Here is a 57,671-nt window from a genome sequence, read left to right as displayed (position 1 = left end):
GTCTACGCGTACTCCGGGGTCAGGATCACGACGCCGGAACCGCCCGGGAACGCTTGCGCTCCGAACGCGAGTGGCTAAGGTTAGGCGAACCTAAGTTGTGGAGGAGTTCGTGTGATCTCGCCTGCCGCCCCACCGGGCCCCGACCCTGCCGAGCGTGCCCGCACCGTGCTGTCGAACGCCCCCACCTCGGTGATGGAGGTGGGCGCCGACCTCACCGTTGTACTGGATGTCGTCGCGGTCGACACCGATGGTTCCCTCGTGCTGCTGGTGCCGGAGGACGGGCCGCTCGCGGCCCGCGTGGCCGGGCAGGCCGTGCCCGTCACCGTCCGCAGCGCGCTGGTGAGCCCGGTGCCCGGCCCGGACCGGCGGCTCGACTCGGTCACCGTGCACGGCGTCGTCGAGGCCGCCGACGACGTCGGGGTCGCGCTGGAGGTGCTGCTGGCGGCCTACCGGGACCAGCCGGTCGAGACCGTGCTGCGCCCCGACGCGTCCACGCTGCTCCGGGTCTCGGTCGTCCAGCTCCGGCTGGACGGCGAGCCGGTCGATCCCGACGCCTACGCCCATGCCACTGCCGACCCGTTGGCCGCCAGCAGCGACGAGGTGGTCGCGCACCTGTTGTGTGCCCACCCGGAGCAGGTGGTGCAGCTCGCCCACCTGCTCGACCGCGATCTGCTGCAGGGCGTGCACGCGGTGGCGCCGGTCCGCGTCGACCGGTTCGGGATCACGTTTCTCATCGAGGGCCTGGCTGGATCCCGGCTCACCCGGCTGAACTTTCCGGCGGCCCTGCGCGGCCCGGCGGAGCTGCCCGCAGTCATGAGGGAGCTCCATCGCCGGGCCGCGCAGGTGACGGACTGCCCGTTCACCGGCGACACCCGCGGCTCGTGACCGTCGCCGGCGGGAGGTTCTGAACGTGCTGGAAGCCGAACCGCACGGTGGAGCGAATCAGCTCTGTCCGAGTACCGCACCGCGGATCTGCTGGATCGGTGCTTTCGGCTCCCGGTCGGCCGTCAGCAGGCCGTTCGTCTCCTGCATGGTGTCGGTGAGCTGGGTGTAGCAGGAGCCGGCGAGGAAGGTGCTCGCCCTGATCCCGTCGTAGAGGGCGGTGATGCGCGCGATCCAGTCCTCCACATCGGCGGCGGCGGTGTATCCCCAGCCGTTCTCGCGCCGACCGGTGGGCTGGTAGTCGATGCCACCGAACTCGGTGAGCATGACGGGCTGGCCGAGATCCTCGGATCCGTCGAGAAGAATGCGGCGGCCGGCCGGGCCCATGCCCGCGAGCAGGCGCTCTCGAGCGGACTCGTCGGCGTAGGTGCGCGCGAGTACCGCACCGTCTCCCTCGTAGTCGTGCACGGTGATGATGTCGGAGTTCTGCTGCTCCCAACCGTCGTTCGAGACCACGGGTCTGGTGGGGTCGAGGGCCCGGGTGAGGTCGGTCAGCGCCCGGGAGTACGCCTGCTGTGCCCGGTCCTCGCTGATGCGCTGGATTCCCCAGGACTCGTTGAACGGCACCCAGGTGACGATCGACGGGTGCGATGCGTCCCGGTCGACGGCGTCCATCCACTCCCGGGTGAGCCGCTGCACCGCGGTCGCGGAGAACTCGTAGGCGCCGGGGGTCTCGCCCCACACGAGCAGTCCGAGCCGGTCGGCCCAGTACAGGAAGCGAGGGTCCTCGATCTTCTGGTGGATCCGGCACCCTGTGAACCCGAGATCCTTGATGAGCTCGACCTCGCGGCGCAGCGCGGCACGCGACGGTGCGGCGAGGTGGCTGTCCGGCCAGTAGCCCTGGTTCAACACCGACCGGACGTCGTACGGACGTCCGTTGAGCAGGAACGCACCGCGCCCCACCCCGACCGTCCGGATCCCCAGGTACGAGCCCACGGCGTCGACGACGCACCCGCCGGCGTCGTGCATCGAGACGGTGGCGTCGACCAGCCGCGGGTGCTCCGGTGACCAGGTGAGCTCGTCCTCGGCCTGCCCGTTGCGCTGGCGCCGTACCGGCACCGGCACCTGGACGGAGGTGGCACCCTCGGCCACGTCGACGTCGATCGTGGCGAGGTCCTCGTCCCGCTCGTCGAACCGCAGCGCCACCCGCAGGCGCGTGCCGGCAGCGACCCGCCCGCGAAGCCGGACGGTCAGATCGACGCCTGTCAGGCCGGCCGGGAGCCACTGCACGTGCTCGATGCTCGTGGCCGGCACCGCTTCCAGCCACACGGTCTGCCAGATTCCGGTGGTGCGCCGGTACCAGATCGCATGTGCGTCCTCGCGCCAGTCCTGCTTGCCACGCGGCTGCGTGAGGTCGTGCGGGTCGTCCTCGGCCCGGACGACGAGGACGTGGCTGTCACCGTCGGCCACGAGCGCGGTCACGTCGAACGTGAAGGGGGTGTGGCCACCCTCGTGCTCGCCGACGAACCTGCCGTCGATCCACACGCGCGCCCGGTAGTCCACCGCGCCGAAGTGCAGCAACACCACTGGTGCTGGCTCGGATCTGCCCGCAGCGGCCAGATCGTCCCCGGTGATCGTGCGGGCGTACCAGACCACGGGGTGGAACCCGGGCTCCGCTATGCCCGACGCCACCGACTCCGGTGGGAAGGGCACCGTGATCTCCCGTGCCTCCGGCAGACCCGTGTGCCACTGCGCGCCGAGGCCGCTGTCCGCGTCGTCGTGCCGGAACGACCAGGTGCCGTCCAGATCCGCCCAGGCACTGCGCATCATCTGGGGCCGGGGGTAGGTGCCGTCCTGCCGGGAGGCCACGGGGACCTCGGGGCTCGTGACGGTGGACGCGGACGAGTCGGAGGCAACACGCACGGGGCGCACCCTAGGCGTCGTGGACGCAGACGTGGACGGCTGCTACTTCCCGTCGGGCACGTGGTTCTTGACCTCGTCGTAGCCGGCGGGGGCGGGCTCCTTGGCGGGGGAGTAGATCACCCGGATGACCCCCGTCGGGAACGTCTCCGTCGCGGTCACCGCCAGGTGGTAGGGCGCGTCACCGTCGTCGAAGAGCCTGCGGCCCTTGCGTGCTGCTACCGGATGCACCAGCAGGCGGAGCTCGTCGACCAGCCCGGCGGCGAGCAGTTGCTGCACGACCGAGATCGAGCCGGGAATGAGGATGCCCCGGACGTCGGGGGCGCCCTTGAGCGCGGTGACGGCCTCGACGAGGGGGCCGTCGATCAGTTCGGAGTTGCGCCAGGAGAACTCGAGGGGCTGGCGCGAGACGACGACCTTGCGCGTGTCCCCGAGCTGCTTGGCGAAGGGTGCGTCGTCCCCGCCGGCGTTCTCGCGGTCGGGCCATGCTCCGGCGAAGCTGTCGTAGGTCTCGCGGCCGATGAGCAGCACGTCGGCGGTGTCGTAGTCCTCGCTGACAGCGCGGCCCATGTTCTCGTCGAAGTACGGGAAGTGCCAGTCGGGGTCGATCTCGGCGACGCCGTCGGCCGCGATGAACAGGGTGGAGATGACCTTCGCCATCGGAGTTCCCTTCCGGTCGGTTGATGTTCGACGGGTAGACCGACGGCGGCGCCGGAACTCATCTGTCCGGCGCGACGTCCTCCCGTCGCCGAACGCGCAGCGGCTCATGATCGCGACTGAACCAGTGCGCGCTCACACCCCCGGGCCTTCTTTGGGGGTCCTTGACCTCCTCGGGGGAGCGGCAATATATTGCATATCGCACCTGCGCCGGCCCCGCTTGTGAACGGCCGGCGCGAGGCACGTCTCCTGTCCCGACCTCTGGCGGTCGAGGGCGCCCTCTCACACCAGGAGGAACTGGCATGGGCTACATCACGGTCGGAACCGAGAACACCACCGACATCGAGATCTACTACGAGGACCACGGCTCCGGGCAGCCGGTCGTGCTGGTCCACGGCTACCCGCTCGACGGGCAAAGCTGGGAGCTGCAGGCGCGGGCGCTCCTGGAGGCCGGCTACCGGGTCATCACCTACGACCGCCGCGGCTTCGGCCGTTCCAGCAAGGTCGGCAGCGGCTATGACTACGACACCTTCGCGGCCGACCTGGACACCGTGCTGGTCGCGCTGGACCTGCACGACGTCGTCCTCGTGGGCTTCTCGATGGGCACCGGTGAGCTCGCGCGCTACGTCCGGAACCACGGGCACGAGCGGATCGGAAAGCTCGCGTTCCTGGCGTCGATCGAACCGTTCCTGCTGCAGACCGACAACAATCCCGGTGGCCTGCCCAGGGGGAACTACGAAGCCGCCATCGCGGCCGCGCGCGCCGACCGGTTCGCGTTCTTCACCCAGTTCTACAAGGACTTCTACAACCTGGACGAGACCCTGGGCGCGCTCGTGAGCGAGGACGTGGTGCGCGCGAACTGGAACACCGCCACCACCTCGGCTCCGGTTGCGGCGTGGGCGGTGATCCCCGCCTGGATCGAGGACTTCCGCCCCGACGTCGAGGCGGTGCGGGCCTCGGGGAAGCCTGCACTGATCGTCCACGGCACGAAGGACAACCTCCTCCCGATCGACGTGACCGGGCGCCCCTTCCACGCGGCGTTCCCCGAAGCCGACTACCAGGAGATCGAGGGCGCGCCGCATGGCCTGCTCTGGACCCATGCCTCCGAGGTCAACGACGCGCTCATCGAGTTCGTCGCGAAGTAGGCGGACGCGGCACGTGGCCGGCCCCGGCGGAATAACGGGCTTCTCGGCGGAACTTCCCAGGGGGAGTTCGACAGGGCGCATGAGAGAGTTGGTCATGGCTGCAGTGGGCAGGCCTCGGCAGTTCGATCTCGAGCGCGCGCTGGATGCCGCGCTGGAGGTCTTCTGGCGGTACGGCTACGAGGGCGCGAGCCTCACCGACCTGACCACGGCCATGGGCATCAACCGGCCGGCTCTCTACGCCGCGTTCGCGAGCAAGAAGGACCTGTTCTTCCGCGCGCTGGACCGCTACTACGCCGTCGACGCGGTCCACACCTTCCAGGCGCTGGACGCGCCGACCGCGCTGGACGTCACCCGGCAGTACCTGCTGCGCAGCGTGGAGCAGCTGACCAACCCGGAGCGTCCGATGGGCTGCTTCGTCCTTCAGGGCGCCTTCGTGTGCGGGCCGGAGAACCACGACATCTCCGAGCACATGGTGGGGCTGCGGCTCGCGGCCGAGAGCGCGCTCCGTCAGCGGTACGAACGGGCGCAGGACGAGGGGGACCTCGCTCCGGACGAGGATCCGGCGTCGCTGGCCCGCTTCATCAGCGTCGTGCGGCACGGTCTCGCCGTGCTCGCGTGCGGCGGCGCGTCGCGCGCGGAGCTCGAGGACTCCGCCCACCGGGCGCTGGGTGGCCTCTCGCTGCGGCTCGCGCGAAGTGCCTGACGGCGGCGTGGCGGAGCCGAGGCAGTTTCCGACCGAACGGTAGGAAATCTACGTCACACTTCCTGGTGTGGCGGGCCGCCGCCGGTCGATACTCCTCACGCCCGACTTCGCATCGATGCGGATGTCGTCAGGGCTGAACGATTCCGCTGCGGCGGGTTCCACTGCCGACAGGTTCACCATCTCCCGGGAACGCGTGGGGGCGCATTCCCGGGTGTCCCAGCTGATGCCATTGCCGGATTTCGATGTCGTGCGCGTCTGCCCGGACGATCGAGGGGTTCGTCCGTCATTCGTGCAGCGTCCGGGCATCAGTCGAGCGTCGACGGTGTCGACGCCATTTCCTGCTCATCACAATCCACGGTTGGAGACTGCCGATATGACAGAAACCGAGACCACGTCGAGCGCGGACGGTGCGGATACGGTCCACGGTTACGACGTCATCGTGTGTGGTGCCGGATCCTCCGGATCTGTCGTCGCGGGCCGCCTGGCACACGACCCGCGGGTGCGCGTGCTCCTGATCGAGGCGGGCGGGAGCGATGACGTCCCCGACGTCATGGAGCCGGCCCGGTGGCCCGCGAACCTGGGCTCGGAGCGGGACTGGGCCTTCGCCGCCCAGCCCAACCCCCATCTGAACGGCCGCGCCATCCCGCTCAACATGGGCAAGGTGCTCGGAGGTGGCTCCAGCATCAATGTGACGGTATGGGCCCGGGGCCACAAGAACGACTGGGAGCACTACGCCGCCGAAGCGGGTGACCCGGCGTGGGGCTACGAGTCGGTCCTGGGGATTTACCGCCGCATCGAGAACTGGCAGGGGCCCGGCGACCCGGTGCGGCGCGGGCAGGGCGGCCCCGTCCATGTCGAACCGGCCACCGACCCGTCACCCGTGGCCCATGCCATGGTCGAGGCCGCCGGATCGTTGGGCCTGCCGGTGTTCGACAGCCCCAACGGGGCGATGATGGAAGGCTCCGGGGGCGCCGCGATCAACGACCTGATCGTCCGGGACGGGCGGCGCTCCTCGATCTTCCGCTCCTACGTGCACCCGCTGCTGGGGCAGCCCAACCTGACGGTCCTGACCGACGCTCTGGTCAGCAAACTGCTCTTCCGGGGCACCACGGTTGTCGGGGTGGAGGTGGTCCAGGGCTCGCAGCGGCAGCGGTATACGGCCGGGCAGGAGGTCATACTCTCGCTGGGCGCGATCAACACGCCGAAGGTCCTCATGCAGTCCGGTATCGGACCCGAGGACGAACTCCGACGCCATGGCATCCCGGTCGTCCAGCACCTTCCGGGCGTGGGTCGCAACCACCAGGACCACGTGTCGTTCGGCTGCATCTTCGAATACCGGGAGCCTCAGCGGGTGGGCAACGGCGGCTCCGAAGCCACCCTGTACTGGAAGAGCGACGACAGCCTCGACCTGCCCGACATGCTGCACTGCCAGGTCGAGTTCCCCGTGCCCAGCGCCGAAACCGCGGCCCTGGGGATACCGGCGCACGGATGGACGATGTTCGCCGGCCTGAGCCACCCGAAGAGCCGGGGCGAGGTGCACCTTTCCGGGCCCGAATCCTGCGATCCTGTGCTGATCGAGGCCAACACGCTGTCGCATCCCGACGACCTGAGCGCAGCCTTCGCCAGTATCGCGCTGTGCCGAGAGCTCGGAAACAGCTCCACCTTCGACACCCTGGTGAAGGCCGAGGCCTTACCGGGCGAGCTCGACGCCCGCGCCCTGGAAACCTACGTGCGCAACGCCGCCGTCACCTACTGGCACCAGTCCTCCACCGCCAAGATGGGACGCGATCCGATGTCGGTGGTCGACGGTGCGTTGCGGGTCTACGGCGTCGACAACCTGCGTATCGCCGACTCCTCGATCATGCCCGACATCACCAGCGGAAACACGATGGCACCGTGCGTCGTCATCGGTGAACGAGCTGCGGAGATGATCCAGACCACCCACGGCATCTAGTGGGCACCGGGGTCCGCGCCGTCGTCGCCGTCGGTCGCGTGCTGAGCGCGGCCCTGCTCGTCGCGATGAGCACGATCCATCTCGTGCTCCTGATGAGGGAAGGGTTCGACATTCCCGTGGTCGGGTCGGCGTTCCTGCTCAGCGCCTTCGGCGGTCTGGTGCTCGCGACGTCGACGCTCCTCGTGCCGCGCCGCTGGCTCACACCGGTGGCGTTGTCCGGGACCTTCTTCACCGGAGGGACCGTCGGCGCGCTCGTGCTCGGGATGGTCGAGCTTCTCGGCGCCGTCGGGTCGCCGCTGGTGTCGGCGGCGCTGCTCATGGAGTCGGTCGGCATCGCCGCACTGACGGTCACTGCTGTGCTCGCGTCACATCGCAGGTTCGGTCCGCGATGATCGGTCAGCCCGGTAGCCGGCGAACCTCCTCGGCCGGGATGCCCTTGGCCCACCAGTGGGCGTAGCGGTTGTAGGGCTGGGGGTCGCGGGCGGCCAGCACGGCCGACAACGCCGCGGCCTCGGCGGCGAGCGCCCGCCACGTCCCCGGATCCAGGGACTCGAACGCGTGCGCCTCGATCCCGCCGGAGTGTGGCCGCCACACCCCGACGACTCGGCCGTCGACGAGCAGGGAGGGCAGCACGTCGCCGTTGCGGCGGTAGATCAGGGGCCGGTAGGCGGCGGGGACGAGGCGGGTGCGGTCGGCGTAGGCGAGCAGGACGTTGTCCCACATGGGCAGCAGGCGCGGCGGCGCGGGCGTGTCCCCGTCCGGTCGCGGCGCGTCCACGACGTCGAAGTAGGGGCCCGCGGCCGGACCGTCCAGCTTCTCCACCGCCACGCCCAGCCCGTCGATCGCCGCCAGCACCTCCGGGCGGCGCAGGGACGTGAACCGGGTGATGTCGCCAGCGGTGGCGGGGCCGAACGCCCCGAGGTAGCGCAGCACCAGCCGCTGCCTCGCCTCGTCGACAGGCACGCCGCCGGCCGATGCGGCGCGGAAGGTCGATGGGCTGCGGTACGCCCACGGCCCGCCCGCCGGGACGTGGTGCAACGGAGCGAACGTGCGCAGCGCCCACCACGCGGCGCGTCCGCGGGTCGCGTCGAGCCGCTCTCCCAGCATCTCCTCGATCGCGGCGCGGTGCCGCGGCTGCTGCGCGAACTCGGCGAGCGCCGGGAGCAGCCCGTCGACGTCGGCCACGGTCAGGCCGCTGTCGGCGAAGCGGCGGTCGCCGTACCGGGACGCACGCAGGATTGCTTCCATCGCCCGGTGCCACGCCGCCCAGTCCTCACCGTGCACGACGTGGAGGGTGATCCGCAGCAAGGTCGCCCGGACCAGCGTCCCGTCGGCGAACGCGGCGTCCAGCGCGTCGGGGTCGAAGTCCGCGACCCGGCTCCAGAGGGCCACGTACGGCGAGGCGGGGTGTTGTGCCTGCACTGCGACGAGGTCGTGCACGGCGTCGCCCACGGGCCGCGCCGACCGGGCGAGCAGGTGCTGCCGGTGCAACGTGGCGCGGTTGAGCCCGCGTTCGGTGAGACGCACGGGAGCACGCTAGTGCGGAGCGCCGCCTGAGCCCCTCACTCCTCGGAGGACGAACCTAGGATCGTCTCCATGAGCATCGTGCCCGCAGCCATCGCGGAGGATCTCGCGCCGACCGGCACCCTGCGGGCGTCGATCAACCTGGGCAACCCGGTGCTGGCGCAGGGCACGCCGGCGGCGCCGACCGGTGTGACGGTCGACATCGCACGCGAGCTGGGCTCGCGCCTGGGGCTTCCGGTGGAGCTGGTCTGTTTCGACGCGGCACGGAAGTCATTCGAGGCCATGGCATCGGGGCAGGCGGACATCTGTTTCCTGGCCATCGAGCCCGTGCGTGAGGCGGAGGTCGCCTTCACCGCGCCGTACGTCGTGATCGAGGGGGTGTTCGTCGTGCCCCGGGACTCGGCCATCTCCTCGACGGCCGACGTCGACAGCGACGGTGTGCGGGTCGGCGTCAACGAGGGGTCGGCCTACGACCTGTTCCTGTCCCGCACCCTCCAGCACGCGAGTGCGGTGCGCGGGGAGGACGGGATCGACGTGTTCCGCGACCGGGGTCTGGAGGTCGCCGCCGGCATCAAGCAGCCGATGGTCGAGTTCGTCAGCAGCCATCCCGAGTTTCGTCTGATCGAGGGCCGGTTCATGGAGATCCGGCAGGCGCTGGGCACGACCAGGACCCGCGGCCCGGAGACGGTCCGGTTCCTCCGGGCCTTCATCGAGGAGCTGAAGGCGAGCGGGTTCGTCGCCGACGCGCTTCGGCGCGCGAACCAGCCGGACTCGATCGTCGCCCCGCCCGCTTAGCCCGCCGATCGGCCGACGGTGGTCAGGCGCCCCCTCGGATCGACCGAGGTGATCGGCCGAGCTCGCGGCGGCACGCCTTGTTGAACGCCTGCAGGTCCGTGATGCCGATGGACGAGGCGATGGCGGGGATGGACATCGTGGTGGCGGTCAGCAGATGGTGCGCCCTGGCCATCCGCCGCCGGCGGATGTAGCCGACCACCGGAACACCGGTCTCGGTCCGGAAGAGCCGGGTGAGGTGGTTGTGCGACACGCCTGCCACGCGGGCGACGTCGGGGACGGTCAGTGGCTGCGCGAGGTTCGCCTCGATGTGGGCGATGGCGGAGGCGACGGCCGGGTGCCTCGCATCGGCGGTGTGCCTCGCGGTGCTCGTGGCCGGCTCCGGGAGCTGGGCGACCCGCCAGAGTGCCGTCCAGACCTCTGCCGCCACGCGCGGTGACGCGCCGGGTGACGCCTCGAGCGCGGAACGGAGGAGGTCCGACAGCCCGGGGGCGGCCGGGCCTGCGTCCTGCACGACGGGCACCGACACGGTCTGGCCGCGCGAGGGGGTGCGGAAGTGGGCGAAGAGGTGCTCCGAGCGGCCCATGTAGTCGAAGCGGACCTCGACCCCCGGCGGAACGAGGCTGACCGAACCGGGACGGACGGGGTAGCTGCGGCCGCCGATGGTCAGCTTCGCCGAGTAGCCGTAGACGTGCAGCTGCCACAGGTCGGGCAGCCGGAAGATGTCGTACAGACTGCGGACGCCGTGCACGCCCACGCCGACGTTCACAGGTCCCGGCGGTTCACCCAGGGGCAGCGCAATGCGCTCTACCCGGGCGATCATGGTGAAAAATTACCACCAGTGGCGAACCAGACCCACGCGCTGCGAGCCAGTGGCTTCCTACGCTCGGTGAACGCGGACCAGTCGCCGGCGGCGAAGGAGAGACATGTCCCGTCCCCACCGCAAACACCTGCTCACCTCCGTACAGATGGCTCGGTTTGTCGCACACGGGTCGTTGCGCATCGACGCCGTCGTGCCGGCGGAGATGAATGCCCTGGCCGTCGACGTGCTGCGGAAGGGAATCCCCGCAGCGCCGTACGGGGCGCCGGTCAACGAGGCGTTCGAGGAAGGGTCGTTCGCCCGGCAACTGCTCGGGCTACCCGAGATCGCCGGGGCGGTCTACAGCCTCGTCGGGCCGGAACCCGCTGTGGACCACCACGCCGTGCACATCCGCAGGGCCCGCGAGGGCACGGCGCAGAACCTGCACGGTGACGCGATCATCGACGTTCGGCCCGATGCGTTCGACGTGCAGCTCATGTACTACCCGCAGGAGGTCACGCTCGACATGGGCGGCACGCTCTCCGTGCCAGGCAGCCATCTTCGGCGCACCAACGAGACCGACACCGGCCGCTACCAGAACCTGCGCGGTCAGAGCCGGCTCACCTGCCCGGCAGGCACTGTCGTCTTCCTCCACCACGGCATCTGGCACGGCGGGCGGCGCAACGACAGTGTCATCGACCGGTACATGTTCAAGATCCGGCTCAACCCGACGGTCCGCCAGTTGCGGCTGTGGAACACCGACGATCTGTACGACCCGGCGGTCGCCGCTGAACTCGGCAGGCAGTTCCCGTGGTACGAGCACGCCACCGGACGGCTGGAGGTCTACAACCGGGTGCGGCTGTGGCAGGCGCTCGTGGGGGACGACAGCTACGACCCGGACTACTGGGTCACCCGGGTCACCAACCGGCCCACCCGCGTGGTGGCGCAGCGCAGTCTCAACCCGCACGCCCGCCGGCCCACCGCGATGGGAGAGCCGGCATGACCAGTACCCAGCGGACGGACCTGCGTCAGCAGGTGCTGGTGCTCTATCTGTCGTCCTCGGCGCTGGACTCGGCCGTGGTCGGCTGGTCGGTCTACGACGGCACCGGCCGGACGAACCCGACCACGGGCGACAGCGACACGCCACCGTACGAGACCGGGCTCGACGCGCTGCGGGACGGCTGGCGCCTGATCCAGGCGGCGCAGCTCCTGCCTCCCCAGCCGGGGCACGAGTACGACGTCTCCTTTCTGAAGCACGAGTTCTTCTTCGAGAAGCTCGCGTGACCTCCACGGCCGACCGCGTCTCGCAGCCCTCCCCAGCCCGCGGTAAGCGACCGGGCAGCCGATGATGCATCGACGCGACATCGGATGTATTGACTGATCGAGCTGCGCGATCGACCGCTACCGGCCCGACGTGCTCTGGAACGACATCGAGTGGCCCGACTTCGGCAAGCACAGCGGTCCGCTGGTGCACGGCTCGCGCCCGCTGGACCGCGTCGTCGCCGATCCCGCCGACACACCCTGGGTTCGCTGGACCCGCACGGGCACCGGGATCTGGGCCGTGGTCGACGCGCCCGGGGATGGCGCCGTGACGCTGCCTGGCCGCGCCGACCACCTCGATCTCGCGTCGGCCGCCCTCGCCGACGGCACGCCGGTGCCCGCCAGTGCGGACGGCGGCGGTGTCACGGTGGAACTGCCCGTCCGGGCGGCGGAGATGCCTACGGCGGTGGGGTGCGCCGCTCCCTGAGGGCCCGGGCAACGCGCCCTCTCGTCATCCCTCGTGGTCGGGGGCGAGCACGATGTCGAACCGGATCCGCGCCCACGGCTCGGTGCGGGTGGTGCCGTCGGGGGCGTCGCCCGGGCCTTCCCGGACCACGTCGACGACGAGGGAGTCCTTCACGCCGAAGACCGCGTCGTGGTCGAGGTGCTCGTCGCCGGCTACGAAGACGTGGGTGATCAGCGTCCGGTGCCCGGGCGCGGCGACCTTGAAGTGCAGGTGGGCCGGACGCATGGGGGACCGGCCCGCGGCGGTGAGCAGGTCGCCGACGGGGCCGTCGGCCGGGATCGGATATGGGGCGGGCACCACCGACCAGAAGCGGTAACGACCCTTGTCGTCCGACCGCAGCCACCCGCGGCCGGCGATGCGGTCCCCGTCGTACTGGACGTCGTAGAAGCCGTCGTCGTCGGCCTCCCACACGTCGATCCGGGCGCCGCGGACCGGGGTGCCGTCCGTGCTGCGGACGGTGCCCTCCACCAGGCAGGGCGTGCCGCTCGCGCCGGCCGCGATGTCGCCGCCGAAGGGGATCTCCGGGGCGGCGTCGACGAAGAACGGGCCGTAGACGGTGGACTCCGTGGCACCTGCGGTGGCCGGGGCGTTGATCGCGACCGTGAGCATGGACAGGCCCAGCACGTCGGAGAGCAGGATGAACTCCTGGCGACGCTCGTCGGTGATGTGGCCGGTGCGGGTGAGGAACTCGATGCCCGCCTCCCACTCCGCCTGGGTGAGCCGGACGTCGCGGGCGAAGGCGTGCAGGTGCCGGACGAGGCTCTGCATGACCTCGCGCAGCCGCGGCGAGGCGGTGGTGTCGAAGCTCGCGACGACCTTGTCGGTGACGGCCCGTTCCTGCTGGGCGGCGTCGGACTCGGCGGAGATGCTCATGTCTGTCCCTGGTGGGTCGCGGTGGCGTCCGGGCCCGGCGGTGAGCCGGCCCAGGCCGCGTGGATGAGTGCCCGGAGTGCGGGCCGGTCGACGCGGCGCGGGTTGTCCGCCGGCACGGTGGGGGCGACGAGGTCGGTTGCCTCGTCCACCTGGCTCTCGAGCATCCCGAGCTCACGCAGCCCGGCCGGGATCCCGAGCCGCCGGGAGAGCTCGGCCAGGCCGGTCACCGCGTCGGCCCGGCCGAGGGCCCGAGCGATCCGGTCGGCCGCGTCCGGGGCGGCGGGGGCGTTGAACGCGAGGACGTGCGGCAGCACGATCGCGTGGGTCCGGGCGTGTGGGAGGTCGAACGCCCCGCCCAGTGCGTGGCAGATCTTGTGGTGCAGGCCGGAGCCGGCCACCGCGAAGGCGGAGCCGGCCAGGTAGGCGCCGTACAGGAGGTCCGCCCGCCCGTCCGCGCCGCCGGGCTCGTCGAGGACGGCGGGCAGGCCCCGGCCGAGTGCGCGGATGCCCTCCTCGGCCATGAGCGTCGAGATGGGGTTGCGCCGCGGCGCCCAGAACGCCTCGACGCAGTGCGCCATGGCGTTGAGCCCGCTGGCCATCGACAGGTCGACCGGCAGCGTGAGGGTGAGCTCGGGGTCGTAGACGACACAGCGGGGCAGCACCCGCTGGTCCACGCCCGTGGTCTTGCGCGCCCCTTCCGTCATCCCCCAGACCGGCGTGACCTCCGAGCCCGCGTAGGTGGTGGGAACGGCCACGATCGGCAGGCCGGTGGTCAGCGCGACCGCCTTCGCCGTGCCCGTGGTGGACCCGCCACCGACGCTGAGCAGCAGGTCGGCGCCTGCCGCGGTGGCCAGTTCCCGCGCGTCCGCGGCGACCTCGGTGGGCACGTGGGGGCGCACCGCCGTGAAGGTGGCGGCGATCCGCTCCGCGAACGGCGCGGCGAGCGAGCGGGCGAGCGGCTCCTCCTGCTCCGAGGCGATCAGCAGGACCCGCGCGGCGTCGAAGCGGGCCACCTCGTCGGCGAGTGCGGTGCGGGCCGTGCCCGCGCCGAACACGACCCGGCCCGCCACGGCGTCGTAGGTGAACTGCTCGCGCATCGGCTCAGCTCCTGGGGACGACCGTGGGCTGGTAGCCGAGGAGCTTCCAGTCGCCTCCGGAGCGGACCCACACGGCGAGGCAGCGGTTGGCCAGGGTCTTCTGCACACCGCCCGCGGTGAGGTCGGCGTTCATCTCGCCCACGACGATGGCCGTGTCGCCGACGACGGTGATCCGGTCGACCGGGTGGTCGATGCGGTGGTAGTCGTAGAAACCCGCACGGCATTTCTCCAGGTAGGACTCCAGCGTGTCGGTGTCGCCCGTGGAGTGCGTGTAGGCCAGGTCGGGGTGGGCGAGCTTCGCGAAGCCGTCGAAGTCGCCGGCGACGATCGCGTCGTAGCGCCGGTCCTCCAGCTCGCGGATCTGTTCGACGTCGTCGTTCATGGCGTTCGTTCCTTCCGGGTTCGACGGCCGTTCGGAGGCGTTGAGCAGCCGGAGCGCGGCGAGCACCTGGGCCATGTCCTCCTCGCCCAGCCCCGCGGCCGTGGCCTGGTCGAGCACGCCGACCACGGCCTCCGAGCCCGGGAGCGTCAGCCGCTGCTCGGCGGCCAGGTCGAGGGCGAGGCTGACGTCCTTGTGGATGAGGGAGACCGGCGCCGACACCGCGATCTCGGCAGGGGAGAGGAAGGCATCGGACTTGTACCCGACGTACGGCGCTCCCGCCGCGCTCGTGCTCAGCACCTCGTAGAACACCGCGGTGTCGAGGCCGCCTGCCTCGGCGAGCAGCATGCCCTCGGCCACCCCCTGGTTGAGGGCGGCGAGCACGGCGTTGACGGCGAGCTTCGCGGTGGAGCCGGAGCCGACGGGGCCCGTGTGGTACTGCATCTTCGTCATCGCCGCCAGCACGGGGCCGACCCGGGCGAACTGCTCCTCGGTGCCCCCGACCATCGTCGTGATCTGCGCGGCGTCGGCGAGGCTCACGCTTCCGGAGACCGGGGCGTCGACGACCTGCACCCCCCGCTCGGCCGCGGCCGCGGCGACCTCCCGGACCAGCGTCGGCCCGACCGTCCCCATGATCACGTGGAGGTGCCCGTCCTGAACGCCGGCGGCGCAGAGCCCGTCGCGACCGGTCACGAGCTCGCGCGTGGTGGCGCCGTCGGGCAGCATGCTGATCGTCATCGGGGCGGCGGCGAGATCCGCCACGGACCGGACGAGACGCACGCCGTCGGGCGCGAGGCCCTGATCGTCGGCACTCGCGGCGAGCACCGGGTCGTAGGCGAGCACCTCATGGCCGGCGCGCGCGAGGTTGCGCGCCATCGGCCTGCCCATTCTTCCGAGACCGGCGAAACCGATCAGCACAGGGATCCCCTTCGCGAGCTCGCTCGTTAACAGCGGTGTTCACCGATAATGAACGGGCCGTCGGCGGCGTGTCAACAGCACCGCGCAGGCGCCTCGCGCAGGCGGTACCTCAGTACCCCGTCTGGTTGCGGCCGTGGACGAACCAGACGGCCTCGACCGGGACGTCACCGTTGTTGGTGAGCCGGTGGGGGGTGGAGGAGTCGAACGAGATCGCGTCGCCGGGCCCGACCCGGTAGGTGTCGAACCCGAGCGAGACGTCCAGCGTGCCGCTGATGATGTACCCGTACTCGGCGCCGGAGTGCCGGGTGAGCTGCTCGCCGGGAACCGAGCTGCCGCCCACCTCGTAGCGCACGCGCAGAAAGTCCACGCCGAAGTCCTGGGCGGCCGAGAGCTGGTCCCAGGTGACCCCGGAGTCCAGCACGAGCCTGCGGCGGTCGGTCGGCCGTACCACCGGGCTCGAGACGTTCGGGCCCGGTTCGTTCAGCTTGGCGAATGCGCCGTGGTAGCTGTGCGTGGCGTGGTCACCGGCGGGCCCGGACGCAGCGTCGGACCGGGGCGGCTCCGCCGCGCCGGCGCTGCTGAACAGTTCGTCGAGCGAGAGGTCGAGCGCGTTGCAGATCGCGTACAGCGTGGCGACCGACGGGCGGGACTTGCCGTTCTCGATCTGCGACACGAGCGAGGCGGAGACCCCGAGATCGCGCGCGAACTGACGCAACGACAGGCCGGCGGCGAGCCGCCTGGCCCGCAGCTGTGCGCCCACTCCGGCGATGTCGTGCCGGTCGGCGCCCTCGCCGCCCGACCGCTGCCGGCGCGGCGCATCGGAGGCTGCCGGGGAACCGCTGGTCGCTGTCACGGACGCACCTCTGATCGGGGAATCGGCAGGTCGGGGACCAACCGATCGTTCAGCATATTAGAACACCCGGCCTGATGAAAACCGTCACTGCGACGCGCCCAGTGCGTGTGTTCAGAGATACTGGACAGACGCGGTGGCACCTGCTGTTCCGCCGCCGCGTCGAACCCTTGTCACACTCACCGGAAGGCGGACTCGCAACGTGGTGGACAGCAAGCGCGCACTCGTGGTCGGAGTCACCGGGATCTCGGGCAACAACACCGCCCGGCAACTGCTCGCCGAGGGGTGGGAGGTGCACGGGCTCTCCCGCAGCGGAACGGTGCCGGAACCGGGGATCCGGCCGGTGGCCGCGGACCTGCTGGACTCCGCCGCCACGCGGCGGGCGGTGGCCGATCTGCGGCCGTCCCACGTCTTCTACTGCACCTGGCAGCGGCGGGCGACCGAAGCAGAGAACTGCGAGGTCAACGCGGCCATGATGACCAACCTGCTCGAGCCGCTCGGTGAGACCGGCGGCCTCGCGCACGTCGCACTGGTGACCGGCCTCAAGCACTACCTCGGCCCGTTCGAGGCGTACGCGCGGACGCCGATGGAGACCCCGTTCCGCGAGGAACAGCCGCGGCTGCCCAACCAGAACTTCTACTACGCGCAGGAGGACGTCCTGTTCGAGGCCGCCGAGCGCAGCGGCTTCACCTGGTCCGTCCACCGTCCCCACACCTTGATCGGGTGGGCGCTGGGCAACGCGATGAACATGGGCGTGACCCTGGCCGTGTACGGGGCGTTGAGCCGCGAGACCGGGGAGCCCTTCGTCTTCCCCGGCTCGCCCGAGCAGTTCAACGGGGTCACCGACGTCACCGACGCCCGGCTGCTGGCCAAGCAACTGGTGTGGGCCGCGAGCACGCCCGAGGCCTGGAACCAGGCGTTCAACGCCGTGAACGGCGACGTGTTCCGCTGGCGGCAGCTGTGGCCCGTGCTGGCCGACGGCCTGGGCGTGCCGCCGGCGCAGTACCCCGGCCACGCCCAGCCGCTGGCCGACCGGCTCGCCGCCGCGGGCCCGGTGTGGGACCGCATCGTGGAGAAGCACGGCCTGGTGCCCACCAAGCTGGAGGAGCTCGCATCCTGGTGGCACACCGACGGCGACCTGGGCCGGGAGACCGAGACCTTCGCGGACATGACCAAGAGCCGGTCCTTCGGCTTCACCGTCGTCCAGGACACCCGCCGGTCCTTCCTCGACCTGTTCGAGCGCCTGCGCGCGGAGCGGATCATCCCGCCGCTGGGCTGACGCCCGCCCGCCCGGTGTTGCAGCAAAGCCACTTTCACGCAACGACGTTGCGTGAAAGTGGCTTTGCTGCAATGAGGGGTGCGTGGCGGCGTTTGGCGTCAGTGAACAGCGGTCAGGCCGGCGTCGTCAGCGCGCGGTGTCCCGAACTGCGCATATGGCGCTTCCGACGCAGGTGTCCGGAGAGTGCTTGACGCGGCCGGGGGAGAGATGTTCACTGCTGACGCACATCGTGCTGAACACCTTGACGGACCCGCCAACACAGGAGTTGACGATGCGAGCCGCCGTCTACCACGGCAAGAACGACGTCCGGGTCGAGGAGGTCGCCGAACCGGGCCCGCTCGGTCCGCGAGAGGTGCGCCTGCGGCCCTACCTCTCCGGAATCTGCGGCACGGACCTGCACGAGTACGCGGCCGGTCCGATCGTCATCCCGACCGCCCCGCACCCGCTGACGGGCGCGGCCGCCCCGCAGGTGCTCGGTCACGAGTTCTCCGGCGAGGTGCTGGAGGTCGGCGGTGACGTCACCGGGGTCCGCGCCGGCGACCGCGCCGCCGTGATGCCGCTGATCTACTGTGGACAGTGCTACTACTGCCTGCGCGGGCTGAACCACCTCTGCACGACGATGGCGTGCACGGGGCTCAGCTGGCAGGGCGGCGGGATCAGTGAGCAGGTGGTGGTTCCCGGCCACCAGGTCTGTCCGCTCCCCGGCTCGGTCAGTGACATCCAGGGCGCGCTGGTGGAACCGACCGCGGTGGCCGCGTACGGCGTGGACCGCACCGGGTTCCGCGCCGGTGACACGGTCCTCGTCACCGGCGCCGGACCGATCGGCGCGCTGGCCACGCTGTACGCGCACGCCGGCGGTGCCTCGACGGTCATCGTCAGCGAGCCGAACGCGAGGCGCCGGGCGCTGATCGAGGCCCTCGGTGTGGCCGTCGTGCTCGACCCGCTCGCCGACGACGTGCCGGACGCGGTGCGTGAGCTCACCGGCGGGATCGGGGTGGACGTCGCCGCCGAGTGCTCCGGCTCGCAGGGCGGGCTGAGCGTCGCGCTGGCGAGCCTGCGCGCGCACGGCACGGCCACGCAGGTCGGGCTGCACGTCGCACCGGCGACGATCGACCCGATGGCACTGTCCAACCGGGACCTCTCGCTGATCGGCACCTGGTGCTACCCCGTGCACGACTTCCCCCGGATCACCGCGCTCATCGCGACCGGCAGGTTGCCGGTGGAGAAGGTGCTGACAGAGGTGATCGGCGTGGACGACATCGTCGCCCGGGGCTTCGAGCGCCTGCTGGACCCGGCCGGTGACGCCCAGAAGCTGCTGGTCCGGGTCGACTCGTGAAACACCTTGTGCCGCGGGCACCGGGGCACGGACTGGAGAACACATGAAGGCCTTGCGATTCGTCGGCGACTCCGCCGCTCGCGTCGAGGAGATCCCCGTGCCGGAGATCGGCCCGGACGAGGTGCTGGTGGCCGCGAGAACCGTGGGCGTCTGCCACTCCGACATCGAGCTGCTCGAGGGCCGCTACATCATCCCCTTCACGTACCCGTTGATCCCGGGGCACGAATGGGCCGGCGAGATCGTGGCGGCCGGCTCGGCCGTCACCGGTTTCCGGGAGCACGACCGGGTGGTCGGCGAGTGCGTGATCGGGGCCGACCACTTCGGGTTCAGCATCAGCGGCGCCGCCGCCGAGTACTTCGTGGCGCGCCCGGAGTGGCTGCACCGCCTGCCGGACTCCATGAGCTGGACGCAGGGCGCGCTGGTGGAGCCGTTCAGCTGCGGGTACCACGCCACGCGCCGGGCAGGTGATCTCGACGCGAGCGACACGGTCGCGGTGCTGGGAGCGGGCCCGATCGGCCTCGGCGTGGTGGCCGCGGCCGTCGGCCGTCGCGCGCGGGTGATCGTGGCGGAGCCGAATGCGGACCGGGCCGACCTGGCGCGGCGGCTCGGGGCCGAGGTGTGCCTGGACCCGACGGCGGACGGGTTCGTGGACGACGTCATGGAGCACACCGGCGGTCGCGGCGCGGACGTGGTGATCGAGGCCAGCGGGAAGCCGAGCGCGATGGCCGCGGCCCTGGAGATCGCCGCGTTCCGGGCCCGGCTGGTGAACGTCGGCATCGACGTCGGCGGGTCGGCTCCGGCGCGACTCGGGTTGATCCAGTCGAAGGAGCTGCAGGTGCGCGGCACCATCGGCTCGCCGGGGGTCTGGCCACAGACGCTGCGGTTCCTGGCCCGCACCGGTGTCGACCTCTCTCCGCTCGTCACCACGTGCGTGCCGCTGGCTGAGGCCGACAAGGCCGTGGAGCTGGCCCGGACCGACCGTGACCAGGTGAAGGTGCACATCACGATGGAGCAGGCGTGATGGCCGCTGCGACCATGCGCGCCGCCGTCTACCACGGCGCCGGGGACGTGCGGATCGAGGAGCGCGCGGTGCCGGTCGCCGGCCCGCGCCAGGTGCTGGTCCGGGTCACGCGCTCGGGCATCTGCGGCACCGATGCCGGCGAGTACCAGCACGGCCCGGGCATGTTCCCGGTGCTCCGCCGGCACCCGGCCAGCGGGCATCTGGGGCCGATGGTGCTCGGCCACGAGTTCATCGGCGAGGTGGTCGAGCACGGGGAAGACGCCGCGTACCTCGCCGGGCGCCGTGTCGCGACCGGCGCCGGCGTGTCCTGCGGTGACTGCTCATGGTGCCTCGCCGGCCGGACCAACCTCTGTGCCCGCTACTGGACGCTCGGTCTCAGCGCCGACGGCGGTCTCGCCGGGTACGCGGCGGTGCCCGCGTCGACCTGCGTACCGATTCCGGACGCGTGCCCGGACGACGCCGCCGGGCTCGCTCAGCCGCTCGCGGTGGGCCTGCACGCCGCCCGCCGGGCAGATGTGGCACCGGGCGAGACGGTGGTGCTGGTCGGTGCGGGTGCGATCGGCTCGTTCATCCTCTGCGGGCTCACCGGGAGCCGGCCGGGACGGATCATCGCGCTCGACGTGGACGACGCCCGGCTGGCCACGGCTCGCGCGCTCGGCGCGACCGAGACCTACGACGTCTCCACGCGCGACCCGGTGGATCTCGTGCGCGATCTGACCGGCGGCGAGGGTGCTCCGCTCGTGATCGAGGCCAGCGGGGTGTCCGGCGCTGCGCAACGGGCCGTGCGGATGACCGCCCGGGGCGGCCGGGTGCTGCTGGTCGGGCTCGCCCACGGCCCGCAGGACCTCGACCTCGCCGACGTGATCCTGCGCGAGGTCGACCTGCGCAGCACCGTCGCGCACGTGTGCGGTGAGGACATCCCGGCCGCACTGCGCCTGCTGACGGCCGACGGCATCGCCGAGCACCTGCTGGAGCGGGTCATCGGCCTGGACGCGCTGGTGCCCGAGGGTCTGGACGCCCTCGTCGATCGCCGGGCCACCGGGAAGATCCTGGTGGACCCGTGGCGCTGAGAACATGAGCGATACGGCAAAGGACCGCATGCCGGCCACCGCAGCCGATCCCTCGCCCATCGCCGGACCGTCGGCGGTGACCGGCGGCATCGGCGGGCTGCTGCGGTCGGGCCGTGCCTCCCGCGGCCTGGTCACGATCCTGGGCGCGACGATCCTGCTGTTCCTGGTCAGTCTGGTCGCCCAGCCGGACAGCCTCAGCCGCAGCTCGCTGCAGGGAATGCTGCCGTTCGCCGCGGTGCTGGCCGTCATCGCGCTGGGCCAGACCCTGGTGGTGCAGCAGGCCGGCATCGACCTCTCGGTGCCGGGCACCGTCTCACTGGCGGTGGTCCTGGTGACGCACGTCCCCGACGGCGACAGCGGGAAGCTGCTGCCGGCGGTGCTGCTGGCGCTCCTGGCCGGACTGCTGGCAGGCCTGCTCAACGGGCTGGTGGTCAGCCGGTTGGGCATGCCCGCGATCGTGACGTCCCTCGGCACGAACGCGCTGCTCTACGCGGTGGTGCTGGGGGTCTCCGGCGGCTCGCCGACCAGCACCACCGACGCGATGCGCACGATCGCGACCGGGGCCCTGCTCGGGCTGCCGCACGCGGTCTGGTTCGCGGCCTTGCTCACCGCCGGGACCGGCTTCCTGGTCAAGCGGTCGGTGGCGGGGCGCCGTTTCGAGGCGGTCGGCGACAACCCGGTGGCAGCCGGCCTCGCCGGCCTGCGCGTCAAGCGCCACCAGCTCGCGGCCTACGTGTGGGCATCGCTGCTCTACACGGTCGCCGGCATCCTGCTCGCCGGGATCGTGACCACGCCCAGCGCCTTCCAGGGCGACTCCCAGCTCCTGCCGTCGGTTGCCGCGGTGGTGCTCGGCGGCACGTCGCTGCTCGGCGGCAAGGGCAGTGCCGTCGCCAGTGTGGTCGCCGCGCTGTTCCTCTCCCAGCTCAACCAGCTCGTGCTCACCCTCGGCGTCAACCCCGCCACCGGCAACATCGTCCAGGCGCTGGCGCTGGCCGCCGGGGTGGCGATCTACACGATCGACTGGCCCGCCGTCCGTGCCCGGCTGCGCCGCGGGCGTCCCCGCAGCGCCGTGGCCTGACCACGGCCTCCCGAGATCGAGGAAGATCCCCATGCCCACCCAGATCGTGCGGCGAACGGCGGTGGCCTGCCTGGGCGTGCTGGCCCTGACCCTGGCCGCGTGCTCGATCAACACGACCGGCCACCACCCGGCCCCGGCCGTCCCGGGCCGTCCGCTCAACGCCGACGTGCCGTCGTGGTGCGGGCCGAACCCGGTCTCGTTCGCGCTCGCCGACGGCTTCGGCGGCAACAACTGGCGCAAGGTCGCCCTCGGCGAGACCAAGGCCGAGATCGCGAAGTGCCCGAGCGTGACCTCCTTCTCCTACACCGACGGCCAGAGCAACACCCAGAAGGCGGTCTCCGACATCCAGGGGCTGGTGGCGAAGGGCGCCCAGGCACTGGTGGTCTTCCCGGACGCGGGGCAGGCGATGCTGCCCGCCCTGCGCAGCGCGTACCGCGCGGGCGTGATCACCGTGCCGTACCGGATCAGCCCGGGCGGGCGGCCCGGCACCGACTACGACGCCTTCGTCAGCACCGACTTCCGGCAGGTCGGGGTGCTCTGGGCGCAGTGGCTGGTGAAGGCCCTGCACGGCAAGGGGAACGTGCTCAACCTGGGCGGCCCGTCCGCGAACTCGCAGAGCCTCGCGGAGTACCAGGGCATGCAGAGCGTGCTGGCGACGTACCCGGACATCCACTTCGTCGGCAACACCCCGTACGAGGTGACGAACTGGGACGCCGCACAGACCCAGCAGGTGATCACGGCGGCGCTGGCGAAGTACCCGGAGATCGATGCGATCACCACCGACTTCGGCTCGGCACTCGCGAGCTCGTTCCCGGCCTTTGCGCAGGCCGGCCGCCAGATCCCGGCGATCGCCACCGAGGACGCCAACCAGCTGGCCTGCGACTGGCAGCAGCAGAAGGACGCCGGGCACGAGTTCCCGCTGTTCACGGTCTCCTCACAGAACGCGATGCCCCGCCTGGCCGTCGACAACGCGGTGGCGCGGGCCAGTGGCGGCGTCATACCGCAGTCGACCGTGTACCCGCAGAGCGCGTTCGAGGACTCCCTCTCCGGGATGCCACATCCGGTCACCTGCGACGCAGCGCTGCCGATGGACGCCTTCGTGTCCAGCAGCCTCAGCGCGGCCGACCAGATCGCCGCACTCCAGTAACCCCGACAGCGAGGAGCGGACATGCCGGCGACGACCCGGACCACCACCCCGGCCCTGAGCCTGGCCGGGGTCACCAAGACCTACGGAGCGGTACGCGCGCTCACCGACGTCTCGCTCGATGTGCTCCCCGGCCGGGTGCACGCGCTGCTCGGCGAGAACGGCGCGGGCAAGTCGACGCTGATGGGGGTGGCCTCGGGTTCGGTGCAGCCCGACCACGGCGACATCAGCGTCGACGGCGAGCAGGTGCCGGTCCTGACCGCCGACGCCGCCACGCGGCTGGGCATCGCGATCGTGCACCAGCACCCGGCCGTCCTGCCCGACATGACGGTGGCGGAGAACATCCGGGTGGCGGTGCCGGCGGGACGGATGTCCACGGGTGGGAGCACCCGGGCGTGGATGGCCGATCTCCTGCGCACCGTCGGCTCGACCGTGCGGCTGCACGACCGGGTGGACGGGCTCGGGGTGGCTCAGAAGCAGTTGCTGGAGGTGGCCAAGGCGGTGGCGCTGGAGCCGAAGGTGCTGATCCTGGACGAGCCGACGGCGCCGCTGGGCGCGGACCAGACGGAGATGCTGTTCGAGCAGGTCAGGAAGGCGACGGCCCGCGGCTGCGCGGTCGTCTACATCACCCACCGCATGGCCGAGGTCCGCCGCATCGCCGACGAGGTGACCGTGCTGCGCGACGGCAGCGTCCGGGGCACCAGCCGCGTCGCCGACATCGACGACGACGCGTTGCTGCGGATGATCATCGGCCGCGAGCTCGCCGCGGCCTTCCCGGCCAAGCACCCGCCCTCGGACGACGCCCCCGAGGTGCTGGATGTGACGGGACTGTCGGGGGAGGGGTTCCACGACGCCTCGATGAGCGTGCGGCGCGGGGAGATCGTCGGCCTGGCCGGCATCGTCGGCAACGGGCAGAGCGAGTTCCTGCGCGCGCTCGCCGGGCTGGTGCGCAGCACCGGGCGCATCACCCTCGACGGGCGGCCGATCGCGGGACGTGCTCTCGTCGACGCCACGGCCTACATGCCGGCCGACCGGCACGCCGAGGCCCTCATGACGACCATGTCGGTGCGGGAGAACGCAGCCGTGAGCGCGCTGCCGGCGCTGGCCACCGCCGGTGTGGTGGACCGCGTGCGGGAGCGGGCCGCCGTGGACGAGGAGGTGCGCAGGCTGGCGGTGAAGACGGCCTCCATCGACACCGACGTCATGGCGCTCTCCGGCGGCAACCAGCAGAAGGTGGTGCTGGCCCGCGCTCTGCTGGCCGGTCCGAAGATCCTGCTGGCCGACGAGCCGACGCAGGGCGTGGACGTCGGGGCGCGGGCGGAGATCTACCAGATCATGCGGGACGTGGCCGCGTCCGGCGTGCCGGTCGTCGTGGTCTCCTCCGACGCCAAGGAGCTGGAGGGCCTGTGCGACCGGGTGGTCGTCTTCTCCCGGGGACACGTGGTCGGCGAGCTCGACGGGGACGAGGTCACCGAGGAGAACATCACCAGCACGGTGGTCGGCGCCGTCACCCTGCGCAGGCAGGAGTCCGGACCCGCCGCGGAGAGCGGGGGCGGTTCGCGGCTGCGGCGCCTGGCCAAGGGCGACTACGCGCCGAGCGTCGTCCTGGCGCTGGTCATCCTCGCGCTCGGGGCCTACACGTTCGCGCACAACACGCGCTACCTCGCGCCGTTCAACGTGTCCTCGGTGCTCGCCCTGCTCAGCGCCCTGGCCTTCATCTCCATGGGGCAGACGGTGGTGATCATGACCGGCGGCATCGACCTCTCCCTCGGGCCGCTGGCCGGGCTCCTGGTGGTGATCGCGTCCTTCTTCCTCGTCGACGGTGCGACCGCGGGCACGATCGTCCTGGCGTTGGTGATCATGATCGTGGTGGCCGCGGCGAGCGGGCTGCTCAACGGCGTGCTGGTGCGCTACGGCGGGTTCACGTCGGTGGCCGCCACGCTCACCCTCTACATCGGGTTGCAGGGCGTGTCGTTGCTGCTGCGCCCGTTCCAGGCCGGGTTCATCAGCACGGGGATCACCGATCTGATCACCGCCACCACCGGCTCCGTGCCACTGGCGTTCATCGCCGCCGTCGTGGTGGCCGTCGGCCTGGAACTGGCCCTGCGGCTCACGCCGTGGGGGCGCGGCCTGCGTGCGGTCGGCTCGCACGAGGACTCGGCCCGCCGGCTCGGGGTGAAGGTGAACCGCGCGCACGTGCTGGCCTACGTCGTCGCGGGCCTGCTCACCTTCCTGGGCGCGCTCCTGCTGATGGCCCAGATCGGGGTCGGCGACGCCACCCAGGGCGTGAGCTACACGCTGTCCAGCATCACCGCGGTGGTGCTGGGCGGGGCGAGCCTGCTGGGCGGGCGCGGCTCGTTCATCGGCACGCTGCTGGGCGCGGCCCTGATCCAGCAGGTGCTCAACGCGACGACGTTCCTCGACCTCGGCCAGTCCTGGCAGTACTTCTTCCAGGGCTTCCTCATCCTGGTCGCCGCCGCCGTCTACACCCAGGCCCGCCTGCGCTCCCGCCGCGCCACCTGACCACATCGCGGCGGCGTGGGGACCCGGCGAGGGCCGTGACATCCGCCGCTCGACCGGGATGCGCGGACTACTGTCGGTCTCGCGTCCTTGCCGACACGCGGTCACAGCCGAACCGGAGGGAGTGGCCATGCCGGAGCCGTCCGATCTCGGAGAGCTCGTGCGGACCTTCCGCCACAACGCCGGTCTGACCCTCGAAGATCTCTCGGTGCGTTCCGGTGTGAGCGTGCGGGCGCTCAGCGACATGGAACGGGGGCACAGCAGGAAACCCCACGCGCGCACGGTGGCGGCCCTCGCCACCGCGCTCGGCGTTCCCGACGACGAGCGGAAGCTGCTGCTGGGCGCCGCCAGGGGAGGTCGCGCCCGGCCCGCGCCGGCCCCGTTGTGTGAGCTGCCCCCGGACATCCCGGACTTCACCGGGCGCGCCGCTGCGCTCGCCGTCGTCACCACGGCCCTCCGCGGCCGTTCGGCTCCGGTCGTGATCGCCGGGGCGGCCGGCATCGGCAAGACGGCGCTGGCGGTGCGCAGCGCCTACGCCTCGCGCACCGAGTTCCCCGACGGGCGGCTGTTCTGCGACCTGCGCGGCAGCGACAGCGAACCACTCGACCCCTACGTGGTGCAGTTGCGCCTGATGCGCGCGGTCGGCGTCGACGTCGACCGCATCCCCGCGCACCCCACCGACCGCGGCCAGCTCCTGCGGCGCACCCTGCGCGAACGGAAGATGCTGCTGCTCCTCGACAACGCGGCGGACGAGGCCCAGGTGCGGGGGTTGCTGCCCGACCCGGGCGGGACCGTGGCGCTCATCACGAGCAGGCGGAAGCTCGGTGGGCTCGACCGCGCCCGGCGCCTCGCGCTCTGTCCGCTCAGCGACGCGGACGCCGCCGCGATGCTGCGCGCCGTCATCGAGCCCGACGCCACCGCGCGCCCTGAACCCGAGCTCGAGCGGTGGGTCGCCCGGCTGTGCGGCAACTATCCACTCGCACTGCGGATCGCAGGCAACCGCCTGCTCAGCAGGCCCGGCTGGACCATCGAGACGATGGCTCGCCTGCTGGCCGACGAGGAGAGCCGGCTCGACCACCTGTCCGCGGGGGACCTGCAGATCCGCACCGCCTTCTCCGTGTCCTACGGCCAGCTCGACCCGACCACCCGGCTCGTGTTCCGGCGGCTCGCACTGGTCCCCGGCCCTGACGCGGGAGTCGCCGTGGCCTCCGTGCTGACCGAGCTGCCGGCACACGAGGTCGGCAAGCGCCTCGACGATCTCGTCGAGCTCGGCCTGCTCATGTCGGTCACCGACCAACGCGCCGGGTTCCACGACCTCATCCGGCTGTTCGCGCAGGAACAGCTGATGGCCGAGGACAGTCACGCGGACGTCGAGGCAGCCCGCCGGCGGCTCGTCTCCTGGCTCCTCGCGACGGCCCGTGGCGCCGCCGGCTGGTTCCAGCCCTCCCGCCAGGCCGAGGACGACCAGTCCGATCCGCAGACCGTGTTCTACGAGCCGGTCTCCGCGCAGCGCTGGCTGGAGGTCGAGGGCGAGAACTGGCTCGGCGCGCTGCGGCTGGCCTTCGCGATGGGCGACCACTCCGCGATCGTGCGCACCGTCGAGGCGCTGCAGCCGTTCTCCCGGATGTGGGTCAACTGGCGGTACTGGCCCGAGGTCTTCCGGCTCTCGGTCTCGGCGGCCTCCGCGCTCGGTGATCGGGAGCTGTCGGAGAGACACGGCCGGTACTGCGTCCGAGCAGAGGCAGCGCGGCAGGCCCAGGGGATGTGAGGTCCGCGGTCGTCCGGCGGGCGGGCGCAGGCCCGTCCTACTCGTCGACGGCCCTACAGCGCATGCTGGAAGGCGGAGGACGGTCCTGAGCGCGCACCGAGCAGGTGGCGTACCTGCCCGGCGATCACGAGCTCTTCCCGGGTGTGCACCACCAGCGTGCGGGCTCTGCTCCCCGGGACGCTGATGTCGGTGTCGGTCTCGGGTGGCGCCGAGTCGTTGGCCCCGGGGTCGACCGCGAGCCCGAGGAAGCCCAGCCCGTCCACCGCCCGGCTGCGCAGCTGCGCGGCGTGCTCACCCACGCCGCCGCTGAAGACCAGCACGTCGAGTCCGCCGAGCGCCGCCGCCATCGCCGCGATCCCGGCCCGCAGGCGGTGCAGCCACACGTCCACCGCCAGCACCGCGTCCGGCTCCCCGATCCGTGCGGCCGCCAGTACGGCGCGCATGTCGGCGGAGCCGGCCAGTCCCACGAGACCGGAGTCGCGCTGCAGGGCGGTGCTCACCTCGGCCGCCGCGAGCCCCACGGTCTCGACCAGCCACAGGGGAACCGCGGGGTCGAGGTCGCCGCTGCGGCTCGCCATCACGAGCCCGGCGGTCGGGGTGAACCCCATCGTGGTGTCGGCCGAGTGCGGCTCGTCGGCCACCCACTCGACGGCACACAGCGACGCCCCCGAACCGAGGTGGGCGACCACCGTGCGCAGGCCCGGACCGGCGAGGGCGGCCACCCGCCGGGCGGCCCACTCGTGCGCCAGCCCGTGGAAGCCGTACCGGCGCACCCCGAACTCGGTACGCCACCGCTGCGGCACCGCGTAGGTGGACGCGGCGGCGGGCAGGGTGGCGTGGAAGGCCGTGTCGAAGCAGGCGACCGCGGGGACATCGGGCAGAGCGGCGCGGGTGGCGCGCATCGCCGCGAGCGCGGGTGGCTGGTGCAGCGGGGCGAGCGCCGTCAGGCGGTCCAGCTCGTCGAGCACCGCGTCGTCCACCCGCACCGGCCCGCGGAAGACCTGCCCGCCGTGCACCACCCGGTGCCCGACGGCGTCGATCGCGCCCAGCTCACCGACTGCCTCCTCCAGCGCGCCCGGCTGCGGGCGCCCGCGGTCGGCGGGCAGGTCGCCGCGGTGCACGAGCGCGTCGTGGGCGTCGAGCAGCCGGACCTTCACGGTGCTCGAGCCCGCATTGACCACGAGGACCCGCACGGTCAGCCCGTCCACACCCAGTCGCGCACGTCCGGGGCGTCCTCGCCCGTCCGGCGCGTGTGTGCGCGGCAGCGCATCCGCTCGTCGAACATGTGCTGGCGCAGGGCCGCGTACCGGACGCCCAGGTCGGGCACCCGGTCGATCACGTCGGCCACGAGGTGGAACCGGTCGAGGTCGTTGAGCATCAGCATGTCGAACGGGGTGGTGGTGGTCCCCTCCTCCTTGTAGCCGCGCACGTGCAGGTCCTCGTGGTTGTGCCGGCGGTAGGTGAGGCGGTGGATCAGCCACGGGTAGCCGTGGAAGGCGAAGATCACCGGGGTACCGGGCGGGAAGAGCGCGTCGTACTCCCGGTCGGACAGGCCGTGCGGGTGCTCGCCCGCGTTCTGCAACCGCATCAGGTCCACCACGTTGACCACCCGTACCCGCAGCTCGGGCAGGTGCCGGCGCAGCAGGGACACCGCGGCGAGCGTCTCCAGGGTCGGCACGTCCCCGCAGCAGGCCAGCACGACGTCGGGCACCGTTCCCGCGTCGTTGCTCGCCCACTCCCAGAGCCCGATCCCACGGCTGGCGTGTGCCAGCGCGGCGTCGGGGGCGAGCCATTGCGGCGCGGGCTGCTTGCCCGCGACGACGACGTTGATCTGGTCGCGGCTGCGCAGGCAGTGGTCCATCACCGACAGCAGTGTGTTGGCGTCCGGCGGAAGGTAGACCCGGACGATCTCGGACTTCTTGTTCACGACGTGGTCGATGAAGCCCGGGTCCTGGTGGGAGAAGCCGTTGTGGTCCTGGCGCCAGACGTGGCTGGTGAGCAGGTAGTTCAGCGACGCGATCGGGCGCCGCCAGGGGATCGACCGGCTCACCTTGATCCACTTGGCGTGCTGGTTGAGCATCGAGTCGATGATGTGGATGAACGCCTCGTAGCAGGTGAAGAGCCCGTGCCGGCCGGTGAGCAGGTAGCCCTCCAGCCAACCCTCGCTCAGGTGCTCCGAGAGCACCTCGAGCACCCGCCCGTGGGGGCTCTGGTGCTCGTCGGTCGCCAGCAGCTCGCCCTCGAACTGGCGGTCGGTCACCTCGAACACGTCCTGCAGCCGGTTCGACGCCACCTCGTCCGGGCCGACCAGGCGGAAGTTCGACGGGTTGGCGCGGATGACGTCGCGCACCCAGCCACCGAGCACGCGAGTCGCCTCGGCGGTGGCGCCGCCGGGCTCCGGCACGTCCACCATGTGCTTGCGGAAGTCCGGCAGCCGCAGTGGCTCCAGCAGCTCGCCGCCGTTGGCATGGGGGCTGGCGCTCATGCGTCGCTCGCCCAGCGGGGCCAGCGCCCGCAGCTCCGGGACGGGACCGCCCTCGGCGTCGAAGAGCTCCTGCGGCCGGTAGGAGCGCATCCACTCCTCCAGCTGTGCCAGGTGCGCGGGGTCCTCCCGCACCCTGGACAGGGGCACCTGGTGCGCCCGCCACGTCCCCTCGATCGGGAGACCGTCGACCACCGCGGGACCGGTCCACCCCTTCGGGCTGCGCAGTACCAGCACCGGCCAGCGGGGCCGCTCGGTGAGCTCGCCGCGTGCCGCCCGGGCACGGATGCCGGCGATGCTGGTCATGATCCGGTCCATGGCCGCCGCCATCCGCGCGTGCACGGCCAGGTGGTCCTCGTCGACGGCGATCTCGACGACGAACGGCTCGTGGCCGTACCCCTCCAGCAGGGCGAGCAGCTCCCGCTCCGGGATGCGGGCCAGCACCGTGGGGTTCGCGATCTTGTACCCGTTGAGGTGCAGGATCGGCAGCACCGTGCCGTCGGAGACCGGGTTGAGGAACTTGTTGGCGTGCCAGGACGCGGCCAGCGGGCCCGTCTCCGCCTCACCGTCGCCGATCACACACGCCACGAGCAGTCCCGGGTTGTCCAGCGCGGCCCCGTAGGCGTGCGCCAGCGAGTAGCCGAGCTCGCCACCCTCATGGATGGACCCCGGGGTCTCCGGAGCCGCGTGGCTCGGGATGCCACCGGGGAAGGAGAACTGCCGGAACAACCTGGCCATGCCGGCCGCGTCCCGCGAGACGTCGGGGAAGCGCTCGGTGTAGGTGCCCTCCAGCCACGCCGTGGCCACCACCGCCGGCCCGCCGTGTCCGGGCCCCGTCACGAACAGCGTGTCGATACCGCGTCGCTTGATCACGCGGTTGAGGTGGGCCCACAGGAATGTCAGTCCCGGTGTCGTCCCCCAGTGCCCGAGCAGCCGGGGCTTGATGTCCTCCGGCCGTAGCGGGTGCGTCAGCAGCGGGTTGTCCAGCAGGTAGATCTGGCCGACCGCGAGGTAGTTCGCGGCACGCCACCAGGCGTCGAGGCGATCGAGCTCGCCGCCGTCGGAGCGGCTCGCGACCGCGGAGTAGGTCCCGCCTGCTGTGACTGTCATGGGCCGGCTCCTGAGACTCGGGGTGTCGGGCGCTCGGAAGCCAGCCAAGTCCATGCCGCCCCGGGCCGAGAAGGGCCGAACGTCCCGTCCTCGGATTGGAAGCCTCCGGCCGCTACTGCGACGCGGGGGTTCGAGCCCTCCCGATCCGGACCCGGCTGTGGTCGTGCACGTCGCCTGCCGTGGTCGCGGTGCCTATCCGCACACCGCTGTGGTCACGCACAACGCCACGCGTTGTCGCGGTGCCGATCCAGGTTCCGCCGTGGTCGTACACGTTCCGAACCGAGGCCATGGCGCTCTCTCCTCAGACGAGCCACTCCGGTCCCGGGATGGTCGACCGTCCGAGGCGGTGAGGAGAAGAGGCCGAACGGCCCTACCCGTCCGGGACCCCCCGGCGCCGGGTGCCCGGACAGCTCCGAGGCCTGGTCCGCGAGTCCCGCGTGAGTGGGGACCTCCGGCGACCGTGACGGGCCGTCGTGCCCTGATCGCCGCGCGGTGGCCCGGAACAGGATGTCCTGGCCGGTCTGTGTGCCGCGGCGAGGTGAGGAGGATCCGATGATGTACTGGTGGGGCAACCAGATGACCGCATGGGGCTGGGTGCTGATGTCGGTGAGCTCGGTCGCGTTCTGGGCGTTGGTGATCGCCGTGATCGTCGCGCTGGGGCGCTACCTGCGGATCGGCGGCACTGACCGCCGCGCTGAGCAGTCCGCGCGCCCCAGCCCGGAACAGCTGCTCGCCGAGCGGTACGCCCGCGGAGAGATCGACGAGGCGGAGTATCTGCGACGGCTGGACACCCTCGAGGGAGCGGCCGGTGACTGGCGGTCGCCCAGTCGTCCCTGATGGCGAGCGGGAGGACAGCGCGGATGAACGTCGGTTCGACGGGAGCGAGCGCCCGCGGTTCCCGCCCGGTCGTCGTCGGGGTCGATCAGTCGGACTCCGCACGCGACGCGGCCGAGTGGGCGGCGGACCTCGCCGCGGCGTGCAACGCGCCGCTGCGGCTGGTGCACGTCGGGCCCGGTGTTCCCGTCGGCGGGTCCGGCCCGTCGTCGCCGCCCTGGCTGAGCGAGTTGATGCGCGGCACCGAACGGGCCGGAGCCGACACCGACGTGGTGGAGACGGCGGGGGCGGTCGTCGACGTGCTCGCCGGCCAGGCGGCGGAGGCCCGCCTGCTCGTCCTCGGCAGCTACGGGGAGGGGGCCTGGACGGGGATGCTCGCCGGCTCCGTCGCGCGTGACCTGATCAACCGGGCCGCCTGCCCGGTCGCGGTGGTTCGAGGCGCCGCTCCACAGGTGCCGCCGCCACGCAGCGGCCCCGTGGTGGTCGGCGTGGACGGTTCCGCAGCCAGCCACGCGGCCCTGATGCTCGCCGCCGAGCTCGCGGAGTCCCTGGGCGTCCGGCTGGTGGCGATGCACACGTGGACCGATGTGGTGGCCGGCCCGCACGGCGGCCCGCGGCAGCGCAGCGAGGACGACGCGACCCTCGCGGCCGAGGGCGGGAGTCTGCTCGACTCCGAGCTGGAGTTCGTCGCCGCGGCCCATCCGGCGCTGCCGACCGAGCGCTACCTCGTCGAGGACACCGCGTTGCGGGCCCTGCTGGATCGGGCCGGCGCGGCCCGGCTGCTGGTCGTCGGCCACCAGGGCCATCGTGAGGTCGACGGGCTGATGCTGGGATCGACGAGCACCAGGCTCGTCGAGTTCGCCCCGTGTCCGGTTCTGGTGGTGAAGCCCTCCGGTGCCAGGGGACCGGTGGGCGGAACCCGGGACTGAAGCCCTGCCGACCAGGGTCGCGAGCCGCTGGGAGCGCGAGTGGGCGAGCGTGGAACCGCTCTGGCGCCGCGCCCTGCTCTGAGGGGTCTGCCGCTTCACCAGCGCCGGCGCTCCGCGGACGCGACGAGCCCGGTCTCCCGGGGGTGCGCGTGGGGGCTCACGACGGTGACGGGCACGCCGCAGCGGCGGAGGACCTGCCGGCTGGTGGATCCGAAGAGGACGCGGGCCGGCGCGGTGCGCCCGCGGGTGCCCAGGACGACCATGCGCGCCAGTACCGCGGCGGCGAGCAGTGCCGGCGCCGGTGGTCCGGGCACGATCCGCAGGTCGACCGGGACATCGGGGTAGCGGTCCGCCCAGGAGGTGAGCTGGTCGGCGAGGTCGTCCTGCACGGCGGGTTCCGTGTCGTGGCGCGGGCCACCGGCGTGCAGGACGAGGAGCCGGTCGCGGTGGCGCCGCGCCTCGCTGAACGCGACGTCGAGCACGGCCTCGTCGGTGGCGGGCTCGTCGACCCCGGCGAGCAGGGGGCGCCGGTCCGGGTGCTGAAGGCGGCCGCGGACGACGGTGACGGGGCAGCGCGCGCAACCGCTGACCTCGAGGGCGACGGAGCCGATGAGGATCTCGTGCGGGCGTTCTCCGCCGCCCATGCCGAGGACGAGGAGGTGGGCGTTCCCGGCCGCGTCGAGCAGGGCGTCGACGGGCGGCTGTTCCGTGCCGTGGGTCGAGCTGCGCAGGCCGGGTTCGGCGCGGCGGGCGACGGTGAAGGCGCGGGCCAGGATGTCCTGGGCGCGTCGCACCGCCGGTGCGTCGTGGCCCGCGGCGTAGGGGGCCGCGTGCACGATGCGCAGCGGGAGGCGGCGGAGCCGGGCCTCGGCCGCGGCCCAGCGGACGGCCTCCAGAGCGATCTGCGTGCCGTCGACCCCGACGACCACCGCGGGTTCGTCGAAGGTGGGTGCGCTGTGCTCCAGGGCGTTCATCGCGGTCACCTCGCTCTCGCCTGCTGTCCGTGCCCGGAAGCGTGGCGTACCGGGGCCGGGGGCGGCAGGACCGCTCGACCTCGATCCGGGGGCCCAGGGACCCGGATCCCGCTGTTCACGTCCGGCTGCTCTCCGGGTCGAGCACGTCGGAGATCTCGCGGCGGGGCGTGGCGGCGACGGGGTAGCCGCGCCCGATCCGCAGGACGGCCTGCGGCAGGCGCGTCTCGCTGATGAGCCGGCGCAGCTCCTCCCGGGTCTGGCGCACCTCCACGACGTGGGACAGGAAGGAGACGGCGAGCCCCTCAGCGGTGGTGGTGAGCAGGATCCGTTCCAGTGCCAGCCCGGCGTGGACGTCCCCCAGCGCGCCGCTGAGCTGGGAGGTCAGCACCGCGAGCACCGGCTCGGTCTCGAAGTCCTTGCCGGGTGGCCGCGCCGGACCGGAGCCGCCGCGGAAGTCGCGCAGCACCCACCGGTCCTGGGGTTCGGAGAGCGGGCCGCCTGCCGTTGCGGGGACCCCGTCGCGGCGTCCGGGTGGGGTCGCCGTCCACCGCTCGAGCTCGGCGCGGAAGTCCGGGTCCGCCGTCTGGGCCCGGTACGCCCGGACCGACATCTGCTGCAGCCGGGTCCGGGCGGCCGGCTCGTCCACGACGTGCAGCAGGCCGCCTTCCTCGCTCGCCGCGCGGCGGAGCGCGTACAACGCGGGTGGGGGCACCGGCTCGTCGCTGAACGGGTGCCGGTTCGTCCGGCGCAGGGGAACGGCGCGCAGCAGCCGCAGCTGTTCGGGAGTGGCGCTCTTGCGGCCCCCGTGCCGGACGACGGCGAGGAGACCGGGGTGGGCGCCGGCCGGGAGGATCGTGACGATCGGTCGGATGCCCTGGCCGTGCAGCGCCAGCCGCAGGTTGAACAGTGCCGCCCCGCACGCCATGCGCAGCTCGCGATCGTCGGGGTCGGCGTGGTGGACCCTGCGTTCCGGGTCGGCGTGCAGCTCGATGAGGTGGGGGGTCAGCCGGAAACGCCAGGGCTGGCTGTTGTGCAGCGACGGCGCGCGGCCCGCTGTCGCCAGTACGTCCTCGACCTGCTCGGGGGTCAGCCCGAGCGCACCTGGGATGTCGGTCATCGTGGTCACGCCCGTGGATTCGACGAGGGCCGGCCCACGCCGGCCTGTGCGAGCAATGACGGTGCCCCCACCTCACCGTGCCCGCTACGGCCGAAGGACCTGCGCGGGTCAGCTTCCGTCGGTGCGGCGGAGGTCCGCGGCGTAGACGGCTGCTTCGGTGCGGCGGGCGAAGCCGAGTTTGTGCAGGACCGAGGAGACGTAGTTCTTGACGGTCTTCTCGGCGAGGAACATCTCGGCGCCGATCTGGCGGTTGGTGAGCCCGTCGGCGATGAGGCCGAGGATGCGTCGTTCCTGGGGACTGAGCGATGCGTAGCGGGGGTCCGTGGGCTCGGTGCCGGTGCGCAGGCGTTCGAGGACGACGGCGGTGGCCTTCGGGTCGAGGAGTGAGCCGCCGCCTGCGACGATGCGGACGGCTCCGACGAGGTCGATGCCGGTGACCTGTTTGAGCAGGTAGCCCGACGCCCCGGCCATGATCGCGCCGAAGAGGGCCTCGTCGTCGGAGTAGGAGGTGAGCATGAGGCAGGCGGGGGGCGGGGTGAGGATGGAGCGGATGTCGCGGCAGACGGTGACGCCGTCGCTGTCGGGGAGGCGGACGTCGAGGATGGCGACGTCGGGTCGCAGGGCCGGCATGCGGGCCATGGCCTGGGCTCCGGTGCCGGCCTCGCCGACGACCTGGATGTCGTCCTCGGACTCGAGCAGCTGCGCGATGCCGCGGCGGACGATCTCGTGATCGTCCAGCAGGAACACGGAGATGGTCACGGCACCGGGCCTCTCATCGCTGGTTCACCCACGCTACTGCCGCCGGACAGGGCACTCCGACCCGCGAACGACCCGGAACGCAGGGCCGAACGGCCCTGATCCGGTTCCGGACGGCCCGGCGGGCGTCCACAGCGCTACCGGCGGACCGGCACGTCGTCGGCCGTGCCGGTGGGGAGCAGCCGGCGACCGGTGAGGTGCTGCAGGGGGACGGCGACGACGTGGCCTGCGCGGCCGCCAGCCCACGACTCCGCCATGGTGGCGTCGAGTGCATCCAGGCGCTCGGGATCGACCACCTCGTAGGCGTGGCCGACGCCGAGCACGCTCCAGCCGGTGTGTGTCACGGGATCGAGGTCGTCGGCCTGGAAACCGACGACGGTGCGGTGGGTGGCGGCGAATGTCCGCCCGTCGGCGGTGCGGAAGAGGACCTCCTCACCGTCGAGGAGGTAGTTCACGGGATGGGCGGCGGGCATTGCGGCCTCCGTGAAGACGATCCGGCCGATGACGCCCGTGGCCAGCAGCCTCAGGCATTCCGTGCGGTCGAGCTCCACGAGTTCCGCTGCGCCCGCCGAACCGTTGAGGTCCGACGGGGTCATGCCGTCAGCCTCGATGCGGGCGCGTTCGTCCGGATAGGGCCGGATGCCCTCCACCGGAGCCCATCAGACCTCGATGCCGCAACTGCCGGCTGCCGGGGAGGTGACCGAGGCGAGCGAGCGGACGATGTCCGTCGCCGTGACGATCCCGACGAGCCGGGCGCCGTCGACGACCAGGACGGCGTCCGCGTGCTCGGCCTGCATCCGGCGCGCGGCGTCGGAGCGGCGAGCCGTGACCGGCAGCGGTTCGACCGGTCGTGTCAGCTCCTCGACGTGCACGGCCGCCCGCGCATCCGGCGAGCCGGACCCGCGCGCGACGAAGCGGGCGATGTCGACCTCGAGGACCACGCCCCGGCCGATCCTCGACCGGCCCGGCAGGCCACGGCACGGGGCGGAGGGCCCGTTGATCCCTGCCGGAGGTCACGCCTCTCGGGGAGTCGTTTCCGGGCTACTCGTCGCGCTTGCGCTGCCCCTTGAGCTGCTCGCGCACCCGTTCCACGGACCAGCGGTGGTGACCTCCGGGTGTCGTGACGTCCGGCGTGATCAACCCGTCGTTCACCCAGCGGATCACCGCACCGCGGGAGACACCCAGCGCTTTCGCCAGGTCTCCGGTGGTCACGAGGTCTTCCACGTTCACGACGTTAGGCGCTGCTCAGCGCGCGCGTCGCTGCTCGCGGTCGTTCGGGACAAACAGCCCTGGTTGCTACTACTTAGTGCGATCATCGATGTTCGGTACTGTTATGAACGTTTGGAACGTTCTGGGGCCGGCTAGGGGGACGCGTGGACCACGACGAGCAGGACACAGAGGGGGGAGCGCTGTGGGTCACGGAGCTACCGGGGGGCAGGTGCGTGATCGGTACCGCTCCGGGAGCCGCTGAGGCACTGGAGGCGATCGCCCGGGTACGCGCGGAGGCTTCCCGTGACCGACCCTGCGCGTGACCCGTGGTGGGAGGTGGTCGAGCTGCTCTCCGTCATGCCTGACGTGTTCACGCGGCTCCTGGTCGTCCACACCGACGACGGGGACGGGTGGTGCAGCGAGTGCCGGACCCCCGGTCGCGGCACCGCCCACGTCCGCCACCCGTGCTCCCTCGCGACGCTGGCGACCGGTGCGCGGGAGCGGTGGATGTCGCGGGTGAAGAGCGTCAGCAGCAACGTGGTCCCGTTGCTCGCCGGCTCCGCTGTCAGCCCAGCTCGGGGCGGACAACGGCAACCGGGCACGGTGCGTGGTGCAGCACCGCGTGGCTCACCGAGCCGAGCACGAGGCCCGTGAAGCCACCCCGCCCCCGTGAGCAGGTCCCGGGAACCGGACGTAGTGCCCGCCGGGCCACGTAGCCTCGGGTCATGAGCGTCAGCGTCCGGCCGCTGCTGGAGTTCGACCATTCCTACGCCCGCGAACTGCCTGAGCTGTCCGTGCCGTGGACAGCGGCAGCGGCACCGGCGCCCGCCCTGCTGATGCTCAACGAGGACCTGGCCACCGAGCTGGGTGTCGACGCCGAGGCGTTGCGGGCACCGGCCGGTGTCGAGCTGCTCGTCGGCATCGCGGTCCCGGACGGAGTGCGCCCTGTCGCACAGGCCTACGCCGGCCACCAGTTCGGCGGCTACGTGCCCCGGCTGGGAGACGGCCGGGCGCTGCTGCTGGGCGAGCTGGTCGACGCCGGCGGGCGTCGACGCGATCTGCATCTGAAGGGCTCCGGTCGCACGCCGTTCGCTCGCGGAGGGGACGGGAAGGCGGCCGTCGGTCCGATGCTGCGGGAGTACGTGATGGGGGAGGCGATGCACGCGCTGGGCATCCCCACCAGCAGGGCGCTCGCGGTGGTGGCCACCGGCAGCGACGTCGTGCGGGAGACGATGCTGCCCGGCGCGGTGCTCGCGCGGGTCGCGGCGAGCCACCTGCGGGTCGGGACGTTCCAGTACGCGGCCGCGAGCGGCGACCAGGAGCTCGTGCGGAAGCTGGCCGACCACGCGATCGCGCGGCACCATCCCGACGTCGCCGAGGCGGACAACCCCTATCTGGAGTTCTACCGGCGGGTCATCGACGCGCAGGCGTCGCTCGTCGCCGGCTGGATGCTCGTCGGGTTCGTGCACGGCGTCATGAACACCGACAACATGACGATCTCCGGGGAGACCATCGACTACGGCCCCTGTGCGTTCATGGACACCTACGACCCGGCGACGGTCTTCAGCTCGATCGATCACCGCGGCCGTTACGCCTACGGCAACCAGCCCGCCATCGCCCAGTGGAACCTGGCGCGGCTGGGCGAGGCGCTGGTGCCGCTGATCCACGAGGACACCGACGCCGCTGTCGAGGCCGCCACCGACGCCGTGCTCTCGTTCGCCGAGCGCTACGAGGGGTACTGGACGAGGGGGATGGCCGCGAAGCTCGGTCTCGAGGCCCCGGACGTCCCCCTGATCCAGGACGTGCTGGAGCTCCTGCACGCCCAGCACGTGGATTTCACGACGTTCTTCCGGGCGCTGTCGTCGCACCTGCGGGGACGTCCGGCGCGATCCCTGTTCACCGAGCCGGACGCGTTCGACGCGTGGGATGCGCGCTGGCAGGCCCGGCTGCCCCGGGACGGCACCACCGTGGCGGCAGGCATGGACCGGGTCAACCCTGTCTACATCCCCCGCAACCACCTGGTGGAAGAGGCGTTGACCGCCGCCGGCGGCGGTGACATGGCGCCGTTCCGTCGCCTCGTCGAGGTCGTTGTCGATCCGTTCGTCGAGCGTCCGGGGCTGGAGCGCTACGCCGAGCCGGCGCCGCTGGGCGGCGGCCCCCACGTCACCTACTGCGGCACCTAGTGCGGCGGCCACAAACGTCCACCGGGTTCCTCGCGGGCCCAGGCGGCCCCTCGCAGCGTTGCCTTCCTGGCAAATACCCCGGTATGAGCTGCGGACGGCGCCTTGCGAGGAACCACCTGGATCCCGCGATCAACCCGGCAACGTTCGTGGCCACCGCACTAGCGAGCATGAGCGACCGGTCCGTCCGAGGGCTGTGGGTGGCGCTGCTCGCCTGCGTGGTCGCGTGCCTGGCGGGGTGCGCCGCGACGACGGCCGGCCCGGACGCGGGCGGGCCCCCGCCCGGCCCACCGGGCCCGGGCGTCGTGCAGGCCGGATCGGTGCGGGTGCTGCAGCTGAACCTGTGCAGCAGCGGCATCGCCGGCTGCTACACCGGCCGGTCCACGGCCGAGGCCGCCGCCGTGGTCCGCGCCGAGCTGCCCGACCTGGTCACCCTGAACGAGGTCTGCCAGGACGACGTGTCGTCGCTGGAGCGCGCGCTCGCCGATGCGGTGCCCGGCGGCACGGCCGTGTCGGCGTTCCAGGCGGCGCGCAACGGGCGTACCGGGGAGGCGTACCGCTGCCGCAACGGCCAGCAGTACGGCATCGGCCTGGTCTCGCGGTGGCCGTCGGTGCCCGGGTCCTCCGCGGGCGGTGGGATCTACCCGGCACAGGACGAGGAGGACCCCGAGGAGCGGGCGTGGCTGTGCCTGGACGTCGCGGCCGATCGCGCCGTCGCCGTCTGCACCACGCACCTCGCCTACACCCAGCGGGAGGTCGCGGGGGCTCAGTGCAGGTACCTGTTCGGCACGGTCATCGCGGACATGCGCGCCCGGGACGGGGCGGCGCCGCTGGTGCTGGGAGGCGACCTGAACCTCGGGTCCGGCGACAGTGCGGACCTCAGGTCCTGCCTCCCTGCCGGTTCCGTGCTCGCCGACGACGGTGGCCAGCAGCACGTCGTGGCGACGCCCGAGTTCGTCGTCGCCGGCTCCCGGACGATCGACCTGCGCGGCGCCACCGACCACCCGGGCCTGCTCGTCACGCTCGCTCCCACCGGGGGCAGGCCCGAGCCGGGTCGATAAGTCGTCGGGTGCTGTTCATCCGCAGGAGACCTTCGTCCACCACCTGACGGGCGAGACTGGGCTGAATGCTGGGTTCAGTGCGTGGACGCCCCCTGTACTACCTCGTCGGCACCGCAGGACACCCCAACTACGGCGACGAGCTGATCACCTCGGTCTGGTTGAGACATCTGGCCGTCGTCGCCCCCGACGCCGACGTGTGGGTCGACTGTCCGGCCCCGGGTTCGGCCGCGGTGCTGCTCGACGGGTTGCACCCGCGGGCCCGGTTCACCGACACGGCGTGGCGGCTGTGTGCGGAAGCGCCCGGCCGGGGGCCGTGGGAGAAGGCCGCGTGGGTCCAGAACGCGATGCAGCAGCCCGGCCTGGCCTGCCGTTCGGTGGCCGGCATCGAGCTGATGAACACCGCCGACGTCGTCCACGTCATCGGGGGCGGGTACATCAACGGCATCTGGCCGCACCACATCGGGCTGCTCGGCGCCGCGGTGGCGGCGGTCCGGCGCTCGGGTGGCCGGGCGGTGCTCACCGGACAGGGCCTCATGCCGCTCGACGAGGGTGAGGCGGCACTGGTCCGTACCCTGCTCGAGCGGTTCGATCTGGTGGACGTGCGGGACACGGTGTCCGCCGAGCTGCTGGAGCGACCCGCCAGCCGAGGTGTCGACGACGCCTTCCTGGGCGCCGGCCGGTTCCTGCGTTCCGAACCGCATCCGTCCGGCACGCTCCCGCGCTACATGGTCTGCGTGCAGTCCGACCTGAGTGACCACGACGTGAGCAGGCTCGCCGCGTTCACCCTCGCAACCTTGCGGACCTGGGACGCCGACCCCGCCGACGTCGGGGTCGTCGAGGGCATACCCGGGCAGGACCGGGTGGTGTACGGGTTGCTCGAGCACGAGCTGCCCGGCTCGCAGTTCTTCCCGTTCAGCGAGGTGTGGCGGCACGGGATGCCGGTGGCACCACACCAGACGTGGCTCTCGACCCGCTTCCACCTCCACCTGGTGGCCGCGGCGGCCGGGGCGAACGGGGTGGCCGTGAGCGTCAACCGCGACTACTACGCCACGAAGCACGGCTCGCTGCTGCGGCTGGGCTCGAACTGGGATCTCGTCGAGGACCTCGCCGACGTCCCGAAGCCGCCCACCGGCGGCGGGTTCGCACCGGACGTGCTGGCCGCGCACGTGAGCCGCAAGGTGGAGGTGGCACGGCAGATCTACCCGGCCTCCTGACCGGGCCGTGCGGGCGGGTGTGCCCCCTCCTGGCCACCCGCCCGCACGACGTCCAGGTCGGTCCGCGCCGACGAGGTGGGGTCAGGCGATCTGGGCGCCCTCGGGGAAGTCGGTGCTGCGGGTGAGCTGCGACCACTGCTCGATCTCGGCGTCGACCGCACCGCGACCGGCGGTGACCAGCCGGAGCGCGTCCGAACCGAGCAGCAGGTGCACCGGCGGCGCCGGGGTGTCGAGTATCGACAGCACGGCTTCGGCCGCCTTCGCCGGGTTGCCCAGCTGATTGCCGCTCGCGGCGAGGCGATTCCTGCGGACCGGCTCCATCAGCGTGTCGTAGTCGGTGATGGAGCGGTCCGCGCGGACCATGGACCGGCCTGCCCAGTCGGTCCGGAAGGAACCGGGAGCAATCGCCGTCACGGCGATGCCGAAGCTCCTCACCTCCTTGGCGAGGGTGTCGAGAATGCCCTCGAGTGCGAACTTGCTGCCCTGGTAGTACGCCAGCCCGGGCACGGTGATCAGTCCGCCCATCGAGGTCACCGCCATCAGATGGCCGTGGCGGCGCCTGCGCATGTACGGCAGGGCGGCCTTCAGGGTGGCGACGGCACCGTAGACGTTGACGTCGAACTGAGCCCGTAGCTCCGACATGGGCGACTCCTCGACGACGCCCTCGTGCCCGTAGCCCGCGTTGGCGATCACCACGTCGATCGGTCCGACGGACTCCTCGACGTCGGCGACGGTGGCGAGGACGGCGTCGTCGTCCGTCACGTCGAGCACGCGCGTCAGTGCCCGTCCGGACGTGCCGTCGGCGAGCTCCTCGAACTGCTCGTCGTCGTCGGGCTTGCGCACGGTGCCGACCACCGTGTGCCCGGCGGCGAGGAAGACCTGCGCGAACGCCCGCCCGAACCCGGAGCTCACACCCGTGATGAAGAAGATCTTCGGAGCAGGTCGGGCGGCTGTCGTAGGATTCGTCATGGCCCCGAGTCTACGCCCAGTCGAGAAAAGTTGACGCGGCGTCGAAAATGGCGGAGCCGGGCGCCCTACCGGGGAAGATCGAGCGCGGTGAGCCAGACATGGGTCAGCGTCGCGGCTGTCTCGTCGACGGAGCCGCCGGTCCTGGAGGCCTGGTAGAAGCACCGCTCGGTCATCCAGACGAGTGCGGCGGTGACAGCGGTGGCATCCGTGGGGCCGGCCCCGGCGGGCAGCCCCGCTCGTTCGGCGATCCGCCGGGTGATGTCCGCGATGGCGGAGATCGTGGAGCGCCACTGCTCTTCGATGGCCGGGATGGTGGGGGAGAGGTCGACGGCCGCACGCATGACGCTGCCGTGTTCGTGCCACATGCGTGCGGTCTGCTGAACGCTCTGTTCGACCGCTTCCGCCGGTGAACTGGTGCCGGCTGCGTCTGCCGCGTCGACTTCGGCGCGGAGCGTCGACACCGTTCGTTCGACGAGTGCGGTGAGCACGTCGTTCTTCGAGCCGAAGTAGAAGTAGAAGGCGCCTCTGGTGATCCCGGCCGCCGTCGCGATCGTCTCGACCGTCATGTGGTCCAGGCCGCCGGTGGCGAGTTGATGTTCGGCGGCGTCGAGGATCGCGCGTTCGCGCAGATCGCCCTTGCTGGGAGCGACGCGGCGGCGACCCTTCGATTCTCCGGGCTGAGGCACCGGATCACGCTATCAGGCGTCGAAAATTATCGACGCTGCGTGAATTTCTGTTGTAGCCCGTCGAGCAGTGCTTCGAGCCCGCGGCGGAACTCGGCCTCCGGCGTGCTGGTCCGGGCGACACCGGCGATCTCGATCAGTCGGGGGTAGCGCTCGGTCGGGAGTGAGCGGAACCGGTCGATCGTCGCGTCCGCTCCACCGTTGCGGGCGCTCAAGGGGCCGGTCAGCTCGGTCTGGGCGAAGGCCGCCGCCAGCGTGGTGACGGCACGGAAGGCGACCAGGAGGTCCTCGCCGTCGAGGCCGGACCGGGCGAGTGCCGCGAGCAGTGCCTCGGCGGCGTCGAGGAAGGTCTCCGACTGGCTGCGTCGGGCGAGTACCAGCGGAATGGCGTTGGGGTGCGGGCGGACGGCACGCCACAGCTCCTCGGCGAGTCCCCGGACGTCGACGCGCCAGTCGGATGAGGGGGAGTGGGGAATTGTGATGCCGCGCAGCACGCCGTCCACCACCAGGGCATCCAGCGCCGCGCGATCGGCGACATAGTTGTAGAGCGTCATCGGGCCGGTGCCCAGGCGGGCGGCGACCGCACGCATGGTGAGACCGGCGAGGCCGTGCTCGTCGACCACCGCGATGGCCGCGCCCTCCAGTTCGGCGCGGCTGAACCTCGCCCGTCGTCCCACTCTTGACCCTCTCCGTACGTTCGATCTACGATTTACGTACGAGTGTACGTAAATCAGATGGCCGTCGCCGGAGCCACCACCCTGCTGAGGACGTGACGATGAACCTGATCGAGATCACCCACCCTGTCGGGGCCATGGACGAGGCGGCGCGCGCCGAGGTCGCGCAGCAGATCATGACCGGAATGCTGGGCGGAGAGGAGATCCCGGCCGAGACCCTCCGGCGGGTGCGCCGGATGAGTCACGTGCTGTTCCACGAGGCACGGAGCTGGACCACCGGGGACGGGCCCGTCCCGGACCAGGTGCCGCCGCCCTACATCGTCACGATCACCGTGCCCGAGGCATGGCGGGAAGAGATGTCGCGCTACGCCATCGGTGTGGTGCGGGCCGCGCTCAGGCGACAGGACAACCAGCACGGGGTCTCGCGCGAGGGCGGAGACGTGTGGGTCAACGTGGTCGGCATCGCCGACGGCAGCATCGGCCTGAACGGCAAGGCCACCACCGCTGCCGGCGTGCTGAACTACATGACCGAGGAGTACCGGGCCGCGGCGCCCGCGCAAACCGACCTACCCGACGGCGTGGTGGTCGACCCGATCTGCGGCATGCAGGTCCGGCTCGGCCCGAGAGCGATCACCCTGGACCACAACGGCACCACCATCGGCTTCTGCGCCACCGGCTGCCGCGACGCCTACACCCAGAACGAGGGGCTCGTCCCGAACACACCTTGAGCCGACCCGCCCTGGCCGGGCTTGCGGGCGCGCCACGCGCCCGGCGCGTGGACCCTGGTCGCAGGCCCACACGCCGGGCTGATCGTCAGCGGCGGATGAAGACCGGGTTGGAGTAGAACCACAGGTCGGCCCAGGGGTCGGCGCCGTGGGCGTCGGGTTCCGGCTCGAGCTCGGTGGTGCTCGTGCCGCGGACCCGTACGTACATCGCCCCGGGCACATCGATCGAGTGCCGGACGACGATCCAATCGCCCTCGCGGCGCCAGTTCGACTCGTCGAAGCGCGCCAGGACCGTGGTGGTCGGGTTGGTGTCGACCGTGGGCGTGGCGACCGGTCCGGTGATCATTCCGCCGATGATGTCGATGCGGCGCGGTACGGGCCGGTCGCCGTGCGCGTTCGGGGTCTTGGGAACCCGGATGCGTACCTCGACCTCGGCAGCGCGGTCGTCGCGGCCGCGCAGCAGCAGCGATTCGCCGACCGCGGCCTGGTTCGGGCCGCCGTCACCGCGGCCTGCCCGGGAGACCGTGAGGTCGAGGCGGTCGATGAGGTCGCCGGTGGTGACGAAGATGCGGCCGTTGCGCAGGCCGTCGAGGATGTCGGCGTAGTCCGCGGTGGCGTGGACGTAGGTCTTGGAGTACTCGCCGGGCCAGAAGTCGGAGCCACCATCGGTGTAGTGGACGTGGGAGTCGGACGTGCTGGTGATCCACCAGCGGCGGCCCTCTCCGAGCAGGGAGTCCCACAGCCCGCCGAGCCGGGCGGTCATCTGGTCGAAGCCGCCCATGGTGGGGTGGTTGCCGTATCCGCCGCGCTCGCCGTTCGGGTCGAGGCTCCCGTCGCGGTTGAGCGTGCCGGCCTGGTGTCCGGGTGCGCCCTCGAAGCCGACCGACACCTCGGGTGCGGTGTCGTTCCAGGCCCGGAACTCGGCCGGCGTGTCCTGGCCGTAGACGCCGAGGCCGGTGGCCGATCGGGCGGGGTGGTTGGCGAACAGCACGGGCCGGTCACGCAGGGCCCGCATCGCGCGGAGCGCTTCGAGCATCTTGGGCTCGGTGTCGCGGACCGGGTCGCTGGGGAACGCGTCGCGCTTGGCGAAGCGGCTCTCCAGGGAGAACAGGATGTCCCGCTCGTCGGCGACCTTGGGGATGATGAGGCTGCTGTGGTCGGCGGCCGGGGTGTCGAACTCCATCCCGTAGAACTGGAGCACACCGGGCACCTTGCGACGGGAGTCGAGCAGGCTGGGGTAGGCCTGCTCGGCGTTGAGCTTGGAGTGGTTGGGGCCGCCGTGGTCCGTGGAGACCATCCAGCGCAGACCGAAGCGCTCCGCGTTGGTCGCGTTCGTCGCGATGGGGTAGATCGCATCGCCCGCGATGATCGGGGTCGGGGGCGACGTCGACTCGTCGTATCCGACGCTGAACTCGCTGTGGATGTGGTGGTCACCGGGCAACCAGTCCCGGCTCTTGCCGCCCGGCCCCTGGCCGGTCGTCTCGCCGGCCTGCGCCGGCGAGACGCCGCCCAGGGTGACCAGACCGGCCAGCCCACCCGTCACTGCCAACATCCTGCGCCGGTTCAACCTGTGGTGCTCGAGGTCGTCCATCTACTCCTCTTCCTGGCTCCATGAGCCGCTGCCACCCGATCGGGGTGAGGCGGCGACACAGCGCAACAGGGGCTGATGGCGACGGAGTGACACCTTCTGGATCATCGGGACAACTGGTCACCAACTACGACGGAGCCTGACCGCTGGGCAACCGGTCCGCAGCGCGCAATGGCGCTCACCCTGTCGGCTGGAGAGCCTGCTCCGGAAGGTCTGGGGACGCGGACGGCGCGGGGGAAGTGGGGCTCAGGACCCGGGTGAGCCAGTCGCTGCGCGTCCGGCGGGCCGCGGCCGAGACCGGCGCCTGTGGGTAGAGCGCGTCGAACGCGTGGAACCCGCCCGCCCAGACGTGCAGCTCCGCCTGGCCGCCTGCCGCCCAGATCCTCGTGGCGTACTCGACGTCCTCGTCGCGGAAGACCTCGGCCGTACCGGCGTCGATGTAGGTGGTCGGCAGTCCCGAGAGGTCGTCGGCCATCGTGGGTGAGACGTAACCGGGCACGTCCTCGTCGGGGAGGCAGCCGAGCACCGACCGCCATCCGAACTCGTTCATCTTACGCGTCCAGACGCCGGGTCCGCCCGAGTACTGCCGGCTCGAGGTGGTGATGTTGCGGTGGTCGAGCATGGGGCCGATCAGCACCTGGGCGGCGATCGCCGGGGTGCCGTGGTCGCGTGCCATCAGCGTGACTCCGGCGGCGAGGCCACCACCGGCGCTGGCGCCCGCAACGACGATGCGGGCGGGATCGATGCCGAGGTCGTCGGCGTGTTCGGCAATCCAGAGCAGGCCGCAGTAGCAGTCGTCGACGAGGGTGGTGCCGCTGACCTCCGGTGCCAGCCGGTAGTCCACGGAGATCACGACGGCGCCGAGCCGGTCGAGCCACTCCAGCGGAATGTCGATGTTCGAGAAGCGGTCTCCCATGACCATCCCGCCGCCGTGGATCCAGTAGACGCACGGTGCCGCTGGGGAGCGCTCGGCACCGGCCGGGCTGAAGATCGAGAGCGGGATCCGCTCACCGTCCGGGCTCGGGACGGTGACCTCGCGCCGGTCGACGGCGCGACCGTCGAGGAAGGTCTCCACCGGCGTCGACGGGGCCTGGCGCAGCTGCGCAACCACCTCCGGGCTGAGCTGGGACATGAGCGGCATGTCGGCCAGCACTGCGTGCAGCTGGGGGTCGATGCCGGGGCGTGCCTGGTTCACGGTGGCTCCTCACGTGGGGTGGTGCGGTGATCGGGACGACGGTGGCCGGTCAGCGGTCCCGGAAGGCGGCCTTGCCGCCCACCGGCACCTCGTCGGTGTACCGGGACTCGCCCGCGAGCAGCGGCTGGAGCTTGGCGACCAGCACCTGCGCCTCCTCGGTCGCGAAGAACCTGCCGTGGGCCTCTTCGCTGGTCCAGCCTTCGGTGACGTGGACGGTGTCCCCGTTGCCCGCCGAGCGGCTGACCAGGAAGACGACGCAGTCCTCGTTGGACAGAGACGGCGCGTCGAGCAGGAACTCGACCAGCTCGTCACCCTTCCCGGGTCGGGCGGTCATGGTGGCGTGGAAACCGTGGTTGACGCTCATGGGGGCAGTCCCTGGGATCGTGGAGCTGTCGTGTGCTCCTGGGATGTCGACCCGTCCATGTAAGCATCGTGACCTGGTGAAACGTGAGAACGATGCTCCTGATCTCTTGCCTGATCCTCCCGCTTTGTGGAGTACTGGGATCGTGCTTCAATCGCATCATGGACCTCGACGGGCTGCGTGCCCTGCTCGCTCGGCATGCCCGGCCCGACGCGACCACCGCCATCGACGGTGTCCTGGTGTCGCAGGTCGAGCAGTCGACGCCGCCGTCTCCGTCGATGTCGGGAACGGTCATGGCACTCATCGCGCAGGGCGCGAAACGGATCGCGCTGGGCGACCGCGTGTACGAGTACCGCGCCGGGCAGTACCTCATCGCCTCGGTGGACATGCCGATCACCGGCCAGTTCACCGAGGCGAGCCCCGAGCGGCCGGCGATGGGCTTCGGGCTGGTCCTGCACCCGGCCACCGTCGCCGAGCTGCTGCTGCAGGCCGCCCCCGGTGACCTCCCGCCCGCCGGCGGCGGCGCGCCGTCCGGCATGGCTGTCAACGACGCGCCCGCCGCGCTCGTCGACGCGGTGATCAGGCTGCTGAGCCTGCTCGACCAGCCACGCGACATCGCGGTGCTCGCACCGCTGATCAAGCGGGAGATCCTGTGGCGGCTCATCACTGGTGAGCAGGGCGCCGTCGTGCGCCAGCTCGGTCTCGCCGACAGCAGCCTCAGCCACATCGCCCGGGCGGTCCGGTGGATCCGCGACCACTACGCGCAGTCCTTCCGTGTCGAGGACCTGGCGCAGCTGTCCGGCATGAGCCTGTCCGCCTTCTACCGCAACTTCCAGGCGGTCACCGCGATGAGCCCCATCCAGTTCCAGAAGCAGATCCGGCTGCAGGAGGCCCGGCTCCTGCTCGCCATGCAGTCCAGCGACGTCTCCGGCGTCGGCCACCGCGTCGGTTACGACAGCCCGTCGCAGTTCAGTCGCGAGTACCGCCGCCAGTTCGGCGCTCCTCCCAGCCAGGACGCCGCTCGCCTGCGCGGCTCGGCGCTGCGCACCGCTCCAGCTCTGGTGTGACGGCCCCGGCACGGGCCGGCGGGTCGAGGCGGATGCGCACGGCGATGGCGGCGCAGACGATGACGGCGACACCGCCGAGGACGGTCGGCCAGGTCAGCTCCTCGCGGAGCAGCAGTGCCGCCCAGCTGATGCCGAGCACGGGCTGGACCAGTTGCACCTGGCTGACCTGTGCCATCGGGCCGATGGCCAGGCCGCGGTACCAGGCGAAGAAGCCGAGGAACATGCTGACGGCGGCGAGGTAGGCGAACGCCGCCCACTCGGCCGGCGTCGCCGACGGCGGCTGCTGGAGCGTCGAGACCACCGTCAGGGTGATCATCAGCGGCGAGGACAGCACGAGCGCCCAGGACACCGTCTGCCAGGAACCGAGCTCGCGGCTGAGCAGGCCGCCCTCGGCGTAGCCGATCGCGGCGGCGGCGACGGCGCAGAACAGCAACAGGTCCGAGTGGTGCAGCTGCCCGATCCCGCCGCCCTGCAGGGACGCGAACACGACGGCGGCGAGGGCGCCGACCGCGGCCATGATCCAGAACGACCGCGGCGGGCGTTCCTTGCCGCGGACGACGGCCATGGCAGCGGTCGCCGCCGGGAGCAGTGCGATCACCACGGCACTGTGACCGGCCGAGGCGGTGGTGAGCGCATAGGAGGTCAGCAGCGGGAAGCCGACGACGATGCCGCCGGCCACGATGGCCAGCCGCACCCACTGGGCACCCGTCGGCAGGGGCTGCCTGGCCAGGGCGAGCGCGGTGGCGGCCAGGAGTGCGGCGACGACCGCGCGGGCCGAGCCGACGAACAGCGGGGACAGCCCCCCGACGGCGACCCTGGTGAACGGGACGGTGAACGAGAACGCCGCCACTCCCAGCAGCCCCCACCACAGGCCCGTCCGCGACGGCGATAACGTTGCCGGCGAAATCCGAGTAGCGCTATCTTGTCTCGACATGGCTGACGATAGCGCTGCCCGGATCGTCGCGGGTCTGCGCGCCTGGATCGCGCAGGCGCCGCCGGGCGCCCGGCTGCCGTCCAACCGGGCGTTGACGGCGGAGTACGGAGCCAGTCCCGTCACGGTCCAGAAGGCGATGCGAGCCCTGAGCAGGCTCGGGCTCGTCGAGCCCCGGCCTGGCGTGGGGACGTTCACCCGCGCCGTGCGCACCGTGCGGCCTCCCGACTACGGGTGGCAGACCGGGGCCCTGCGTTCCCCACCGGCGCGCATCCCGCCCGTGTCGACGCCGATGCGCCTCAGCTCTCCGGACGGGATCGGCCTGCACGCCGGGTACCCCGCCCGCGAGCTCCTCCCGGAGCGGCTGGTGCGCGCCGCGCTCGCGCGCGCCGCCCGCACCGACGCGGCCGTGGCCCGATCTCCCGCCGCCGGACTGCCGGAGCTACGAGCCTGGTTCGCCCACGAGCTCGCCGAGACCGCACCGGTGGGCGTCACCCCGCCGGCACCCCGGGACGTCGTGGTCCTGCCCGGGAGCCAGAGCGGCCTGAGCTCGATCTTCCGGGCGCTGGTGGGCTTCGGGCAGCCGTTGCTCATGGAGTCGCCGAGCTACTGGGGTGCCATCCTCGCCGCGGCGCAAGCCGGTGTGCCCGTCGTCCCCGTGCCGAGCGGACCGACCGGCCCGGACCCGGACGAGCTCGCGCGCGCCTTCGCCGAGACCGGGGCACGCGTGTTCTACGCGCAGCCGACGTACGCCAACCCCACCGGCGCGCAGTGGCCGCCCTCACGGGCGGCGCAGGTGCTCGACGTCGTCCGCGCTCACGCCGCCTTCGTCGTGGAGGACGACTGGGCCCACGACTTGGGGATCGACACCACCGCGCAACCGCTCGCCGTGCACGACGACGCAGGCCACGTCGTCTACCTGCGCTCGCTGACCAAGAGCGTGTCCCCGGCCGTTCGCGTCGCCGCGGTCATCGCCCGTGGCCCCGCCCGCGACCGCATCCTCGCCGACCGCGGAGCCGAGTCGATGTACGTCAGCGGTCTCCTGCAGGCCGCCGCCCTCGACGTCGTCACACAGCCCGGATGGCGCACCCACCTGCGCAACCTGCCTCACCAGTTGCGCGCCCGCCGCGACCTGCTCATCGACAGCCTGGCCGAGCACGTCCCCGACGCCCACCTCGACCACGTACCCCGCGGCGGTCTCAACCTCTGGGCCCGCCTGCCCGACGAGACCGACCTCGACCGGCTCGCCCGTGACTGCGAAGCCGACGGCGTGACGATCGCGCCCGGCACCGAATGGTTCCCCGCCGAACCGTCCGGCCCGTTCATCCGGCTCAACTACTCCGGCCCGAACCCCGACCGATTCCCCGAGGGTGCCCGCGTCATCGGGAAGGCTCTCGCCCGTCAGCGGATGTCGTAAACGCGCATTGCGGCCGTGTGAACGCGCGCCGACTGCGTTCCTCGCAGAGCCCACAGCATCTGCGACGAACCCCACCCCTTCTGCGAGGACGCCCGATCGTCATCGACGTGTCGCCACGATGGCACCGCCGCAACCACTGGCGTTCACCCTCGGACAGCACTCTTCGTGTCGATCACTCCACGAGGTTCTCGTCGGTCGCTGACGGCTCGCGACGGGCGAACCAGCCGGGGGAGTGGCGGTGCGAGGTCGGTCGCGGGTCGCTGCCCCAGGCGCGACGTGTGACACCTCCGGTGTGCGTCTGTGTGTCTTCATTCCGGCCGTGTCCCTGCTGGTGCGGGGCCCTGAGCGGCTGTCTCTTCGGTGACGTCAGGAGTCATCTGTCATGGGTGTGGTGTCGGTGCGCGGGGGTGGGGCCGGGGGCCTCGCCGCGCGTACTGCTGCGCCCGTGCGGTTGCGACCGTCGCCGCTGGAGCGGTTGCTGTGGATGCTGCGGTGGCTTCTCGGGCTGGCCGGTGCTGTGGTGGTGCTGTGGGTGGGGGCGGCGTTCCTTGCAGCGTCTCCCGCTTCGGCGGCGGTGGTGGTTCCGGTGGCTGCGCAGCAGGCGATGTCGAAGGGAGGTCACACCAAGTCTGCTGGTGGTAATGGTGGTTCGAATTCCGGTTCCGGTTCGTCGGGCGGTGGGAAGTCGGAGAAGCAGGCAACCACCAAGAAGGTCGAGTCGAAGCCGGACAACAAGCCCGAGAAGAAGACGGCGACGAAGTCCGGTGACACGAAGACCGGCAACGCCAAGCCCGGCGACACCAAGCCCGGGGCGAAGCCGGCGAAGAAGCCCGCTGAGAAGTCCGACAGCAAGAAGGTCGAGCCGAAGCCGGCCAAGAAGGCCGGACAGCAGGCTGCTGGGAAGAACTCCGGTGACAAGAAGGCCGGCTCGAAGCCGGTCGCTGCCAAGGACGGTCAGGCGGGTTCGAGCGACGCTCCCCGGTCGGCCGAGCGGGCGGGGGAGCGGAAGCCCACGTCGAAGAAGGCTGCAGTGAAGGGGCCGGCCCAGAAGAAGCCGCCCCGGAAGACGGCGGCGGAGGAGCAGCCGGTGCCGAAGGCCGGCAAGGGGAAGACCGCCAAGGCTGCCGAGAAGCCGACGGGGACGAAGAACCGCGCGGGGAGGGCCGCGGACGCGGTGGGCCGGAAGGGCGCCGAGCCGGCCGGCCGTCGAGACCGCGCAGCGGCGACGGCGCCGGTTGACGCCGAACGCGCCGCCGCGACCCGCGGGCAGGCTGCCGGGACGGCAGGACAGCGCGCCGGCACGGAACCGGCCGGCGCGAAGCGGGTGGCCGGCGATGCGGGCCGGACCGCCGCTGCTCGCACAGCGGCGAAGGGCACCGCCGGGACCCGGGACACCACGTTGTCGGCTGCCGATGCGCTCCGGGCAGTGCGCACCGCGAAAGGTGTTCCCGAGGGCGCGGCGGGGGAGCGCAATCGGAGGGGACAACCGGCGGCGACGAACCTCGCGCTGAAGGGCGCGCTCGCGGAGAAGCAGGCGCGCACCGGCGCCCGGTCAGGTGAGCAGGCGGCGTCCGGGACGCGCGCGGTGGACTCCGGTGACCGGTCGATCTCCGGTGCGCTGCGGGCAACGGAGTCGCTGCGCGCGGCGTGCACCGAGGCGGGCAGCCGGGGCTGCGCCGGTGGTGCGGCGGTGCGGCCGGGGGTGTCCTCGGCAGCGGATCCTCGTGGTCCTCCCTCCGGCGAGGACGAGTACCGCTACTCCGCGAGCCGGTTCGGGGAGCGGCAGGACCACGACGATTCCGAGCAGACCGAGCGGGTGCTCGAGGGCCGGATCAAGGTCGACCAGAGCAAGGCGCGGTTGGCGGCGGAGAAGAAGAAGGTCGCCTCGGGTGAGGTCACCAAGGCCGCGTACGCGAAGGACGAGAAGAAGCACCAGCAGCTGGCGAAGCAGGTCGCAGCGGAGCGCGCGGAGCTGTCGCCGGAACGGGCCGAGCTCGTCGACGAGGTGGTCGACGGACACCGTGCGCTGACTGCGCGGGAGAAGCAGCTGGCGGCGGAGGAGAAGAAGGTCGCCGCGGGCACGGTGACGAAGAAGGCGCACGCGCAGAACGTCGCCACGTACGAGTCGCAGCGCGACGAGGTGTACGAGGCGACCGACGAGCTGATGGCCGCCACCGGTAATGACGTCTCGGATTCGGTGCCGTCGCGCAGCCGTGGTGGTGAGGGCTCGGCGGCCGGCTGCGGGTCGAGCGGGGCGTTCGTGGCGTGCGGGGCGGTGAGCCGCGGCGCGGACGGAGAGAAGGACACCGACCGGTGCGTGGCGTTGGCGGGAGTGTCGTCCGGGTGTGGCGTGCAGACGTCGGCGGGGGAGTCGAAGGGCTCCGCCTCCTGCACGCTGACCGGCGCCGACCAGGGCTGTGGCAGCAGCACGTCGAGCCGCGCCGAGGACGGCACGGTCACCACCGCGTCGGCGCGCTGCACGGGTGATGCGACCGGGTGCGGGCAGTCCAGTCGTGCGACTCCGCAGATGGCAGAGAGCACATGCCGAACCGGTGCCGGGGCCTGTCGCGGGGAGAGCAGCGGCCCGTCCCAGGAGGACGCGGACGCGCCCCCGACGGCGAAGCGGGAGAAGACCGCTTCGGCCGCGTCGTGCACCGGTCGGTGCGACCTGAACACGTACGCCGACTCCGGTGGGGCCGAGGCAGGGTGCACGACGGCCGCGGGGGTCTGTGACAGCTCCAGCTCCGGTGGGGCGACCGATCGGCCGGACGTGCAGATCGCCTCCAGCACGCAGGTGCAGGGCGAGGACACCCGCCGGGCCGGCAGCACCGCGCGCTGCGAGGCGGCTGCCGTGGGCTGCGGGACGTCCAGCTCCGTGGCCGTCGGCGACCGCTGGTCCGGCGATGGTGCACGGACGCGAAGCGCGACCAGGTGCGCCGACGGGGCGACGGGCTGCACCGGCCGCGCGGCCTCCACCACCAGTGCGACGGACCGGGCCGCCACCGAGCGCACCGCGACGGCTGCGACCGAGCCGGCCGCGCCGGAGGCGACCACCACCGGCACCGCGGAGTGCACCGTGGCGGACGGGGGCTGCTCGGCGGAGTCCGGCTCGGGCCACGGCGACACCGCCGGGGACCGGGACGCGGGCGGCGCGAGCACCGCGGCCGTCGAGGTCGACTGCGCCGGCGCCGGCGCCGGCTGCACCGGTACCGGGCGAGCCGCCACCACCGGCACCGCGAAGGGCCTGACGGCCGGCGCGGAGCGCACGAGCAACGGCGAGGCCACCTGTGAGGCGGCCGGCGGCGACTGCCGCGCCGACAGCGGCACCCGGGTCGGCAGCACCACTGACGAGCAGGCCGACGTCCGGACGGCCTCTTTCGACGACGACGCGCCGACCGTCACGAGCGACGGCGACGGCTTCGCCACCAGCACGGCGAGCGCGAACGTCGACTGCGGCGACGGCCCGGCCTGCACCGGCAGGGCCGACACGACGACCGCCGGCACGGTCACCGGCGCGGCGGCTGCCGGCGCCAAGCCGGCCGTGCGGACCACGAGCGGTTCCTCGACCTGCGAGACCACCGCCGGCACCTGCGGTGCCGAGTCGGCCTCCGAGGTCACGGACACCGCCGCCCGCACCGACGGCTTGCGGGCCGCCGCGGACGGCGCGCCCGAGCGGGAGCTGGCGGCGTCCAGCACGGCCGGGGCGCAGGCCGACTGCGCCATCGCCGAGTGCCGCGGTGCTGCCATCAGCACGACGACCGGCGCCGCCTCGGGCGACGTGGTCGGCGTGCGGGACAGCACGGCCACCACGAAGTGCACGGTGCACGGCGCGGGCGGGAACTGCTCCACTGCTGCGGACACCACGGTCGCCGACCGCGACCCGGCCGAGGCCGCCGAGGGTGTGACCGCGGTGTCCGGCCCGGTGAGCGTCTCCCACGCGTCGGCGCAGGTGCGCTGCGACGGCGCGGACGGCACCTGCGGTGGCACGGCCGTGGCCGGGACGAGCGCCCGCGACACGGCGGTGTCCCCGCAGGCCCGCGGCACCCGCGCGACCACGGACTGCACCGTGACGGGCGGCGGGTGCGCCGGTGAGGCCACATCGGCCGCGTCCTCGGCCCCGGACTTCGTGGTCGTCGACCCCGACACCGGGCTGCCGGTGGCGGGACAGCCGACCAGTGGCCCGAGCTCGGCGGCGTCGTCGAGCGCGAGCCTGCAGTGTGCGGACGCGGGTTGCACGGGTGCGGTGACCACCGGCACCGAGGCCTGGGACGGTGCCGTCAACGGGGGAGCGCCGCGTGTCTCGACCGGTAGCGCGACCTGCGACGGCGGCACGGGCGGATGCGACGTGCGCTCGGTGTCGACCGCCTCGACCGGGGCCGGTGCCGCGCTGGCGCTGGCCGGTGACCGACCGCAGGTGGACGCGACCGGCGACCCGAAGCCCGTCACCACCTCGCGGCTGATCCCGGGCCCGTCCGCGGCGTCGGCCGCCGGCGCGGCGCTGACCTGTGAGGGTGAGACCCGCTGCGACGGGAAGGTGACCAGCGAGGCCACCGCGACCGATCCGGCGGTGTCACCGGACCCCCGTGGTTCGCGCAGCGAGGGCACCTGCGAGGGCGTCGCCGGCGGCATCTGCCAGGCGGTGACGAACTCGGGCGCCTCCTCCGGCCCGGACGCGAACGTCATCGCGCCGCTGGTGCAGGCCCGTTCGACCGCGAACGCCACGGTCAGCGAGGGCACCATCGGGCCGTCCGGCGAGTCGGGCCGGTCGGGTGACCAGCAGCAGGATGACGGGCAGCAGGGCGGTCCGGAGGGGCCGGACCAGCCGGCGACGCTGCCGGTGCCGGTGGCGCCGGGATCGAGCGCGAACTCCGGCGGCCCGACCGTGCCGGGTGCGTCGAGCTGGACGACGGCCTCGGCCACGATGGACTGCGCCGGCAGCGGGAACGCCTGCACCGGCACCGCGCGGACGTCCGCGTCGGGCACCGACGGCCCGAACTCCCTGAACGGGTCCGGCGGGGCGCGCGGCCCTCCGGCGACGGGCACCTCCAGCTCCAGCGGCAGCTGCACGAGTGACCAGAGCGGCTGCCGTGTCCAGACCGACTCCTCCGCGGGATCCGGCCAGGTCGTGGCCGACATCGTCGCGGAGCAGCAGAACACCGCCGCCGAGCAGATGGCCGCCCAGGCCGAGCAGGCGGAGCAGGCAGCCGCCGACGCCGCTCACGCCGGGAGGCGGGCGGGTGCCACCGACGAGCAGAAGAAGGCCGCCGCCGACGCTGCGCAGGCAGCGAAGGTGGCACGCCAGGCAGCCACCGAGGCCGCCGACCTGGCCGCGCAGCCGGTCAGGGACGCGCCGGCGACGCTCGCGCAGTCGAGCGCGGTCGCGCAGTGCGCCGGTACCGGGTGTGCTGCCGTGACGACCGGCGGCACGGACGGCACGCCGGGCCGTGCGCACACGACCGCGGGCTGCGTCGCCGCCGAAAGCGGCTGCGTGGTGGCGAGCGACGCGACCGCGTCCAGCCAGCGCGACTCGGGCCGGACCACCGGCACGGGCGACAGCGCGAAGCCCGTCGCGGGCGTCTCGGGTGCCGGTCGGGCCGCTTCGCGGATCGTCTGCCCGGAAGCCGGCTGCACCGGTTCCGCGACCGGGACCACGGCGTCCGTCGCCGGGCCGGACGGCCGGCAGAGCCGGAGCACCGCCACCGGCGAGACCCGCTGCGACGCCACCACCGCGTGCCAGGCGCAGATCAGCGCGACCACGGCGACCTCGACCACCGCGCCGGACGCGAAGGCGGGCGAGCGGTTCGCCACCACTTCCGCCTCGATCACCGCGGCCTGCGACGACGGCAGCACGACCGGCTGTGCGACCCGCGCGTCGAGTACGACCACGACGGTCGGTGGCCCGGCGGTGCGCGCTGCGTCGAACGCGACCTGTGCGGCCGCCGGCGTCTGCCAGGTCGGCACGGGCGGGAACGCCATGGCCGGCGCCGCCGAGGTCACCGCCGACTGCACCGGCATCGCGTGCCGCACCCGGACCGGGGGCGGCGCGCAGGCAGCCGCGCCGGGCGGAACCAGCAAGGCCGCGTCGAGCACCGACTGCACGGCCGGGGCCGACGGGCGGTGCGCGGGCGTCAGCCGCGTCGGTGCCGGCGCCGGCGGGTCCCAGGCTTCCGCCGCATGCCAGGGCGGTGCCGGCTCGACCTGCCGGTACAGCTTCTCCTCGACGAGCAGCGCGAGCAGCCGGACCGCCGGGAACCGCGCCGCGGCGGCCGCCCGCTGCGGCGGCGCGGGCGGGTCCGGCACCGGATGGTGCGCCACGAGCGCCGCGGCGCAGGCGGAGGCCAACGGGGCGGTCGCCGCAGCCGCGTGCCAGGGCAGCGCGGGTTCCCGCTGCTCCTACAGCTTCCGGGCCAGGAGCGCCGCCGCCGGCGCCGCGGGCGGAGCGAGCGCCCGGGCGCTGGCGTCCGGGTCGGGTGCCGGAACCTTCGGCAACGGGTACGTCGCCACCAGCGCGGCGGTGTCCGTCCGGCCTGGGAGCGCGCAGGCCTCGGCGTCCTGCACCGGCAGCCCCGGCGTCCGCTGCAGCCACTCCTACAGCGCGCGGGCATCCGCGTCGGCCGAGTACGGCGGGAACCGGGCGAGCGCGTACGCGTCCGGCTCGGGCGGTGGTGGCCGCGGTGGCGGTGGGGTGGCGGTGTCGGCG

50 protein-coding genes are annotated in these 57,671 nt (G+C 72.3%); 26 read left to right on the top strand and 24 right to left on the bottom strand.

Going from position 1 to position 57,671, the window contains the following annotated elements; translation table 11 throughout:
* Positions 1 to 111: 111 nt before the first annotated feature.
* Positions 112 to 885: a hypothetical protein gene (locus HF577_RS06775; protein WP_169394867.1), complete on the top strand. Its 774-nt coding sequence runs from the start codon at positions 112 to 114 to the stop codon at positions 883 to 885.
* 57 nt (positions 886 to 942) lie between these two features.
* On the opposite strand, the gene HF577_RS06770 is transcribed toward HF577_RS06775, so the two are convergent.
* Positions 943 to 2,805, bottom strand: coding sequence for a glycoside hydrolase family 2 protein (locus tag HF577_RS06770; protein WP_312858977.1), 1,863 nt, complete (start codon positions 2,803 to 2,805; stop codon positions 943 to 945).
* A 42-nt stretch (positions 2,806 to 2,847) separates the two neighbouring features.
* A complete protein-coding gene (locus HF577_RS06765) occupies positions 2,848 to 3,462 on the bottom strand; it encodes a dihydrofolate reductase family protein (protein ID WP_169394866.1) in 615 nt (204 codons plus the stop codon).
* A gap of 299 nt (positions 3,463 to 3,761) precedes the next feature.
* Between HF577_RS06765 and HF577_RS06760 the strand changes: the two genes are divergently transcribed.
* The 4 genes from HF577_RS06760 to HF577_RS06745 all read left to right on the top strand — a co-directional run bounded on the left by HF577_RS06760 (position 3,762) and on the right by HF577_RS06745 (position 7,653).
* Positions 3,762 to 4,604, top strand: a complete 843-nt coding sequence (locus tag HF577_RS06760; RefSeq protein WP_169394865.1) for an alpha/beta fold hydrolase — start codon at positions 3,762 to 3,764, stop codon at positions 4,602 to 4,604.
* A gap of 79 nt (positions 4,605 to 4,683) precedes the next feature.
* Positions 4,684 to 5,307, top strand: coding sequence for a TetR/AcrR family transcriptional regulator (locus HF577_RS06755; protein WP_246265946.1), 624 nt, complete (start codon positions 4,684 to 4,686; stop codon positions 5,305 to 5,307).
* A gap of 67 nt (positions 5,308 to 5,374) precedes the next feature.
* A complete protein-coding gene (locus HF577_RS06750) occupies positions 5,375 to 7,261 on the top strand; it encodes a GMC family oxidoreductase (protein WP_211173890.1) in 1,887 nt (628 codons plus the stop codon).
* A gap of 38 nt (positions 7,262 to 7,299) precedes the next feature.
* Positions 7,300 to 7,653 carry a hypothetical protein gene (locus HF577_RS06745; protein ID WP_169394864.1) on the top strand — a complete coding sequence of 118 codons (354 nt, stop codon included), beginning with the start codon at positions 7,300 to 7,302 and terminating at the stop codon, positions 7,651 to 7,653.
* Between the two features lie 4 nt (positions 7,654 to 7,657).
* On the opposite strand, the gene HF577_RS06740 is transcribed toward HF577_RS06745, so the two are convergent.
* Positions 7,658 to 8,788, bottom strand: coding sequence for a winged helix DNA-binding domain-containing protein (locus HF577_RS06740; protein ID WP_169394863.1), 1,131 nt, complete (start codon positions 8,786 to 8,788; stop codon positions 7,658 to 7,660).
* A gap of 69 nt (positions 8,789 to 8,857) precedes the next feature.
* Here HF577_RS06740 and HF577_RS06735 point away from each other — a divergent pair, with 69 nt between their 5' ends.
* A complete protein-coding gene (locus HF577_RS06735) occupies positions 8,858 to 9,580 on the top strand; it encodes a transporter substrate-binding domain-containing protein (protein ID WP_169394862.1) in 723 nt (240 codons plus the stop codon).
* Between the two features lie 22 nt (positions 9,581 to 9,602).
* Here the strand turns inward: HF577_RS06735 and HF577_RS06730 are convergent, their stop codons facing one another.
* Complete coding sequence (locus HF577_RS06730) at positions 9,603 to 10,400, bottom strand: AraC family transcriptional regulator (RefSeq protein WP_169394861.1); 798 nt, start codon at positions 10,398 to 10,400, stop codon at positions 9,603 to 9,605.
* Between the two features lie 103 nt (positions 10,401 to 10,503).
* Between HF577_RS06730 and HF577_RS06725 the strand changes: the two genes are divergently transcribed.
* From HF577_RS06725 to HF577_RS06715, 3 genes are all read left to right on the top strand, one after another.
* Positions 10,504 to 11,379 (top strand): phytanoyl-CoA dioxygenase family protein, encoded by an 876-nt coding sequence (locus tag HF577_RS06725; RefSeq protein ID WP_211173889.1) that lies wholly within the window; start codon positions 10,504 to 10,506, stop codon positions 11,377 to 11,379.
* Entirely contained in the window at positions 11,376 to 11,660 is a 285-nt protein-coding gene (locus HF577_RS06720; protein ID WP_211173888.1) for a hypothetical protein, read from the top strand. Before HF577_RS06725 ends, HF577_RS06720 begins: the two co-directional genes overlap by 4 nt.
* Before the next feature lie 130 nt (positions 11,661 to 11,790).
* Positions 11,791 to 12,123 (top strand): hypothetical protein, encoded by a 333-nt coding sequence (locus HF577_RS06715; RefSeq protein ID WP_169394860.1) that lies wholly within the window; start codon positions 11,791 to 11,793, stop codon positions 12,121 to 12,123.
* Positions 12,124 to 12,147: 24 nt separating this feature from the next.
* On the opposite strand, the gene HF577_RS06710 is transcribed toward HF577_RS06715, so the two are convergent.
* From HF577_RS06710 to HF577_RS06690, 4 genes are all read right to left on the bottom strand, one after another.
* Positions 12,148 to 13,035: an intradiol ring-cleavage dioxygenase gene (locus tag HF577_RS06710; RefSeq protein ID WP_169394859.1), complete on the bottom strand. Its 888-nt coding sequence runs from the start codon at positions 13,033 to 13,035 to the stop codon at positions 12,148 to 12,150.
* Positions 13,032 to 14,132, bottom strand: coding sequence for a maleylacetate reductase (locus HF577_RS06705; protein WP_169394858.1), 1,101 nt, complete (start codon positions 14,130 to 14,132; stop codon positions 13,032 to 13,034). The genes HF577_RS06710 and HF577_RS06705 overlap by 4 nt, the downstream gene beginning before the upstream one ends.
* 4 nt (positions 14,133 to 14,136) lie before the next feature.
* Positions 14,137 to 15,429 (bottom strand): NAD(P)-binding domain-containing protein, encoded by a 1,293-nt coding sequence (locus HF577_RS06695; protein WP_211173887.1) that lies wholly within the window; start codon positions 15,427 to 15,429, stop codon positions 14,137 to 14,139.
* Between the two features lie 109 nt (positions 15,430 to 15,538).
* Positions 15,539 to 16,282 carry a helix-turn-helix domain-containing protein gene (locus HF577_RS06690; protein ID WP_211173886.1) on the bottom strand — a complete coding sequence of 248 codons (744 nt, stop codon included), beginning with the start codon at positions 16,280 to 16,282 and terminating at the stop codon, positions 15,539 to 15,541.
* A gap of 199 nt (positions 16,283 to 16,481) precedes the next feature.
* Between HF577_RS06690 and HF577_RS06685 the strand changes: the two genes are divergently transcribed.
* From HF577_RS06685 to HF577_RS06650, 8 genes are all read left to right on the top strand, one after another.
* Positions 16,482 to 17,558 (top strand): SDR family oxidoreductase, encoded by a 1,077-nt coding sequence (locus HF577_RS06685; RefSeq protein ID WP_312858976.1) that lies wholly within the window; start codon positions 16,482 to 16,484, stop codon positions 17,556 to 17,558.
* Positions 17,559 to 17,829: 271 nt separating this feature from the next.
* Positions 17,830 to 18,894: a 2,3-butanediol dehydrogenase gene (locus tag HF577_RS06680; protein ID WP_169394857.1), complete on the top strand. Its 1,065-nt coding sequence runs from the start codon at positions 17,830 to 17,832 to the stop codon at positions 18,892 to 18,894.
* 43 nt (positions 18,895 to 18,937) lie between these two features.
* On the top strand, positions 18,938 to 19,915 hold the full coding sequence (locus HF577_RS06675) for a zinc-dependent alcohol dehydrogenase (protein ID WP_169394856.1): 978 nt from the start codon (positions 18,938 to 18,940) through the stop codon (positions 19,913 to 19,915).
* Positions 19,915 to 20,985: a zinc-dependent alcohol dehydrogenase gene (locus tag HF577_RS06670; protein ID WP_211173885.1), complete on the top strand. Its 1,071-nt coding sequence runs from the start codon at positions 19,915 to 19,917 to the stop codon at positions 20,983 to 20,985. Before HF577_RS06675 ends, HF577_RS06670 begins: the two co-directional genes overlap by 1 nt.
* Before the next feature lie 4 nt (positions 20,986 to 20,989).
* Positions 20,990 to 22,063, top strand: a complete 1,074-nt coding sequence (locus HF577_RS06665; protein WP_211173884.1) for an ABC transporter permease — start codon at positions 20,990 to 20,992, stop codon at positions 22,061 to 22,063.
* A gap of 31 nt (positions 22,064 to 22,094) precedes the next feature.
* Positions 22,095 to 23,210, top strand: coding sequence for a substrate-binding domain-containing protein (locus HF577_RS06660; protein ID WP_169394855.1), 1,116 nt, complete (start codon positions 22,095 to 22,097; stop codon positions 23,208 to 23,210).
* A gap of 21 nt (positions 23,211 to 23,231) precedes the next feature.
* Complete coding sequence (locus HF577_RS06655; protein ID WP_169394854.1) at positions 23,232 to 25,730, top strand: ATP-binding cassette domain-containing protein; 2,499 nt, start codon at positions 23,232 to 23,234, stop codon at positions 25,728 to 25,730.
* 127 nt (positions 25,731 to 25,857) lie between these two features.
* A complete protein-coding gene (locus HF577_RS06650; protein ID WP_169394853.1) occupies positions 25,858 to 27,495 on the top strand; it encodes a helix-turn-helix domain-containing protein in 1,638 nt (545 codons plus the stop codon).
* Between the two features lie 53 nt (positions 27,496 to 27,548).
* Here the strand turns inward: HF577_RS06650 and HF577_RS06645 are convergent, their stop codons facing one another.
* Both HF577_RS06645 and HF577_RS06640 read right to left on the bottom strand, forming a co-directional pair.
* On the bottom strand, positions 27,549 to 28,703 hold the full coding sequence (locus tag HF577_RS06645) for an acetate/propionate family kinase (RefSeq protein ID WP_312858975.1): 1,155 nt from the start codon (positions 28,701 to 28,703) through the stop codon (positions 27,549 to 27,551).
* Positions 28,691 to 31,087, bottom strand: a complete 2,397-nt coding sequence (locus tag HF577_RS06640; RefSeq protein WP_169394852.1) for a phosphoketolase family protein — start codon at positions 31,085 to 31,087, stop codon at positions 28,691 to 28,693. The genes HF577_RS06645 and HF577_RS06640 overlap by 13 nt, the downstream gene beginning before the upstream one ends.
* Before the next feature lie 552 nt (positions 31,088 to 31,639).
* Here HF577_RS06640 and HF577_RS06635 point away from each other — a divergent pair.
* Both HF577_RS06635 and HF577_RS06630 read left to right on the top strand, forming a co-directional pair.
* A complete protein-coding gene (locus HF577_RS06635; RefSeq protein ID WP_246265945.1) occupies positions 31,640 to 31,924 on the top strand; it encodes an SHOCT domain-containing protein in 285 nt (94 codons plus the stop codon).
* Between the two features lie 23 nt (positions 31,925 to 31,947).
* On the top strand, positions 31,948 to 32,850 hold the full coding sequence (locus HF577_RS06630) for a universal stress protein (RefSeq protein ID WP_211173883.1): 903 nt from the start codon (positions 31,948 to 31,950) through the stop codon (positions 32,848 to 32,850).
* Positions 32,851 to 32,945: 95 nt separating this feature from the next.
* Here the strand turns inward: HF577_RS06630 and HF577_RS06625 are convergent, their stop codons facing one another.
* The 7 genes from HF577_RS06625 to HF577_RS06595 form a co-directional block, all read right to left on the bottom strand.
* Positions 32,946 to 33,824, bottom strand: coding sequence for a universal stress protein (locus HF577_RS06625; protein WP_169394850.1), 879 nt, complete (start codon positions 33,822 to 33,824; stop codon positions 32,946 to 32,948).
* A 115-nt stretch (positions 33,825 to 33,939) separates the two neighbouring features.
* Entirely contained in the window at positions 33,940 to 34,941 is a 1,002-nt protein-coding gene (locus HF577_RS06620; protein WP_169394882.1) for an Acg family FMN-binding oxidoreductase, read from the bottom strand.
* Between the two features lie 108 nt (positions 34,942 to 35,049).
* Entirely contained in the window at positions 35,050 to 35,700 is a 651-nt protein-coding gene (locus HF577_RS06615) for a response regulator (protein ID WP_169394849.1), read from the bottom strand.
* A gap of 134 nt (positions 35,701 to 35,834) precedes the next feature.
* Entirely contained in the window at positions 35,835 to 36,293 is a 459-nt protein-coding gene (locus tag HF577_RS06610; RefSeq protein WP_169394848.1) for a pyridoxamine 5'-phosphate oxidase family protein, read from the bottom strand.
* A 63-nt stretch (positions 36,294 to 36,356) separates the two neighbouring features.
* Positions 36,357 to 36,638 (bottom strand): CBS domain-containing protein, encoded by a 282-nt coding sequence (locus tag HF577_RS37950; RefSeq protein WP_169394847.1) that lies wholly within the window; start codon positions 36,636 to 36,638, stop codon positions 36,357 to 36,359.
* A 100-nt stretch (positions 36,639 to 36,738) separates the two neighbouring features.
* On the bottom strand, positions 36,739 to 36,921 hold the full coding sequence (locus HF577_RS06600; protein WP_169394846.1) for a MerR family DNA-binding transcriptional regulator: 183 nt from the start codon (positions 36,919 to 36,921) through the stop codon (positions 36,739 to 36,741).
* 550 nt (positions 36,922 to 37,471) lie between these two features.
* Positions 37,472 to 37,633 (bottom strand): universal stress protein, encoded by a 162-nt coding sequence (locus HF577_RS06595; RefSeq protein WP_407692188.1) that lies wholly within the window; start codon positions 37,631 to 37,633, stop codon positions 37,472 to 37,474.
* Between HF577_RS06595 and HF577_RS06590 the strand changes: the two genes are divergently transcribed.
* The 3 genes from HF577_RS06590 (at position 37,632) to HF577_RS06580 (ending at position 41,361) form a co-directional block, all read left to right on the top strand.
* Complete coding sequence (locus HF577_RS06590; protein WP_169394845.1) at positions 37,632 to 39,089, top strand: protein adenylyltransferase SelO; 1,458 nt, start codon at positions 37,632 to 37,634, stop codon at positions 39,087 to 39,089. The genes HF577_RS06595 and HF577_RS06590 overlap by 2 nt on opposite strands.
* Positions 39,090 to 39,256: 167 nt before the next feature.
* Positions 39,257 to 40,147: an endonuclease/exonuclease/phosphatase family protein gene (locus HF577_RS06585; RefSeq protein WP_169394844.1), complete on the top strand. Its 891-nt coding sequence runs from the start codon at positions 39,257 to 39,259 to the stop codon at positions 40,145 to 40,147.
* A gap of 65 nt (positions 40,148 to 40,212) precedes the next feature.
* On the top strand, positions 40,213 to 41,361 hold the full coding sequence (locus tag HF577_RS06580) for a polysaccharide pyruvyl transferase family protein (protein ID WP_169394843.1): 1,149 nt from the start codon (positions 40,213 to 40,215) through the stop codon (positions 41,359 to 41,361).
* An 81-nt stretch (positions 41,362 to 41,442) separates the two neighbouring features.
* Here the strand turns inward: HF577_RS06580 and HF577_RS06575 are convergent, their stop codons facing one another.
* From HF577_RS06575 to HF577_RS06565, 3 genes are all read right to left on the bottom strand, one after another.
* On the bottom strand, positions 41,443 to 42,330 hold the full coding sequence (locus HF577_RS06575; RefSeq protein WP_169394842.1) for an oxidoreductase: 888 nt from the start codon (positions 42,328 to 42,330) through the stop codon (positions 41,443 to 41,445).
* 65 nt (positions 42,331 to 42,395) lie between these two features.
* The gene (locus HF577_RS06570; RefSeq protein WP_169394841.1) at positions 42,396 to 43,016 is read right to left on the bottom strand and encodes a TetR/AcrR family transcriptional regulator; all 621 of its coding nucleotides are present in this window, start codon (positions 43,014 to 43,016) and stop codon (positions 42,396 to 42,398) included.
* A gap of 26 nt (positions 43,017 to 43,042) precedes the next feature.
* On the bottom strand, positions 43,043 to 43,690 hold the full coding sequence (locus tag HF577_RS06565; protein ID WP_312858974.1) for a TetR/AcrR family transcriptional regulator: 648 nt from the start codon (positions 43,688 to 43,690) through the stop codon (positions 43,043 to 43,045).
* Between the two features lie 98 nt (positions 43,691 to 43,788).
* Here HF577_RS06565 and HF577_RS06560 point away from each other — a divergent pair, with 98 nt between their 5' ends.
* Complete coding sequence (locus HF577_RS06560; protein ID WP_169394840.1) at positions 43,789 to 44,415, top strand: hypothetical protein; 627 nt, start codon at positions 43,789 to 43,791, stop codon at positions 44,413 to 44,415.
* Between the two features lie 85 nt (positions 44,416 to 44,500).
* Here HF577_RS06560 and HF577_RS06555 read toward each other — a convergent pair whose 3' ends face one another.
* The 3 genes from HF577_RS06555 to HF577_RS06545 all read right to left on the bottom strand — a co-directional run bounded on the left by HF577_RS06555 (position 44,501) and on the right by HF577_RS06545 (position 47,559).
* Positions 44,501 to 46,003 (bottom strand): CehA/McbA family metallohydrolase domain-containing protein, encoded by a 1,503-nt coding sequence (locus HF577_RS06555; protein ID WP_169394839.1) that lies wholly within the window; start codon positions 46,001 to 46,003, stop codon positions 44,501 to 44,503.
* Between the two features lie 175 nt (positions 46,004 to 46,178).
* Positions 46,179 to 47,195: an alpha/beta hydrolase gene (locus HF577_RS06550; RefSeq protein ID WP_169394838.1), complete on the bottom strand. Its 1,017-nt coding sequence runs from the start codon at positions 47,193 to 47,195 to the stop codon at positions 46,179 to 46,181.
* Between the two features lie 49 nt (positions 47,196 to 47,244).
* Positions 47,245 to 47,559 (bottom strand): putative quinol monooxygenase, encoded by a 315-nt coding sequence (locus HF577_RS06545; protein WP_169394837.1) that lies wholly within the window; start codon positions 47,557 to 47,559, stop codon positions 47,245 to 47,247.
* Between the two features lie 158 nt (positions 47,560 to 47,717).
* Between HF577_RS06545 and HF577_RS06540 the strand changes: the two genes are divergently transcribed.
* Complete coding sequence (locus HF577_RS06540; RefSeq protein ID WP_169394836.1) at positions 47,718 to 48,623, top strand: AraC family transcriptional regulator; 906 nt, start codon at positions 47,718 to 47,720, stop codon at positions 48,621 to 48,623.
* Here the strand turns inward: HF577_RS06540 and HF577_RS06535 are convergent.
* Positions 48,526 to 49,557 carry a DMT family transporter gene (locus tag HF577_RS06535; protein WP_169394835.1) on the bottom strand — a complete coding sequence of 344 codons (1,032 nt, stop codon included), beginning with the start codon at positions 49,555 to 49,557 and terminating at the stop codon, positions 48,526 to 48,528. The two genes, HF577_RS06540 and HF577_RS06535, sit on opposite strands and share 98 nt — an antisense overlap.
* Between HF577_RS06535 and HF577_RS06530 the strand changes: the two genes are divergently transcribed.
* Positions 49,556 to 50,971 carry an aminotransferase-like domain-containing protein gene (locus tag HF577_RS06530; RefSeq protein WP_169394834.1) on the top strand — a complete coding sequence of 472 codons (1,416 nt, stop codon included), beginning with the start codon at positions 49,556 to 49,558 and terminating at the stop codon, positions 50,969 to 50,971. The two genes, HF577_RS06535 and HF577_RS06530, sit on opposite strands and share 2 nt — an antisense overlap.
* A gap of 382 nt (positions 50,972 to 51,353) precedes the next feature.
* The coding region (locus HF577_RS06525) for a hypothetical protein (protein ID WP_169394833.1) at positions 51,354 to 57,671 on the top strand (6,318 nt) is incomplete at its 3' end.

This window comes from Pseudonocardia xinjiangensis, from assembly GCF_012911925.1.
GTDB lineage: Bacteria > Actinomycetota > Actinomycetes > Mycobacteriales > Pseudonocardiaceae > Pseudonocardia > Pseudonocardia xinjiangensis.
The sequence above is the reverse complement of the archived record's forward strand: the minus strand, read 5'-3'. Positions and strand labels throughout refer to the sequence as shown.

Coding starts and splice junctions, on each gene's coding strand:
- HF577_RS06765 (WP_169394866.1), bottom strand. CDS start 3,462: ATGGCGAAGGTCATCTCCACCCTGTTCATCGCGGCCGACGGCGTCGCC.
- HF577_RS06760 (WP_169394865.1), top strand. CDS start 3,762: ATGGGCTACATCACGGTCGGAACCGAGAACACCACCGACATCGAGATC.
- HF577_RS06755 (WP_246265946.1), top strand. CDS start 4,684: ATGAGAGAGTTGGTCATGGCTGCAGTGGGCAGGCCTCGGCAGTTCGAT.
- HF577_RS06735 (WP_169394862.1), top strand. CDS start 8,858: ATGAGCATCGTGCCCGCAGCCATCGCGGAGGATCTCGCGCCGACCGGC.
- HF577_RS06730 (WP_169394861.1), bottom strand. CDS start 10,400: ATGATCGCCCGGGTAGAGCGCATTGCGCTGCCCCTGGGTGAACCGCCG.
- HF577_RS06725 (WP_211173889.1), top strand. CDS start 10,504: ATGTCCCGTCCCCACCGCAAACACCTGCTCACCTCCGTACAGATGGCT.
- HF577_RS06720 (WP_211173888.1), top strand. CDS start 11,376: ATGACCAGTACCCAGCGGACGGACCTGCGTCAGCAGGTGCTGGTGCTC.
- HF577_RS06710 (WP_169394859.1), bottom strand. CDS start 13,035: ATGAGCATCTCCGCCGAGTCCGACGCCGCCCAGCAGGAACGGGCCGTC.
- HF577_RS06705 (WP_169394858.1), bottom strand. CDS start 14,132: ATGCGCGAGCAGTTCACCTACGACGCCGTGGCGGGCCGGGTCGTGTTC.
- HF577_RS06680 (WP_169394857.1), top strand. CDS start 17,830: ATGCGAGCCGCCGTCTACCACGGCAAGAACGACGTCCGGGTCGAGGAG.
- HF577_RS06675 (WP_169394856.1), top strand. CDS start 18,938: ATGAAGGCCTTGCGATTCGTCGGCGACTCCGCCGCTCGCGTCGAGGAG.
- HF577_RS06670 (WP_211173885.1), top strand. CDS start 19,915: ATGGCCGCTGCGACCATGCGCGCCGCCGTCTACCACGGCGCCGGGGAC.
- HF577_RS06665 (WP_211173884.1), top strand. CDS start 20,990: ATGAGCGATACGGCAAAGGACCGCATGCCGGCCACCGCAGCCGATCCC.
- HF577_RS06660 (WP_169394855.1), top strand. CDS start 22,095: ATGCCCACCCAGATCGTGCGGCGAACGGCGGTGGCCTGCCTGGGCGTG.
- HF577_RS06655 (WP_169394854.1), top strand. CDS start 23,232: ATGCCGGCGACGACCCGGACCACCACCCCGGCCCTGAGCCTGGCCGGG.
- HF577_RS06650 (WP_169394853.1), top strand. CDS start 25,858: ATGCCGGAGCCGTCCGATCTCGGAGAGCTCGTGCGGACCTTCCGCCAC.
- HF577_RS06640 (WP_169394852.1), bottom strand. CDS start 31,087: ATGACAGTCACAGCAGGCGGGACCTACTCCGCGGTCGCGAGCCGCTCC.
- HF577_RS06635 (WP_246265945.1), top strand. CDS start 31,640: ATGATGTACTGGTGGGGCAACCAGATGACCGCATGGGGCTGGGTGCTG.
- HF577_RS06630 (WP_211173883.1), top strand. CDS start 31,948: ATGAACGTCGGTTCGACGGGAGCGAGCGCCCGCGGTTCCCGCCCGGTC.
- HF577_RS06625 (WP_169394850.1), bottom strand. CDS start 33,824: ATGAACGCCCTGGAGCACAGCGCACCCACCTTCGACGAACCCGCGGTG.
- HF577_RS06620 (WP_169394882.1), bottom strand. CDS start 34,941: ATGACCGACATCCCAGGTGCGCTCGGGCTGACCCCCGAGCAGGTCGAG.
- HF577_RS06610 (WP_169394848.1), bottom strand. CDS start 36,293: ATGACCCCGTCGGACCTCAACGGTTCGGCGGGCGCAGCGGAACTCGTG.
- HF577_RS06590 (WP_169394845.1), top strand. CDS start 37,632: ATGAGCGTCAGCGTCCGGCCGCTGCTGGAGTTCGACCATTCCTACGCC.
- HF577_RS06595 (WP_407692188.1), bottom strand. CDS start 37,633: ATGACCCGAGGCTACGTGGCCCGGCGGGCACTACGTCCGGTTCCCGGG.
- HF577_RS06585 (WP_169394844.1), top strand. CDS start 39,257: ATGAGCGACCGGTCCGTCCGAGGGCTGTGGGTGGCGCTGCTCGCCTGC.
- HF577_RS06580 (WP_169394843.1), top strand. CDS start 40,213: ATGCTGGGTTCAGTGCGTGGACGCCCCCTGTACTACCTCGTCGGCACC.
- HF577_RS06575 (WP_169394842.1), bottom strand. CDS start 42,330: ATGACGAATCCTACGACAGCCGCCCGACCTGCTCCGAAGATCTTCTTC.
- HF577_RS06560 (WP_169394840.1), top strand. CDS start 43,789: ATGAACCTGATCGAGATCACCCACCCTGTCGGGGCCATGGACGAGGCG.
- HF577_RS06555 (WP_169394839.1), bottom strand. CDS start 46,003: ATGGACGACCTCGAGCACCACAGGTTGAACCGGCGCAGGATGTTGGCA.
- HF577_RS06545 (WP_169394837.1), bottom strand. CDS start 47,559: ATGAGCGTCAACCACGGTTTCCACGCCACCATGACCGCCCGACCCGGG.
- HF577_RS06540 (WP_169394836.1), top strand. CDS start 47,718: ATGGACCTCGACGGGCTGCGTGCCCTGCTCGCTCGGCATGCCCGGCCC.
- HF577_RS06530 (WP_169394834.1), top strand. CDS start 49,556: ATGGCTGACGATAGCGCTGCCCGGATCGTCGCGGGTCTGCGCGCCTGG.
- HF577_RS06535 (WP_169394835.1), bottom strand. CDS start 49,557: ATGTCGAGACAAGATAGCGCTACTCGGATTTCGCCGGCAACGTTATCG.